The organism is Lentibacillus songyuanensis (genome assembly GCF_039548255.1).
Classification (GTDB): Bacteria; Bacillota; Bacilli; order Bacillales; family Amphibacillaceae; genus Lentibacillus_C; species Lentibacillus_C songyuanensis.
Genome location: NZ_JBCLVH010000001.1, coordinates 230,687 through 288,357, shown reverse-complemented (window position 1 = coordinate 288,357; position 57,671 = coordinate 230,687). Strand labels below are relative to the sequence as shown.

General features: G+C 41.2%; 51 protein-coding genes (2 of these 51 running past the window's edge). 15 read left to right on the top strand and 36 right to left on the bottom strand.

Annotation, left to right across the window (positions count from 1 at the left end; all coding sequences use genetic code 11):
* On the top strand, window positions 1-78 hold the 3' end of the coding sequence (locus WMZ97_RS01350) for an ABC transporter ATP-binding protein (protein ID WP_343270250.1). 606 nt of this gene lie to the left of the window's left edge; only the last 78 of its 684 coding nucleotides appear in the window; the start codon falls outside the window, past its left edge; it ends in the stop codon at window positions 76-78.
* A 33-nt stretch (window positions 79-111) separates the two neighbouring features.
* Here WMZ97_RS01350 and WMZ97_RS01345 read toward each other — a convergent pair whose 3' ends face one another.
* Complete coding sequence (locus tag WMZ97_RS01345; protein WP_343270249.1) at window positions 112-1,023, bottom strand: LysR family transcriptional regulator; 912 nt, start codon at window positions 1,021-1,023, stop codon at window positions 112-114.
* Between the two features lie 143 nt (window positions 1,024-1,166).
* On the opposite strand from WMZ97_RS01345, the gene WMZ97_RS01340 reads away from it, so the two are divergent.
* On the top strand, window positions 1,167-2,291 hold the full coding sequence (locus tag WMZ97_RS01340) for an MBL fold metallo-hydrolase (protein WP_343270248.1): 1,125 nt from the start codon (window positions 1,167-1,169) through the stop codon (window positions 2,289-2,291).
* Entirely contained in the window at window positions 2,288-3,514 is a 1,227-nt protein-coding gene (locus WMZ97_RS01335; RefSeq protein ID WP_343270247.1) for a zinc-dependent alcohol dehydrogenase, read from the top strand. The genes WMZ97_RS01340 and WMZ97_RS01335 overlap by 4 nt, the downstream gene beginning before the upstream one ends.
* A 559-nt stretch (window positions 3,515-4,073) precedes the next feature.
* Here WMZ97_RS01335 and WMZ97_RS01330 read toward each other — a convergent pair.
* The gene (locus WMZ97_RS01330; protein WP_343270246.1) at window positions 4,074-5,582 is read right to left on the bottom strand and encodes a malate:quinone oxidoreductase; all 1,509 of its coding nucleotides are present in this window, start codon (window positions 5,580-5,582) and stop codon (window positions 4,074-4,076) included.
* A 674-nt stretch (window positions 5,583-6,256) separates the two neighbouring features.
* Here WMZ97_RS01330 and ahpC point away from each other — a divergent pair.
* Window positions 6,257-6,826 carry an alkyl hydroperoxide reductase subunit C gene (gene ahpC, locus WMZ97_RS01325; RefSeq protein WP_343270245.1) on the top strand — a complete coding sequence of 190 codons (570 nt, stop codon included), beginning with the start codon at window positions 6,257-6,259 and terminating at the stop codon, window positions 6,824-6,826.
* A 14-nt stretch (window positions 6,827-6,840) separates the two neighbouring features.
* Complete coding sequence (gene ahpF / locus WMZ97_RS01320; protein WP_343270244.1) at window positions 6,841-8,364, top strand: alkyl hydroperoxide reductase subunit F; 1,524 nt, start codon at window positions 6,841-6,843, stop codon at window positions 8,362-8,364.
* Window positions 8,365-8,505: 141 nt separating this feature from the next.
* Here ahpF and blaI read toward each other — a convergent pair whose 3' ends face one another.
* The gene (gene blaI / locus WMZ97_RS01315) at window positions 8,506-8,892 is read right to left on the bottom strand and encodes a penicillinase repressor BlaI (protein WP_343270243.1); all 387 of its coding nucleotides are present in this window, start codon (window positions 8,890-8,892) and stop codon (window positions 8,506-8,508) included.
* 13 nt (window positions 8,893-8,905) lie between these two features.
* On the bottom strand, window positions 8,906-10,684 hold the full coding sequence (locus WMZ97_RS01310; protein WP_343270242.1) for a BlaR1 family beta-lactam sensor/signal transducer: 1,779 nt from the start codon (window positions 10,682-10,684) through the stop codon (window positions 8,906-8,908).
* A 289-nt stretch (window positions 10,685-10,973) separates the two neighbouring features.
* Here WMZ97_RS01310 and bla point away from each other — a divergent pair, with 289 nt between their 5' ends.
* Window positions 10,974-11,891 (top strand): class A beta-lactamase, encoded by a 918-nt coding sequence (bla, locus tag WMZ97_RS01305; RefSeq protein WP_343270241.1) that lies wholly within the window; start codon window positions 10,974-10,976, stop codon window positions 11,889-11,891.
* A 202-nt stretch (window positions 11,892-12,093) separates the two neighbouring features.
* Here the strand turns inward: bla and WMZ97_RS01300 are convergent, their stop codons facing one another.
* Window positions 12,094-12,489 carry a hypothetical protein gene (locus WMZ97_RS01300; protein WP_343270240.1) on the bottom strand — a complete coding sequence of 132 codons (396 nt, stop codon included), beginning with the start codon at window positions 12,487-12,489 and terminating at the stop codon, window positions 12,094-12,096.
* Between the two features lie 272 nt (window positions 12,490-12,761).
* Between WMZ97_RS01300 and WMZ97_RS01295 the strand changes: the two genes are divergently transcribed.
* On the top strand, window positions 12,762-14,177 hold the full coding sequence (locus tag WMZ97_RS01295) for a LysM peptidoglycan-binding domain-containing protein (protein WP_343270239.1): 1,416 nt from the start codon (window positions 12,762-12,764) through the stop codon (window positions 14,175-14,177).
* A gap of 112 nt (window positions 14,178-14,289) precedes the next feature.
* Here WMZ97_RS01295 and WMZ97_RS01290 read toward each other — a convergent pair whose 3' ends face one another.
* Both WMZ97_RS01290 and WMZ97_RS01285 read right to left on the bottom strand, forming a co-directional pair.
* A complete protein-coding gene (locus tag WMZ97_RS01290; protein WP_405027640.1) occupies window positions 14,290-14,451 on the bottom strand; it encodes a DUF6688 family protein in 162 nt (53 codons plus the stop codon).
* 69 nt (window positions 14,452-14,520) lie between these two features.
* Window positions 14,521-15,408 carry a TetR/AcrR family transcriptional regulator gene (locus WMZ97_RS01285; protein WP_343270238.1) on the bottom strand — a complete coding sequence of 296 codons (888 nt, stop codon included), beginning with the start codon at window positions 15,406-15,408 and terminating at the stop codon, window positions 14,521-14,523.
* Window positions 15,409-15,800: 392 nt separating this feature from the next.
* Between WMZ97_RS01285 and WMZ97_RS01280 the strand changes: the two genes are divergently transcribed.
* Window positions 15,801-19,010, top strand: coding sequence for an efflux RND transporter permease subunit (locus WMZ97_RS01280; protein WP_343270237.1), 3,210 nt, complete (start codon window positions 15,801-15,803; stop codon window positions 19,008-19,010).
* 72 nt (window positions 19,011-19,082) lie between these two features.
* On the opposite strand, the gene WMZ97_RS01275 is transcribed toward WMZ97_RS01280, so the two are convergent.
* From WMZ97_RS01275 to WMZ97_RS01225, 11 genes are all read right to left on the bottom strand, one after another.
* Complete coding sequence (locus WMZ97_RS01275; RefSeq protein WP_343270236.1) at window positions 19,083-20,546, bottom strand: aldehyde dehydrogenase family protein; 1,464 nt, start codon at window positions 20,544-20,546, stop codon at window positions 19,083-19,085.
* Window positions 20,547-20,742: 196 nt separating this feature from the next.
* Window positions 20,743-21,231, bottom strand: a complete 489-nt coding sequence (gene queF, locus WMZ97_RS01270; protein ID WP_343270235.1) for a preQ(1) synthase — start codon at window positions 21,229-21,231, stop codon at window positions 20,743-20,745.
* Window positions 21,232-21,261: 30 nt separating this feature from the next.
* Window positions 21,262-21,855, bottom strand: a complete 594-nt coding sequence (locus WMZ97_RS01265) for a VUT family protein (protein WP_343270234.1) — start codon at window positions 21,853-21,855, stop codon at window positions 21,262-21,264.
* Window positions 21,842-22,492: a 7-cyano-7-deazaguanine synthase QueC gene (queC, locus tag WMZ97_RS01260; RefSeq protein ID WP_343270233.1), complete on the bottom strand. Its 651-nt coding sequence runs from the start codon at window positions 22,490-22,492 to the stop codon at window positions 21,842-21,844. The genes WMZ97_RS01265 and queC overlap by 14 nt, the downstream gene beginning before the upstream one ends.
* Before the next feature lie 111 nt (window positions 22,493-22,603).
* Complete coding sequence (locus tag WMZ97_RS01255) at window positions 22,604-24,034, bottom strand: PTS mannitol transporter subunit IICB (protein ID WP_343270232.1); 1,431 nt, start codon at window positions 24,032-24,034, stop codon at window positions 22,604-22,606.
* The gene (locus WMZ97_RS01250) at window positions 24,031-26,190 is read right to left on the bottom strand and encodes a BglG family transcription antiterminator (RefSeq protein ID WP_343270231.1); all 2,160 of its coding nucleotides are present in this window, start codon (window positions 26,188-26,190) and stop codon (window positions 24,031-24,033) included. The genes WMZ97_RS01255 and WMZ97_RS01250 overlap by 4 nt, the downstream gene beginning before the upstream one ends.
* Window positions 26,191-26,264: 74 nt before the next feature.
* Entirely contained in the window at window positions 26,265-27,755 is a 1,491-nt protein-coding gene (gene xylB, locus WMZ97_RS01245; RefSeq protein WP_343270230.1) for a xylulokinase, read from the bottom strand.
* Window positions 27,756-27,841: 86 nt separating this feature from the next.
* Window positions 27,842-28,849 carry a zinc-dependent alcohol dehydrogenase family protein gene (locus tag WMZ97_RS01240; RefSeq protein ID WP_343270229.1) on the bottom strand — a complete coding sequence of 336 codons (1,008 nt, stop codon included), beginning with the start codon at window positions 28,847-28,849 and terminating at the stop codon, window positions 27,842-27,844.
* A 112-nt stretch (window positions 28,850-28,961) separates the two neighbouring features.
* Window positions 28,962-29,777, bottom strand: coding sequence for a carbohydrate ABC transporter permease (locus tag WMZ97_RS01235; RefSeq protein WP_343270228.1), 816 nt, complete (start codon window positions 29,775-29,777; stop codon window positions 28,962-28,964).
* Complete coding sequence (locus WMZ97_RS01230) at window positions 29,774-30,673, bottom strand: carbohydrate ABC transporter permease (RefSeq protein WP_343270227.1); 900 nt, start codon at window positions 30,671-30,673, stop codon at window positions 29,774-29,776. Before WMZ97_RS01230 ends, WMZ97_RS01235 begins: the two co-directional genes overlap by 4 nt.
* A gap of 109 nt (window positions 30,674-30,782) precedes the next feature.
* Entirely contained in the window at window positions 30,783-32,165 is a 1,383-nt protein-coding gene (locus tag WMZ97_RS01225; protein WP_343270226.1) for an ABC transporter substrate-binding protein, read from the bottom strand.
* A gap of 184 nt (window positions 32,166-32,349) precedes the next feature.
* Between WMZ97_RS01225 and WMZ97_RS01220 the strand changes: the two genes are divergently transcribed.
* Window positions 32,350-32,889, top strand: coding sequence for a hypothetical protein (locus WMZ97_RS01220; RefSeq protein ID WP_343270225.1), 540 nt, complete (start codon window positions 32,350-32,352; stop codon window positions 32,887-32,889).
* Here WMZ97_RS01220 and WMZ97_RS01215 read toward each other — a convergent pair.
* From WMZ97_RS01215 to WMZ97_RS01185, 7 genes are all read right to left on the bottom strand, one after another.
* Window positions 32,886-34,061, bottom strand: coding sequence for a sugar ABC transporter permease (locus WMZ97_RS01215; protein WP_343270224.1), 1,176 nt, complete (start codon window positions 34,059-34,061; stop codon window positions 32,886-32,888). The genes WMZ97_RS01220 and WMZ97_RS01215 overlap by 4 nt on opposite strands.
* A 13-nt stretch (window positions 34,062-34,074) precedes the next feature.
* On the bottom strand, window positions 34,075-35,595 hold the full coding sequence (locus WMZ97_RS01210; RefSeq protein ID WP_343270223.1) for an ATP-binding cassette domain-containing protein: 1,521 nt from the start codon (window positions 35,593-35,595) through the stop codon (window positions 34,075-34,077).
* 85 nt (window positions 35,596-35,680) lie between these two features.
* Window positions 35,681-36,739 (bottom strand): sugar ABC transporter substrate-binding protein, encoded by a 1,059-nt coding sequence (locus tag WMZ97_RS01205; protein WP_405027646.1) that lies wholly within the window; start codon window positions 36,737-36,739, stop codon window positions 35,681-35,683.
* A 241-nt stretch (window positions 36,740-36,980) separates the two neighbouring features.
* Entirely contained in the window at window positions 36,981-38,081 is a 1,101-nt protein-coding gene (gene xylF, locus WMZ97_RS01200) for a D-xylose ABC transporter substrate-binding protein (RefSeq protein ID WP_343270221.1), read from the bottom strand.
* 36 nt (window positions 38,082-38,117) lie between these two features.
* Window positions 38,118-39,659: a response regulator gene (locus WMZ97_RS01195; protein WP_343270220.1), complete on the bottom strand. Its 1,542-nt coding sequence runs from the start codon at window positions 39,657-39,659 to the stop codon at window positions 38,118-38,120.
* Window positions 39,637-41,100, bottom strand: coding sequence for a sensor histidine kinase (locus tag WMZ97_RS01190; RefSeq protein ID WP_343270219.1), 1,464 nt, complete (start codon window positions 41,098-41,100; stop codon window positions 39,637-39,639). The genes WMZ97_RS01195 and WMZ97_RS01190 overlap by 23 nt, the downstream gene beginning before the upstream one ends.
* Entirely contained in the window at window positions 41,097-42,071 is a 975-nt protein-coding gene (locus WMZ97_RS01185) for a sugar ABC transporter substrate-binding protein (protein WP_343270218.1), read from the bottom strand. The genes WMZ97_RS01190 and WMZ97_RS01185 overlap by 4 nt, the downstream gene beginning before the upstream one ends.
* A gap of 283 nt (window positions 42,072-42,354) precedes the next feature.
* On the opposite strand from WMZ97_RS01185, the gene WMZ97_RS01180 reads away from it, so the two are divergent.
* Window positions 42,355-43,107: an acyl-[acyl-carrier-protein] thioesterase gene (locus WMZ97_RS01180; protein ID WP_343270217.1), complete on the top strand. Its 753-nt coding sequence runs from the start codon at window positions 42,355-42,357 to the stop codon at window positions 43,105-43,107.
* A gap of 288 nt (window positions 43,108-43,395) precedes the next feature.
* Window positions 43,396-44,826, top strand: coding sequence for a L,D-transpeptidase family protein (locus WMZ97_RS01175; RefSeq protein ID WP_343270216.1), 1,431 nt, complete (start codon window positions 43,396-43,398; stop codon window positions 44,824-44,826).
* A 75-nt stretch (window positions 44,827-44,901) separates the two neighbouring features.
* Here WMZ97_RS01175 and WMZ97_RS01170 read toward each other — a convergent pair whose 3' ends face one another.
* The 4 genes from WMZ97_RS01170 to WMZ97_RS01155 all read right to left on the bottom strand — a co-directional run bounded on the left by WMZ97_RS01170 (window position 44,902) and on the right by WMZ97_RS01155 (window position 47,706).
* A complete protein-coding gene (locus WMZ97_RS01170) occupies window positions 44,902-45,288 on the bottom strand; it encodes an aspartyl protease family protein (protein ID WP_343270215.1) in 387 nt (128 codons plus the stop codon).
* Window positions 45,285-45,548 carry a hypothetical protein gene (locus WMZ97_RS01165; RefSeq protein ID WP_343270214.1) on the bottom strand — a complete coding sequence of 88 codons (264 nt, stop codon included), beginning with the start codon at window positions 45,546-45,548 and terminating at the stop codon, window positions 45,285-45,287. The genes WMZ97_RS01170 and WMZ97_RS01165 overlap by 4 nt, the downstream gene beginning before the upstream one ends.
* Window positions 45,549-45,751: 203 nt before the next feature.
* A complete protein-coding gene (locus tag WMZ97_RS01160; RefSeq protein ID WP_343270213.1) occupies window positions 45,752-46,642 on the bottom strand; it encodes a glycine betaine ABC transporter substrate-binding protein in 891 nt (296 codons plus the stop codon).
* A gap of 113 nt (window positions 46,643-46,755) precedes the next feature.
* Window positions 46,756-47,706 (bottom strand): hypothetical protein, encoded by a 951-nt coding sequence (locus WMZ97_RS01155; protein ID WP_343270212.1) that lies wholly within the window; start codon window positions 47,704-47,706, stop codon window positions 46,756-46,758.
* Between the two features lie 274 nt (window positions 47,707-47,980).
* Between WMZ97_RS01155 and WMZ97_RS01150 the strand changes: the two genes are divergently transcribed.
* Entirely contained in the window at window positions 47,981-48,355 is a 375-nt protein-coding gene (locus WMZ97_RS01150; protein ID WP_343270211.1) for a DoxX family protein, read from the top strand.
* 232 nt (window positions 48,356-48,587) lie between these two features.
* On the opposite strand, the gene WMZ97_RS01145 is transcribed toward WMZ97_RS01150, so the two are convergent.
* From WMZ97_RS01145 to WMZ97_RS01115, 7 genes are all read right to left on the bottom strand, one after another.
* Entirely contained in the window at window positions 48,588-50,597 is a 2,010-nt protein-coding gene (locus WMZ97_RS01145) for an FUSC family protein (protein ID WP_343270210.1), read from the bottom strand.
* A gap of 207 nt (window positions 50,598-50,804) precedes the next feature.
* Window positions 50,805-52,418, bottom strand: a complete 1,614-nt coding sequence (locus WMZ97_RS01140; RefSeq protein WP_343270209.1) for an ABC transporter permease — start codon at window positions 52,416-52,418, stop codon at window positions 50,805-50,807.
* Window positions 52,419-52,442: 24 nt separating this feature from the next.
* On the bottom strand, window positions 52,443-53,324 hold the full coding sequence (locus WMZ97_RS01135) for an ABC transporter ATP-binding protein (RefSeq protein ID WP_343270208.1): 882 nt from the start codon (window positions 53,322-53,324) through the stop codon (window positions 52,443-52,445).
* Between the two features lie 72 nt (window positions 53,325-53,396).
* Window positions 53,397-54,017, bottom strand: a complete 621-nt coding sequence (locus WMZ97_RS01130; protein WP_343270207.1) for a TetR/AcrR family transcriptional regulator — start codon at window positions 54,015-54,017, stop codon at window positions 53,397-53,399.
* A gap of 340 nt (window positions 54,018-54,357) precedes the next feature.
* Window positions 54,358-55,275, bottom strand: coding sequence for an MBL fold metallo-hydrolase (locus WMZ97_RS01125; RefSeq protein WP_343270206.1), 918 nt, complete (start codon window positions 55,273-55,275; stop codon window positions 54,358-54,360).
* A gap of 93 nt (window positions 55,276-55,368) precedes the next feature.
* Window positions 55,369-55,866 (bottom strand): LURP-one-related/scramblase family protein, encoded by a 498-nt coding sequence (locus tag WMZ97_RS01120; RefSeq protein ID WP_343270205.1) that lies wholly within the window; start codon window positions 55,864-55,866, stop codon window positions 55,369-55,371.
* Window positions 55,863-56,042, bottom strand: a complete 180-nt coding sequence (locus WMZ97_RS01115; protein ID WP_343270204.1) for a hypothetical protein — start codon at window positions 56,040-56,042, stop codon at window positions 55,863-55,865. The genes WMZ97_RS01120 and WMZ97_RS01115 overlap by 4 nt, the downstream gene beginning before the upstream one ends.
* 468 nt (window positions 56,043-56,510) lie before the next feature.
* Between WMZ97_RS01115 and WMZ97_RS01110 the strand changes: the two genes are divergently transcribed.
* The 3 genes from WMZ97_RS01110 to WMZ97_RS01100 all read left to right on the top strand — a co-directional run.
* Entirely contained in the window at window positions 56,511-56,669 is a 159-nt protein-coding gene (locus WMZ97_RS01110) for a Fur-regulated basic protein FbpA (RefSeq protein ID WP_343270203.1), read from the top strand.
* 152 nt (window positions 56,670-56,821) lie between these two features.
* Complete coding sequence (locus tag WMZ97_RS01105) at window positions 56,822-57,340, top strand: universal stress protein (RefSeq protein WP_343270202.1); 519 nt, start codon at window positions 56,822-56,824, stop codon at window positions 57,338-57,340.
* Between the two features lie 246 nt (window positions 57,341-57,586).
* Window positions 57,587-57,671: the 5' portion of an L-lactate dehydrogenase gene (locus WMZ97_RS01100; RefSeq protein ID WP_343270201.1), read on the top strand. Its footprint extends 890 nt past the window's final position; 85 of the gene's 975 nt are visible here — the first part of the coding sequence; its start codon is at window positions 57,587-57,589; the stop codon falls past the right edge of the window.

Sequence of the window (57,671 nt, the reverse complement as noted above, 5' to 3'; positions counted from 1 at the left end):
ACACATGATGAGGAAATGCTTTCGTATGCGGATACTATTTTAACCATGAAAGATGGATTGATATTAGAAGGGGCTTAACTTGTCCCTTGTTTTCCCCCACTTCCCTTATTATCACGACTTCAACTCCATCATATCAGCTGTTAACCTTGATACAAAGTTATGAATCATAGCTGTATTCGATGGCTTTTTTGACCAAACCAAGGCCATTCCAGGGTAATCCTGTTCAAGGTTAACAATATCAATTGGAACGCCTTCCCCGCTTACAACATATGGGTCATTTTTGATAGTGTAATCTGGGGCTATCGTGATTGCCAAATCCTCCATGATAGCGTTGCGAATGGCATCCATATTATTGGTTGAAAATAATATATCTACCGGACCAAACCGCGATGCAAGATCATCAATGAACTCCCACATCCGATCGTCATTGTATATAACAAGCGAGTGCTTCCGGATTTCCTCAGGTCTCATCGATTTGAATAAGGCTATAGACGAATGTTTGCTTGCCGCGACAATCATCTTTCCACGAAGGATGACTTCGAGTGTAATATTTTCATCCCTTCTTTCCTTCCCTTCCCTGCTTAAGCCTATAAGCCCAATGTCGAGCTTATCTTCTTTGATATCATCGATAATTTCCTGTGATGCCTTTTCGAAAATCTCAATTTGCATATTTGGATAATCATTTTTATACGACGATAAGGTTTTGGGTAAATACATCAACGGACTTGGAATGGTGCCTAATCTTAACTTTCCACCCACTAAATCAGGATTCGGATCTGCCTCCATTTTTAACTCTTCCAGTTTGCCTAAGGTTTCTAACGCTTTGATAATAATCTTGTTTCCCCTATCTGTAGGGGTAGCTCCCATACGCGAGCGATTAAATATTTTCACGTTTAATTCACCCTCCAAATGGCTAATCGACTGGCTGATGGCTGATTGTGTAATATGCAGCTTCTCAGAGGCGATGGAAAGGGAACCAACCTTTGCGACTTCAACGATATACTTCAGTTGTTCAATATTCATCCAGATACCCTCCATTAATAAAACTTAACGAAGTATTATTATAATTAATTATACTTTATATGAAAGCGTTTGTATAATGGAGTTAGAAATTTTGGAATAAATATGCTTATAACGTATGGATCAAAAATGGAGGGGTTGTTACCATGAAAACAATGGAAGTTGTGAAAACACCGGAATTTCAACGGATTCCACACTTTGAAGAAGCCCATGCGGATCCGAATCCAGGCAGACAATTAAAAAAAATCAAAGAGGCTGTACCAGCTTTTAAAAAATGGTTTAAAACAACCGGTAAGGCATCGGCATTCCATTCGTATGACCTAGTTACGGTTCCATGGGAAGTTCAATATGGCTTATGGCGGGCAAAAAAGAGTCTGTCGCCATTTCTTTGGTTTAAAAACCGGATGTTCATTGTCCAATGGGAGGCAGAGGGTCGTACCTGGACACTATTAAATGAACCAACGGAAGCAGATCTCAGTGCGGAGACGCCATATTTTGCTGCATCGGTAAAAAAGTTTGGTGAGTTTGTAAGTAAAAAGGTAGTTTCCAAGTTTCACGGAACGGTAGAAGAATATTTAAAACAGGCGGGGCTGAAACCAGAGGATGTTGACTTTATCACCTATGATCATCTGCACACGCAGGATGTACGCCGATGGATAGGCACAACAAAACCACAAGCCGATATCAGTCCAAATGAACCAATCAAACCTTATTTCCCTAATGCAAAACTGATTGTTCAACAAAAAGAATGGGATATACTGCCACACCTTCACCCATTGCAAACGATTTGGTATCAACCGGAGCAATTCGAGGACATACCTGAGGATCGACTCCTGTTTACAGAAGGCGATGTCCTTTTGGGATCAGGTGTCATGCTGATGTTCACCCCGGGCCATACGCTGGGCAATCATTCGTTGGTCGTCAATACGGACACAGGGATCTGGGTCTCCAGCGAGAACGGGATTGCAGCAGAATGCTATGCACCAGCAGAAAGCGGTGTCCGCGCGTTAAGGTCCTATGCGAAGAAAACCGGATTTGACGTTGTAATCAATGGGAATACCCTTGAAGAGACTGCCCGGCAATACAATTCCATGGTCCAGGAAAAATTAGTGGCTGATCCAAGCAAGGAAAATCCAAGGCTTCCACAAATTTTTCCAAGTTCCGAATGGTCACCGAGATTCCCTTTAATAGGACCAAAACCATCATTTAGACAAAAGAAAGTTGCATTTGGCACCATTAAAAGGCCGAAAAGTGTTGGCGATCAGGAATGAAAGGAATCGTTTACGACTTAGTCATACCAAAATATATAGCTGCAAAAGCGCTTGGCAAACATTTTCCTTCGCTGTATTATGGGAAACCATCGGGATTATCACTAAGTCAAGTAGAAGAGCCAGTCCTTCCAAACGATAATTGGCTGAAAGTAAAACCGATTTATTCTGGTGTATGCGGATCAGATATGGGTGCAATATTATATAAAACATCGCCAGCGCTAACCCCATTTAATTCTTTCCCATCTGTACTCGGGCATGAAATTGTTGGCATTGTGACTGAGGTTGGCGATAATGTAAAAAAGGTTGATGTAGGCCAAAGAATTACAATCGATCCTTATATCAATTGCGAAGTCCGTGGAAGAAAAGTGCTTTGTCCTGCATGCCAAAAGGGGATGCATAGCTTATGCCGGTACAAAAGCGGATCAGATGCATTTGGACCTGGGATGATTCTTGGATTCTGTAACGATTTACCTGGCGGGTGGGGGGAATCCCTCGTTATCCATGAATCCATGGCCATACCATTGCCAGATGCCATACCCGACAAGGTTGCAGCTATGTCCGAACCGTTAAGTGTTGGTCTACATGCGCTACTACGGCACCCGCCTAAAAATGGAGAGCACGTACTTGTGATCGGTGGTGGCATGATTGCATATACGGTCATCGCAGCAATCCACCTGCTTGAGATCGACTGCCATATCACCCAATTGAGTCTGTTGGAATACCAGAAAGAGATGGGATTAAAACTCGGTGTCAAAGAAGGGTTAACAAGCCGAGAACAACTAGAAGATTCCGTTTTAACCATGCCTGAAACATCACGACTGAAACCTGCTCTTGGACGAGATGTCTTCGTCGGAGGTTTTGACAGCGTTTTTGATTGCATTGGCAGTAAAATAAGCCTTGATGATTCCCTACGCATGACACGTGAGCGTGGGAAGGTGACACTGGTAGGATGTGCAGGACAAATTAAAGATCTCGATTGGAGCTTTGTTTGGGCAAATGAACTATCTGTGTTAGGCACCCATGCGTATGCCAAAAAGGAAACCTGGCAAGGGAAGGAAGCAACCACACAGGAACTGCTCTTAGACCTGATCAGCCAGCATCCGGACTATCCAATTGAACAATTAATCACACATGAATATCCCCTGGAAGATTATCGGGAAGCAATTATAGCCAATTTAGATCGAGAGAATTATCAATCAGTTAAGACACTGTTTCGTATTTAAAGTGAAACTTCATTCAGTGGGGTTTCCCTTTCTCCACCACTGAATGTTAGTTGAACAGAATCGGACCTTTACAGGCAGTTGACCCCACTTATCTTTTTTAGTTTTACCTCAAAACCTTGAAGTGGGAGTCTTACTGCCCGTTAAGGCGAGATAAAGTGAAACTTCATTCAGTGGGGGTTTCCCTTTCTCCACCACTGAATGTTAGTTGAACAGAATCGGACCTTTGTCATGTAGTTGACCCCCACTTATCTTTTTAGTTTCACCTCAAAACCTTGAAGTGGGGGTCTTACTGCCCGTTAAGGCGGGATAAATAATGAGATCCCTGTATTTAGAGCCATACGAAGGCTAGTAAACGAAATAAAGTTGGCCAGCAGATCGTTTGCATCAGATTAGTCTGTTGCCTTAATTTCATGGCTAACCATGATGAAATGCAGTAAGCCAGCACAGCACAGATAAACCTTAGCAGCTTATTGTTCCTGTTCAAAAAAAAGAGGCTTCCCACAACGTGTGAGAGGCCCTTAAAATATATTCAATCACCCTATACAATCTATAAAACATTTTAATCCACTGTCTGTAACGGTGAATCCTCGCTCAGCCCAAGTGCTTGCGCTGTTGCAGTCTGTATTTCTTGAATAAGCTCCGGATGTTCAGACAGCGACTTACCATAAGAAGGAATAATTTCTCTTATTTTTGGTTCCCATTCTTGAAGTCGCTCCGGGAAGCATCTACTGAACAGATCAAGCACGACATGAACGGCGGTGGATGCACCAGGAGACGCACCAAGCAATGCAGCGACGGAACCATCAGCCGCACTAACAAGCTCAGTACCAAATTGAAGCGTTCCTTTCCCGCCCTTTGTATCCTTAATTACCTGTACACGCTGGCCTGCTGTCACGGTATCCCAATCTTCACTTTTTGCATCTGGAATAAATTCTCGCAATTCGTTGATTCGTTGTTCCTTCGATAACATCAGCTGTTGGACCAGATACTTTGTCAGTGGAATGTTTTTAGCACCTGCCGCTAACATCGTGAAAACATTATCCCGTTTTACCGAACCTAATAAATCCATATTGGATCCTGTTTTCAAGAACTTTGGTGAAAAACCAGCAAACGGTCCAAATAATAACGTTTTTTGGTTGTCGATGTAGCGTGTGTCCAAATGCGGCACAGACATTGGCGGGGCGCCAACCGCGGCTTTACCGTATACTTTTGCATGGTGCTGCTCGATTACCTCTGGGTTGTTACATACCAGGAATAATCCGCTTACAGGGAAACCTCCAAAATGTTTACTTTCCGGAATATCCGTTTTTTGCAATAAAGGCAACGCTCCTCCGCCAGCACCGATAAAGACGAATTTAGCTGTATGGTATTCTAAGGTATCGTCGGCAAAATTCCGCACTTTCACTTCCCACGAACCATCATCGGTACGTTGGATATCTTCTACCGTATTATTGTAATTAATATCGACACCTTGGTTCTTCAAATGACCTAACAGCTTGCGCGTCAACGAGCCAAAATTGACATCGGTTCCGCTGTCAATTTTAGTAGCTGCCATCGGATGATCTAGCGCCCGATCCCTCATGATAAGTGGAATCCATTCCTTTAGTTTTTCCGGATCATCGGAAAACTCCATTCCCTGAAAGAGCGGATTGCTAGACAGGGCTTCAAAACGTTTTTTCAGGAATTGAACATTATCTTCTCCGTGTACCAAACTCATATGTGGCAGAACATTGATAAAATCATGCGGATTGCTTATCAATTGCTTTCCCACAAGATAAGACCAAAATTGCTTCGAAAGCTGAAACTGCTCATTAATAGTGATAGCCTTGCTAATATCAATCGACCCATCTGACTTTTCGGTGGTATAATTAAGCTCGCACAATGCAGAGTGTCCTGTTCCCGCATTATTCCATTCATTCGAGCTTTCTACCGCTGGTTTATCCAATTTTTCAAATACAGTGACCTTCCAATCCGGTGCCAACTCGTTTAATAGTGACCCCAATGTTGCGCTCATGATTCCGGCACCGATTAAGATAACGTCTGATGATGTAGAATGTCTATTATTCATGTTTACCTTCCTTACATCTTATATTTACAGAAAAAATGCATGCATTCCTGCTCAATCATTAACAAGTCAAGACACAACCTGACCACATCTTTTCTTATTTAAAAATCACAACGCATCTTTATCTTATCAGATTCCTTCATAGATAGAAATATTTATGTTCATATTTAGATTAAAACGAATATTAGGATAATATACCTGCATAGGAGTTCTGAGAATGGTTTTTGACTCTGGCATGACACGTCCGATTCATTATTTTTATGGGTTGTCCATATATTCTCCCTTATTGGTTTTTATTTATTCCACGTCAACCTATTTTGGCGTTTCTAACCTGTTCAATTAATCATAGGCAGTAAGTTCCTAAGTAGCCGTTAATCAATAAATAACAATTACAGTTGAGAATCAAATTTATCATCTAAACAATTATCCCTTATGTTCGTATCATCGGCGTGTTTCTGCCTCTCATTGTCGAGTTGACTATCATTTCAAAACATTATAAACACTAATTAGCGCAAATCCTAGTAACATCATGCATTACGGTTGACAAAATACATGACTACTATATAATTGAATTCAGATTGTAATTATTATAGTTAAACAATAATGTTAAAAAATAAATTGTCATTATTGCTTTCACACACTATAAAATTCTAATACACACCAGGAGGAAGATTATTATGTCTCTAATCGGAAAAGAAATACAGCCATTCAAAGCGCAAGCGTACAATAGCGCTAACGGTGAATTTATCGACGTTACCGATGAAAATCTAAAAGAACAGTGGAGCATTGTTTGCTTCTACCCAGCAGACTTCTCATTCGTATGCCCTACTGAACTTGAAGACCTTCAGAACCAATATGCAGAACTGAAAAAACTTGGTGTTGAAGTATATTCCGTTTCTACGGATACCCATTTTGTTCACAAAGCATGGCACGATCATTCAGATGCGATCAATAAAATTGAATACACAATGATTGGTGATCCATCACAAACTATTTCCCGCAATTTTGATGTACTCGATGAGAAAATTGGACTTGCACAACGTGGTACATTCATCATTGATCCAGATGGTGTGGTACAAGCTGCTGAAATCAATGCGGATGGCATCGGCCGTGATGCTAGTACACTTATTGATAAGATTAAAGCAGCACAATATGTTCGTAACAATCCAGGTGAAGTTTGCCCGGCAAAATGGCAAGAAGGCACTGAAACCCTTAAGCCTAGCCTTGACCTTGTAGGAAAAATATAAGGAGTGCATGACACATGTTACTTGATGCAAATATAAAAGCACAATTAGCCCAATATCTGGAAATGATGGAGGGCGATGTACTTCTCAAAGTTAGCGCGGGGTCCGATGAGACCTCTCGCAATATGTTGGAGCTGGTGGACGAATTAGCTACCATGTCCTCCAACATTAAAGTGGAACACGCTGAGCTTAAACGGACACCAAGCTTCAGTGTCAATCGCATCGGGGAAGACACCGGGATCACGTTTGCCGGCATCCCGCTTGGACATGAATTTACGTCACTCGTGCTGGCTCTCTTGCAGGTGAGTGGACGAGCTCCAAAAGCGGATGAGAAAACGATTGAACAGATTAAAAGCCTCGACGGCAATTATCACTTTGAAACCTACATTAGCCTGAGCTGTACAAAGTGCCCGGATGTGGTACAGGCACTCAATCTAATGAGTGTTCTTAACCCAGGAATCACGCATACCATGATTGATGGTGCTACATTTAAAGAAGAAGCAAAAGACGTCATGGCTGTACCTAGTATTTTCCTTAATGGAGAGCCGTTTGCTGATGGCCGTATGTCACTGGAAGAAATCCTAGCTAAGCTGGGAAGTGCGCCAGACGCATCGGATTTTGCTGATAAAGATCCATTCGATGTGCTTGTTGTCGGTGGGGGTCCAGCTGGAGCAAGTGCAGCCATTTATGCTGCACGTAAAGGTATTCGTACAGGCATTGTTGCCGATCGTATTGGTGGACAGGTTCTCGATACGGCAGGCATTGAGAACTTTATCAGTGTCAAGCGTACGGAAGGTCCTCAGTTCGCAGCAAGTCTGGAAGAACACGTCAACGAATACGATATTGATGTGATGAATGTACAAATGGCCAAACGATTAGAAAAGAAAGATGCCGTTGAAATCGAACTGGAAAATGGTGCAGTCCTAACAAGTAAAACTGTTATTCTTTCAACCGGAGCCCGCTGGCGTAATATTGGTGTGCCTGGTGAAGCTGAGTTTAAGAATAAGGGTGTTGCATACTGCCCGCACTGTGATGGCCCAATATTTGAAGGAAAAGACGTTGCTGTTATTGGCGGTGGCAATTCCGGTGTGGAAGCAGCCATTGATCTGGCAGGAATTGTAAACCATGTTACCGTGTTGGAATTTGCACCAGCACTAAAGGCTGATTCCGTGCTACAAGATCGCCTTCACAGCTTATCGAACGTAACAGTCGTCACTAGTGCACAAACAACAGAAATTACCGGAACAGACAATGTAAACGGAATTACCTACGTTGACCGCGAAACAGAAACAGAACACCATATCGAACTCTCTGGTGTATTTGTTCAAATCGGTCTCGTTCCAAACACAGAATGGTTAGGTGACGCGGTGGAACGGAATAAGTTCGGCGAAATCGTTGTTGATAGCCAAGGTGCAACGAATGTTCCTGGCGTGTTTGCCGCTGGAGACTGCACCAATCAGGCGTATAAGCAAATTATTATTTCCATGGGTTCAGGTGCCACAGCTTCCTTAGGGGCATTTGATTACCTGGTTCGAAATTAAAATATATTTTTTGAGAAGACACTGTGCTATCTGGTAGTACAGTGTCTTTTTTAGAAGAAAGCATAAAAAATTAGGCGCCATTTTACTCATTCCAAAATAGGCCATGTCCGGCTCCAGAAAATAAAGTGATTACAACATTTATTATTTCTTCTTTTTTGGCTGTTCCTTTAACATCGATCTTAATTCCTCAATATCTTCAGCAGATAAAGCATCATCTTCAATAAATTGAACGAGCATGGATTTTACCGTTCCGCCATAAATCCGCTTTATAAATGATTCTGTTTCTGCGCGTTGACAATCATCTTGGGAATAGAGAGGGTAAAAAGTATATATCCGTTTATTTTTATTTACGCCGACAACATTTTTGTGAACCAATCGATCTAGCAGTGTCCGTACCGTTTTTGCTTTCCATTCTGTCTGTTCTTGTAAGAAAGCAATGACTTCGCTTGCCGTTTGTGGAGCCTTCTGCCACAATACATTCATGACTTCCCATTCTGCTTCAGAGATATTTGGCACCTTTTTAGACATGACTCATCCTCCATTACTCGTAAATTTGCTTATTCTTTAAAATAGATAAGGTTATTTCTGCTGCTGTACTTCCAGATGCATGATCCCTATCCTGTATATTTGTTGCGAAGAAATACGTATTTGTACCTGTCTCGACAAAACCGATGAACCAGCCATTTATATCTTTTCCGTTAACATTCCCTGTTCCGGTTTTACCATAGAGAATAGCGCCATCTTTCTCCTCCATTTGAAGTGCATTTTTGACAGCTTGAATATGGTGTTCTTGGAAGTTAAAGGTATTATGATAAAAAGACTGTAATAACTGCACTTGTTCAATTGGAGAGATTTTTAACGTTGATTCCAGCCAATATTGCTCTACACCACCAGAAACATCTTGATTCCCATAATGGATTCGGTTGACGTAAGATTGAATCGTCTTTAATCCTACCTCGCTATCTATCTGTTGAAAATACCAATTGACAGAATGGCTTATCGCTGTTGCCAAGTTCTGATCTTGATTCCACTCGTCATATGGATGCACGGTCCCATCCCATTCAATTGTATTTTGCTCACTTGTTATAACGCCCTCTTCCAATCCGAATAAAGCATTATAAATTTTGTAGGTAGAGTCGGGAGAAACTCGCTTTGTACTGTTATCTTTATCGTAAATTTGATAAGCATCTGCCTGCAAATCATATAAAACAAAACTGCCATCATAATCATTAAAATACGCACTTAGGTCTTCGTATGTTGTTTGTTCATGGTTGAAATGACGATAACGATCGTTGTCACTTGCCATTACAGACACGAACGGAACCTGACACACAACTATTAATCCTGCCATCAGAAAGATTCCGATGCTTTTTACTTTCAACAGATTGGATTCTGTTTGAAATGATGCAATTTCTTTTATTCGCTTTGTTATTTGCTTCTTTGATCCGTTTAATTGATTCGTCAGCCTGTTGGAATGGAGCGTTGACGTTTTATCGATAGTATGAATAATAGTATTGCCGTAATTGGTATGGCTTTGCTTATCCAAAGACATTAGTACTGCATAATCACATGCAATTTCTCGATCCAGCCGCATTTCTTTAAAAGCGATCCAGACGAGAGGATTGAACCAATAGATAATTTGATAGAACACCATTAAATAATTGGTTAGTATATCTTTATATTTATAATGATTTAATTCATGTAGAAAAATATGCTTTATATCTTCTTTTGAAAGCCATTCTTCAAAATTCGCAGGCAGAACCACATACGTTTTACGCAACCCGAAAGTCAGAGGGGAACGAACTTCTTGTGAAACGCCCAGTATAATATTTTTTTCGATATTCAATTGCTGTTTACACGCCTCGAAAAGTTCGGCCATTTCTTTATTTTCTACTTTATAAACAGATTTTCTAATGCGTTTTAGTTTTATCCAAGCGTGGATGGAAAGTCCTGTGAATAGTAAAACACCAGCAAACCATATGCTTGCAAAAACTATGCTTAACAGCTCAGTACTTGTTTGGTTTACAGTTATAGAAAAATCTTGCATCCAATTTGTGTGTGTCTGCCCGCCTGCTTCAGTGGCTGCGGAAGCAGAACTCGATTCCAACGATTGACTGCCGGGAAAGTCTTTAAATATATGATCTGCAATAGAAAACTTTGGTATAAATGGAATCATCAGCGCAATCAGCAATAAGAACCACAGATTGTACTGCCATTTTGCGGATAATTGTCTTTTAAATAACTTCTTTATCAACATAATAAATCCAATGGTGATGGAAGAAACGAGAAAACCTATTGCTAGATTGGTGCCAAACATCATTTTCGCCTCCATTCTTTTGTTCTGTTATGAAAACCGTACCGTATGCATGTTTTTCATTTTAATGTTTTTCATATGAGATATTACCGCCAGTTGATTGAACTTGAAACCGTTGACTATAGCAAAAATAGTACAAGTCTTTCAAATTACATTTGTAATACATTTGATTTTATCATTCCACATTCATGTGATCAATCTACTTTGCTTAAAAAAACAATTGACACGTTCGGACTACAAATGTAATATTTAATTACACGTGTAATCTGTATAAAATTGGAGGAGGAATTTTAGAATGAAAAATGATCGAGTTCGTCTTAATAAAAAGCTGTTACCCTTATTACTTATTGTATTAATAGGATTAATGGGATGTTCTAATAGCGCAGACAAAAGCAAGGAAGTTGAAAAGGAAACATCATCAGGCAAGCAGAAAGCCTTCAAGGAATTAGAGCATGAATTTGATGCAAGACTTGGTGTATATGCAATTGACACAGGATCCGATCAGACGGTTGAATACCATTCAGATGAAAGATTTGCTTATGCTTCCACGTTTAAGGCGCTGGCAGCAGGTGCAATTTTACAAACAAAATCAGTTGAAGAATTAGAAAAAGTAATAACGTATTCTAAAAAAGACTTAGTAACATATTCTCCTATCACGGAAAAACATGTGGATAGCGGAATGACACTGGAAGAAATCTGTCTAGCCGCCCTGCATTACAGTGACAATACGGCGGCAAATCTTTTATTTGCAGAACTTGGGGGACCTGATGGACTGGAAGAAATCTTAAGAGAAATTGGCGATGACACTACCAATGTAAATCGTACCGAGCCTGATTTAAACGAGGCCGCACCAGGCGATACCCGTGATACAAGTACCCCCAAAGCACTGGCTAAAAATCTTCAAACGTTTACTTTAAGTGACATGCTACCTGAGGACAAGCGGTCCTTATTAATAGAGTGGCTGAAGGGAAATACAACCGGAGATACACTGATACGCGCAGGAGTCCCCGATGGTTGGCAGGTAGGTGACAAGACCGGGGCAGGTAACTACGGTACAAGAAATGATATTGCTGTTGTATGGCCATCAGACAAAAGAAAACCGATTGTTATCGCTATTCTTTCCAGTCGAGATAAACAGGATGCGGATTATGATGATGAGCTTATCAAAAAGGCGACTGAAATTGCGATAGAACAGCTGGATATTGATAAATAACATAATAGAAAATGAAGTAATCTAAAGTAGATGATAACGAAAATGTCATTTCAATAGAAAAAATACAGCTTTTTAAGTCAATCTCCTTCTAGTGGAATATTTACCGTGTCCACTCAAATACATTCTCTTATGTCAATAATAAATAATAAAGCCGATTTCCTAAGTTAAAGGAAATTCGGCTTTATTAGCTAGGTGGAGCGGATCAGTATTCTGATGTATAGGTACCATCTAGATAAACCTTATAAATATTTACTGTACCCGTTCCGCCTGCTTCCTGCATAGATTTAGAGGTTAATTTTACCTCATAGTATGACCCTTTTTTGTCATTTTGAATGCCACCCATGTCACTAAATACTAAATCCTTATTGTCGTCCATTCCCAGTCGGTGTCTAAGATAGTTTTCAGCAGCAGTTCCATTGACGATCACATGTTTATTGGCAGTGGAATTTATCTGGTTCATCGTTTGGTGATCCGCGTGAGGAACCGTTTCCGTATCCGCTTGCGCATGTGCATCTGTCGCTAATGTTCCCATTCCCAATACCGAACCAGTCAATAGAGAAGCCGCAACACCCTTTGTTAGCGTTTTCTTTGTAAGCATACTGATCTCCTTTCTTAGTATAGTCCCTCCTATAGGATGGTCATTATCTATGTACCCTTCGTTTCTAAACAATTAACTGGATATTTCGTATGAAATTAAATATTCATATTAGCTGGGAACTATCATGATGAATGTCTGTCGTGGGATAACTTAATTTCAGCACCGCTGGTTCTTTTCACCTAGCTTCAGCAAGTAATTTTTTATATAGGCAGATACACACTTTACACGTCATGACATAAGATGCAGTAATGAAAAAATAGGGAGGTGTCCCAATGATTATCCATGTCGTTCACCCAGGCGAGACACTATGGCAAATCGCCAACCGGTATGCTGTCGATATGAATGGCATTGTGCACATAAACGGATTGCCTAATCCGAATCAATTATTGGTTGGCCAATCACTGGTTATTCCTGTGCCCGGTACTTCACATACAGTAAAAGCCGGCGAAACATTATGGTCAATTGCCCAACAATATGGTGTCTCCATACAAACCATTATCCAGGCAAATCAACTCGCCAATCCGAATGTCCTTTCACAAGGAACCAATTTATTTATCCCGTCAATGCCACATATTGTTCAACCCGGGGAGACTTTAGCGCAAATTGCTAGCCGATATGGTACAACAGTTCAGGCGATCATGCGTGAAAACAGCCTGACAAACCAAAACATGATTTATCCGGGCGTACACTTAGTAATCCCAAGCAGAAAACCTGTAATTGAAGTAAATGCCTATACGTATCAATCGGAGGAAAATGCAGTCAACAGCTTGCACGAGGTCGGTGACTTACTGACTTATTTCAGTCCATTTGCATATATGATCAAAGAAGATGGAACTCTACAAGCTATGAACGACCAGCGCATGATCCAAGCTGCCGTAGCTGAAAATATTGTACCCATGCTTTCTATCACCAATTTTACTTCTAGCCAAACGGGATCCAATGTTGCTCATCTCATTTTGAGTAATTCGCAGCTGCGAAATAAGGTACTTACCAACGTCCTGCAAGTAATGGATCAAAAGGGATATAAGGTTTTAAATGTCGACTTTGAGAATGTCCTGCCAGAAGACCGTGAGAATTATAATCGCTTTCTGCAATTAGCAGTTGACCGTCTCCATCCAAAAGGCTATCTGGTATCAACAGCACTTGCGCCTAAAACAAGCGCAACTCAAGGCGGTCTGTTATACGAGGCACACGACTACGAAGCACATGGCAGAATTGCTGATTTTGTCATTTTAATGACGTACGAATGGGGTTACCGGCTTGGCCCACCTCAAGCTATCTCTCCCATCAACCAAATGAGACAGGTGGTAGAGTATGCCCTCTCTGTTATGCCCGCAGAAAAAATATTCCTGGGCTTTCAAATCTATGCACGGGATTGGTTGACGCCCCATGTCCAAGGGCAAGAGGCGGAAACATTCAGTCCACAAGAAGCGATTCGTCGTGCCATTCAATATGGGGCATCGATTCAATATGACACAACTGCACAATCCCCATTCTTTCGCTATGTAGATGAACAAGGTCAATCACATGAGGTATGGTTTGAAGATGCCCGCAGTGCCCAAGCCAAATTTGATTTGGTAAAACAATATAACCTTCGTGGCATTAGCTATTGGGCGTTAGGTTATCCTTATCCACAAAACTGGGCGTTACTGAACGATAATTTTACGATCAGAAAACTAACCTCGTAACCAATAAGTGACGGGTTTCCGTTACTTATTTGGTTTTATTGCAGGAAGGAATGGTACGCGAGAAGTTGCGAAATTAATTGCCATTTACTCCTGCATCTATCTCCCCCACTCGCTATACTGCAATTCGCTCTCCATGGTGAATGCCGGCACGCAGCGGTTTTACCAGCCGTTTGTGACCTCTCACAGCCACTGTGCACAAATAATGACCATCCCCTTCGATAACCTCCGGTGCAGGTGCGGGAATTTGCGAATAGAGCAGCAATCCGTAAAGCATCCAAGCAATAATGTAAACCTTAAAGGAGCAGCATCCTATTTACGCAGACGATGTGTTTCATGACGTCATTTACAAAACCCTTATCCCCAGCAACTCAGCTATCCTCTCTCGATACCTGTCAAACTCTCCAATCTCTTTCAAATTGGCTAACATCCCCTGCAGGACATAATGATCCAGTTCTGGCTTTTCAAGTTCATGTTGAAGAAAATCCACCACATGACGAAGACCGTCCTTTTGCTCGTTGGAAAGATTCATTTCCTCTAGTTTTTCCGCCATTTCTGCCAGCATAGTAACAGCTTGGCTCTTCCCATCCATGGTTGAACACATCTCCTCCGGGAGCAAATGTCCAAAGATACTTTTATTTATAATAGGTTTTTCTCCATGGTCAAAGGCCTGTACGATATCATCAATTCGATTCAGTAAAAATCCCGCAACACGATCGACCTCGAAGTCCAGATTATGAAATAACATTGTAGCTAAATAACTATTTCGCATACCTTCCGTCAGCAAAATAATATCAGCAATGTAAGGTGTGATTTTTTCACCATAAATTTCCCTAAGATTTCGGCAGTACCAGCTAAGCATTTCTCTTCGGCTTTGATCCATAATATCTTGCAATTCCTTATTTATAGAAAAGTTTTGTTCACGTAAGTAGACAATGAAAAACGCACGATGTTTACCCAGTAATTCAAATGGTACACGCAACTGTTGGCGCAATTTATTGCGTGGATCGACATCTGCTTGCTCAATTGCAATGAACATATCTTTTATCTGATCAAAATAATATTGGAAAATCGCAACATGCAATGCTTCTTTTGAAGAAAAATAATGATAGAACGCCCCTTTGGATATGCCACAATCCTCAACAATGTCTTGGACGGACGTATTGAAAAAACCATTTTCGGCAGACAATCGAATGGCAGATGCAATAATATCTTGTTGTTTATCTTCTCTCATTTAGCCTCACCCGTTTTTTTAGCTTGTTAGTCCTTTTTTTCCTTGTTGTTATTCATTATGACCAGCTAGTCACATTTTGTCAATAAAGTGACGCTTCATTCGGTCGGGCCTTTTCACCCCGCTAAATATAAAAGTTGGATTAATTGAAGAATAATATTTGTATTTATCCCTTGATTTAGACCACCGAGTCAATTAATATAGGATATGTGACTTTTATAACATAAATCTGTCCGAATTATCGTTGTTTCCAAATAAAACCAGTAAATAGACGTAGGTATTATGCAACGTTTATGACTGACCAGTCAGCACAGGAAACATTTTGGAATAATGAATGGGGTTCGAAACATGGCATTAGACAGATAGAAACATACCATACAGGGGAGTGTGAGAAATTGAAAAGCATCATCAACTTTGCCCTGAACAACAAGTTCGCCATATGGATTCTTACCATACTAGTTGTTGTTACAGGACTTTATTCTGGCATGAACATGAAACAGGAAACCATGCCGGATATTACCTTACCAAATATCTCGGTCGTAACGACGTATCCCGGTGCAGCCCCGGATGAAGTCACGGAAAAAGTGTCCGAGCCAATCGAGCAAACTGTGCAAAATCTGGAAGGAATAGAAACGGTCTATTCCTCATCCATGGCCAACGCATCGTCCATTCAGTTGGAATTTGACTTTGATACCGACATGGATGAGGCACTCAATGAAGTGAAAGAGGCCGTGTCGAACACAGACTTGCCTGACGGTGCAGAGGACCCGAATGTTTCACGTCTCAGTATCAATGCCTTTCCGGTCATTGCTTTGAGTATCAGCAACCCGGATCAATCGATGGAAGCATTGACAAATACAGTAGAAAAAGATGTCGTGCCTGCATTAAAAGGCATCGATGGGGTGTCCGATGTCCAGGTGACCGGACAGCAATTACAAAAAGTGACCATTGACTTTGATCAAAAGAAACTGGATAAGTACGGATTAACAGAAGAGACCGTACAGCAATTGATTCAAGGGTCTGACATCACCTATCCGTTAGGGTTGACCAACTTTGATAAAGAAGTGAAAAACCTTGTCATTGATGGAAACGTTGCTAGTATCAAAGACTTAAAGAAATTGAAGATACCATATACGCCTGCACCGGCAGATCAAGGCCAGGCTAGTCAAGATCAAATGGCTGGGATGCAAGACCAGATGCCTGACGGTGATGCAGCACAACAAGACGGTATGCCGGGAACTGATCAAGCCCAACAAGGCCAAATGCCTGACGCTGGGCAAGGACAAGCGGATAAACAGCCGGAAATCCCAACCGTCTCCTTAGATAAATTGGCTGATATTAAACTTGTAAAAGAATCAGAATCTATCTCCAGAACCAACGGCGAAGATTCCATTGGTATCCAAGTTGTCAAAGCGGCAGACGCGAATACCGTGAATGTCGTCAATGACGTAAAGGACCAGATGGACGAATTTGAAAAAGACTTGGGGATCACCTCAGTGTCCACATTCGACCAAGGGGAGCCAATTGAAGAATCTGTCAGCACCATGATGAACAAGGCATTGTTTGGTATTATTTTTGCTGTCATCATCATTTTATTGTTCTTGAGAAGCTTTAAAACGACACTTATCTCGATCGTGTCGATTCCATTATCATTATTGATTGCCATTTTTGTGCTCCATTATATGGACATCACCTTAAACATCATGACCCTTGGTGCATTAACTGTCGCCATTGGACGTGTTATCGATGACTCCATCGTTGTTATGGAAAACATCTATCGGCGTATGGCATTATCAGATGAGAAATTACGTGGCAAAGAATTGGTCAGGGAAGCAACACGGCAAATGTTCATCCCGATCTTGTCATCGACGATCGTAACGATTGCTGTATTCTTGCCAATGGGCTTAGTGCACGGGCAAATAGGCGAATTATTCATGCCGTTTGCGCTCGCCGTCGTATTTGCACTGGCAGCATCCTTACTCGTAGCCATCACGGTCGTACCAATGCTGGCTCATTCTTTGTTCAAAAAACGATTAAACAGTTCAACAGCCGGTAACAACGAAAAAGCGGAAAAGAAACCAAGCGCACTAGCCCGTTTTTATAAGCGTATTTTAGAATGGGCATTAAACCATAAAATTATTACCTTTGGCGGTGCAGTGGTTGTGCTTGTATTAAGCTTGTTCCTGCTGCCGCTCATCGGTGTCAACTTCCTGGCCGACGAAGAACAAAAAATGGTCATGGCAACCTATACACCGGAACCAGGGGAAACCCATGATGAAGCGGAAGCAACTGCTGCTGATGCGGAAGATTTAATCAGCAAACGCGATGGCATCACCACGTACCAATATTCGCTCGGTGGCGGAAGTCCGATGGCGATGATGGGAATGGGTGGCGGAGAAAATTCCGCGCTATTCTTCATTGAATATGACGAGGACTATAAGAATTTTGATGAAGAAAGTTCTAAAATCATCGAAGACTTGAACAAACAAACAGATATTGGTGAATGGAAAAGCATGGACTTCGCTAGTATGGGAAGTGGCATGGAGTTATATGTCTACGGGGATAACCTAAAAGACATTCAAAAAACTGCTGGTGACGTGGAAGATATCCTGAAAGATAACAAGGATCTAGAGAAAGTCGATTCCAGTATTTCCGAGGCGTATGATCAATATACGCTTGTTGCCAATCAGAAAAAATTGAGTAAATACGGATTAACAACAGCACAAATCGGTATGAGCCTAAGTGACATGGGCGAAAACTCCCCCATCACCACTGTGAAGCAAGATGGGGAAGATGTAGACGTCTATATGGAAGTAGAGAAAAAAGATTACAAGAGTATCAAGGATTTAACCAATATGGATATTGATACGCCACTTGGAACAACCATTAAAGTCGGCGATGTAATGGATGTCAAGGAAGGAAAATCACCAGATACCATTGAGCGCCAGAACAACAAAATGGTCGCTTCCGTTTCAGCTGACATTAAGACCGATGATGCGGGAACCGTATCCGCTCAAGTACAGAAGAAAATTGACAAACTCGACACGCCAAGCGGTGTCAGCGTAGACTTCGGCGGTGTGACGGAGGAAATCAATGATTCCTTCACACAACTTGGTTTGGCCATGCTCGCGGCAATTGCGATTGTATACTTTGTACTTGTCGTAACCTTCCATGGCGCATTGGCACCATTTGCTATCCTATTCTCGTTGCCATTTACGATTATTGGCAGTCTCGTTGCCTTATGGATCGCGAACGAGCCATTGAGTGTATCAGCCATGATCGGTGCACTAATGTTAATTGGTATTGTCGTGACAAATGCGATTGTCTTAATTGACCGTGTTATCCATCAAGAAAGAGAAGGACTCGCGACAAGAGAAGCACTGCTGGAGGCAGGATCAACAAGACTTCGTCCAATCCTGATGACAGCACTTGCGACGATTGGCGCATTAATTCCGCTTGCGATTGGCGCAGAGGGCGGCGGTCTAATTTCTAAAGGACTCGGCATCACCGTTATCGGCGGCTTGATCAGTTCAACGCTCTTAACACTTGTGATTGTACCAATTGTGTACGAGGTGCTTGCTAAGTTCCGGAAAAAAGAATTGTAGAAGATAAAAAGACAGCTGGTTAGATGACCAGCTGTCTTTTGTGTTATCTGACGGTTTATAAAGCAATTACCGTTAAAATGGAAATTCCCGATATTCCTTTTGGACGGAAATCCACTTCATTTTGGTAAACTCATCAATGACCCACGGATTACCAAACCGGCCCATACCACTTTGTTTGTTACCGCCAAATGGAATATTTGCGGCATCATTAACGGTTTGATCATTAACATGGGTCATGCCTGCGTCAATCTTTAACCCATATGCTTCGCCTTTTTGCAAATCAGATGTAAAAATAGCAGACGTCAATCCATACTGTGTATCATTCGCTAATTCAATCGCTTGCTCATCAGAATCTGCTCTAATCATTGATACCACGGGGGAAAATAATTCGGATTGTGCGATATCATCTTGATTAGCGACATCCACAAAAACATACGGGGTCAATACATTCCCGATCCGTTTTCCTTCAAGTCCCAGTTTTGATCCGTTCTGTTTCGCCTCCTCTATCATTCCCTGAACCTTTTCCAATTGACTCTGATTAATTAATGGCCCGATCACTGTATTTTTATCGGTTTGATCACCATAAGGTAATGCAGCTGCACGTTTGATAAACTTGTTGGTGAACTCCTCATATAAATCTTGATGGACAATGATCCGGTTCACACACATGCAAATTTGTCCCTGATGCATGAACTTACCAAAGATGGCAGCATCTACCGCCTTATCAACATCAGCGTCTTGTAATACAATAAATGGATTATTTCCTCCGAGCTCCAATGCCACTCGTTTTAAGTGCTCACCAGCAATTTTTCCAATCTGTTTCCCAACATTTGTTGAACCGGTAAAAGCGATCAGCTGGACAACTGGATTTTCCATCATTTCGTTACCGATTTCCTCAATATCGGTTAAGACAGATTGAAACACCCCTTTCGGCAATCCTGCATAATCAAATGCTCTAGCCAAAATAGAGCCGCCAGTCAGGCCAACCTGTAGATCTGCTTTATGCACAACCGTATTCCCTAGCGCAATGGCGGGTGCAATCGAGCGCATCGATAAATTCATCGGAAAGTTAAATGGCGAAATCGATGATATAACCCCAAGCGGCTGTCGGTATATCCGATTGACCTTGCCTTCAATAGATGACTCCACTTCCTTTATTTCTTCCCCGGCATCCATATACGCAAATGTTTCTTGGAGCACATCAATTGTCAAATTTAATTCCAATTCGGCCTTTAACAGTGTTCCACCCGTCTCTCTGCTGACAATTTGAATAATTTCATCCTTATTATTTTGCAAAAACTCCGCTGCTTTACGAAAAATCTCTTTACGCTGCTCCACCGATGAATGTGCCCAATCCTTCTGACACATTTCCGCTACTTTATAGGCTTCCTTCATCTGATCCAGTGACGCAATGCTAACGGTAGTAATTACCGTATCATCATACGGATTCAATATATCATACGTTCTGCCAGTGTTACCCTCTGCCCATTCTCCATTTAAATAACTTTTATTATAATCCACTGCAACGTTTTCCATGTTTATCAACTCCTCTATGCCTATCGTTCGCTTGTTATGATGGATTATACAAAAAGTAATTCCCGATTTTTCTAAATAGAAATCATAAGGGGCGCTTCCTTTGCTTCACTAGCATGGAACCGCCCCTTGATTTTCTTTCAGCATGGTCATCTTACGCAGATATGAAATGGACCACTTTAATGAATGAAGTTTTACGTTACCTATTATCCACTTTTTCCGGATAAAGATCATGCTGCATTAATCGTTTGCTCGCCATCTCTTCAAAAATGGTGCCCAGCTTTCCATAATTGCAATACGGATCAATCGATATTCCACCACGTGGTGTGAATTTCGCCCATACTTCAATATACCTTGGGTCCATGAGTTCAATTAAGTCCTTCATGATCAGATTCACACAGTCTTCATGGTATGCCCCATGATTTCTAAAACTGAACATGTACAACTTTAATGACTTGCTTTCTACCATCCGTACATCTGGAATATATGAAATATAGATGGTTGCGAAATCCGGCTGACCTGTCATCGGACATAAACTCGTAAATTCCGGAATATTGAACTTTACAAAATAATTATTTTCCTGATGCTGATTTTCAAATGTCTCCAGCACTTCCGGGCAGTATTCATAATTGTATTTTGTATTCTGATTACCTAACAGTGTCAGGTCCTTTGTATCGCTCTCTTTCATACTTGTTCTCCTCCTTCATTCTATCCCTGTCTATCGTGCGGTCCGTAATTTGTTTGCCATTACTTGTTCCTGTGTTGTGATATTAGGCTCATAGATTCCCAATTTCATAACGAAATGCCTTATTCCACCTGCTACGATCAACTGCATCAGGGCTTTAGCCACCCATTGACCGGCTACGGCATACAAAACCAAATCCCATGGAACGTATCCAAGCCCAAGAGGTCCGATACCAATAATGACAAACACAGCTGAATCAAGCAATCCGGCGACAACCCCTGAATACATGACCCGCTTAACAAAAGGGAGTTTAAAACGTGTATATATTTCGGTATCTGTTGTTTCCGATATAATAAAACTTAACGTTGAAGCGAATACCACCCATAATGCATCACCCAATAAATGACTGGTAAGCGCCGACAATGCAAGTGCAGCAACAATCCACAGATACGTTTTTGCCCGGCCATACCTGTTCTGAACCATGTCACGCATGACAAGCGTTAATCCGATAAATAACGTTCCATACGGTATGATAAATAAACCCAAGTTAAGCGGCGCAAATTTGGCAGTAATCACGTTTGCAAGTACAATCGATAATAAGTATATAAACACTCTATACACGCTCATACGCTCCTTCCAGGTAAGCTGTTAGACCTTGCTTTCTTAACCTGCAAGAAGGGCATTCGCCGCAACCGTCACCAATAATTCCGTTATAGCATGTAGTTGTATACGCTCTGATATATTCCAGCCTGCCCATTTGGTCCGCCATTTTCCATGTTTCTGCTTTATTTTTCCACATTAACGGCGTGTGAATGTCAAAGTGAGTGTCCATGGCAAGGTTCAGTGTCTGATTCAATGACTCGATGAAATCGTTGCGGCAATCTGGATAGCCACTAAAATCAGTCTCACTGACACCGGTAATCACATGTCTTGCACCAATACGTTTTGCGTAAATCGCCGCAAAGGATAGAAAAATATGGTTCCTGCCCTCGACGAATGTATTTGGTACCTTCCCCGTCTCGTCAATATCCATATCCTTTCGAGTCATGGCATTTTCGGTTAGCTGATGAAGTAAGGACATATCTAATACGGTATGCTTTACCCCCAGATCTTTCGCAATCTTCTCTGCAGAATCAAGCTCCGAAATGTTTCGTTGCCCATACAAAAAAGTGACGGCTTCAACGATGTCAAACTTCTCCAATGCCCAGAGAAGACAGGTTGTTGAATCTTGCCCGCCACTAAATACGACTACTGCTTTTTCCATATGTAATTCCTCCTAGTTTTTATTAAAGAGGGGATGGTTGCGAACCCTCTGTATATAGTATAAATGATGCAGCCATCTTTTTTAAGGGGAAAAGATATCAATTGGCCTTGCTTATTTGAAAGTTAGTTCCTGAACCAATCGATCATAAGCCTTCATGTCCGTAAATGACCGAAGTGAATAATATTTCTTATTTGGTGCAACATTTTTCACCGTTGACAGCAGGCGCTCGTGACAAATAATTAAATCACAGCTGGAAGAAATTTCATTAATAGATGCATTCTCTACGGAAATTGGTAAATCTGTCTGTTGAAGTTTTTTCCTCAGCATGGCCGCTCCCATTGCACTAGAACCAATCCCCGCTTCACAAACAAAACAAATCGAATGGATCACAGCGCCCCTCAATAACGATTCATCCGGTTCATCCATTGTATTTGCTTTCAGTTTCGTATTATCCACTTTTTCTTCTTGCGGCTGTGACAGTTTACCACTTTCGGTTAATTGATAAAATTTGTGTATGGTTTCTTTTGTATCCCACACTGTAGGTGATTGTGAAACATTTCTCAGCAATAACAGACTGACAAGAAACGATGTAAGCGCTGATAAAAGAATGCCGAATAAAACGAATAACATGTCTTCCTTAGGTGCAAGCCCAACAACAAGAAAAACACTGCCAGGCGAAGAAATAGCTACCAGTCCAACTTGAAACAATTGAAAACAAAAGACGCCAACCATCCCGCCCAAAATAAGAGAAATGATCAATCTAGGTTTCATCAGCACATATGGAAAATAAACTTCATGAATTCCACCGAAAAAGTGCACAGATGTAGCAAGTTTTGCTCCCTTTCTTTGCTCTCCTTTTGTTTTAAACCAGTAAGCCAGAAGAATTCCCAATCCAGGTCCAGGATTTTGTTCGATTAAGAAAAATATCGATTTGCCTAATTCATTCACTTGGTGAATTCCAAAGGGAGCCAAGATTCCAAAGTTAACAATGTTATTAAAGAATAATACTTTGGCCGGCTCCACAAAAACGGACACAATCGGAAGCCAGAATGAATTAGCGATTGATTGCAATAACCCAAGCGCCAGCCCCATCCCTGTTGAAAATACCTTTCCTATGTATAAATAACAAAGCAACGTTAATACAAACGCGGCACAGGCAGTCACTATATTTCCGATTAAAAGTTCATACCCTGCGCCAGGCAACCGCTTAATAATATATTGATCAATTTTCTTTATCCCCCAGCCTGCTACTGGCCCGATTATCATTGCACCAAGGATCGCCGGAACTGTACTGGAAAGTGTCAGGCCAAATGTGGCTGCCGCTGCAACAGTGGCGCCCCTTTGGCCTCCAATTAACCTGCCACCGGTAAAACCTATCAGCACAGGCAGTATGGTATGGTATACCGGATTCACAAGTTGCATAATCGTTTCATTGTACCACCAGCCGTAATTACCAAAAATCACACGAATAAAACCAACAGCAATGATAATGATTATATTTTGATATACCATCGCACTCAAAAGCTGGGCGAATTTCCTCATTTTTCTTGTAACTCCTTCACCATGGAAGTTATCCGTTCTTTATATGATCTCGTCAATACCATTTCAAATAGACGCTTCACCTCATGATCTGTTCCACTGATGACCCCGGCTAAAAAGGCATCATCAATAAATGACGCAGGAATTTCACTAATCATTTTCATATGTTCTTCAGGGGCTTCCATCGGTATAACCAGCAATATCATTGCCTGTACACGCTGTTTTGTTCCATCATCTCCATACCACAATACAGGTGCATCCGTGCGAAACACAGCAACTACAGGAGCTTCCACCCCTTTAGATTTCGTATGTAACATTGCCAAACCTTCTAACATAAAACCACCCTGCTGTTCACGTGATTTTAAATCATTCCGTAATATATCCATATCCGTAATAGCCGCTGCGTCCTTCATCCTATCAAGCAGGCTTGAAACTCTATCAGAACCAAATTCCACATGCTTATATACATGAAAAGTCCTTAATAGTTGCATCATGCCTTCTCCATAGACTGCAAGAGATAAAAGTGAGGAAGCCTCGTCGTCTTTTTTCTCATCACTATTTTGTAATGGCAAAGGATTTTCTGCCGCATGCATATGAATGGTACTGACTAAGGTGTTCCTGATTTTCCCTAAATCTTCTTTGTTCAAAAAAGGACTCACAACCACGATATTGATATCACTTACAACAGACAGATTCACCGTGGAAATAATGACATCAATAGTACGATTATCTTTTAACCACTCCGTCAGTTCATTCACGGAGATGACAGCTTCTACTTCCAGATTAGACACTTCAGAACGGATTTTTGTAGCTAGATACATAGATGTACCAAGGCCACTTGCGCAAACAACCACCGCTTTATAATGTTCCTTCATGTAATTCTTAATTCTAAGCACAGAAGCCCCTACATGCATAGACAGATAGCCAATTTCATCTTCCGGGATCAAATACCCTGTCTTTTCCGTCAGTACAGCACAGGCCTGTTCACAGGCGACAAAGACATCACGATAATTTTCCTTTATTTTATCCAGCATCGGATTGTGTATTTGCAAGCCATATTTCAAGCGATTGAATACCGGAACAAAGTGGGAGACCAATCCTTCAAACAACAGCTTATCCCCATCAAAGGGTTCATCAAGATAATGTTCAATCGATCGAATGAAGCTTTGTGTCAGTTCAATCCACATGAACGCTTCATTGCTCTCATCCTCTGAAGCAATCTTTTTGGACACCTTAGCACCCGCCAAATGGAGAGAAATATACTTTATTTCAATTTCAGGGAACGTTAAGGTAAATACCTCCTCCAAGCGACAGACAATTTTTTGAGCTATTAAAACTGTATCCGCATCTAAAGGTTCCCAATGACTTAAATTGGTATAATCTATGACCTTGCCACTCTGGATTCTTTCCATTGCTAACACGATATGAATGATAAGGTTGACGTAATTTCTATCCGTCAGTATATAATCCGGCTGTTCCTCCAGTACATCATGCAATGCGCGATCAACATCTATTATTTTATCCGGCTGTACGAATTTAAGCAGCCTGTTGCGTACGACAGAACCTAATTTCCCATACAAAATTTCATCGTCTGCATTCGACTCCCGAAAAAGCTCAAGCCAATCTTCAAATGTAATATCCTTATGCAGCAAACGGGATAACAGTGTTCGCCGTTGTTGCTCTGTCCCATCAATATAGATACCGATCCCCGGTGAACGTTCAACTTTGACACCACTCTCCTCGAAGGCTGAACTGATCTTATCCAAGTCATAGGATATAGTTGCCACAGAGACACCAAACTTCGAACTGAAATAGCCTTGTTTCAATGGCTCGTTTGATAATAATAGATCATAGGCGATGCCTTCTTGACGTTCCTCAGGAGAATAGGTAGTCATAATTTGTGCTTGCTGCAATTGTGCGTTCAACTTCTCTATATCTTCATCAGTTCCTTGCAGTTGAAGACCCGAACCAATTTTTCTTGATATCTTAATATTATACCTTTCTAGAACTGGTGCAAGGGATCTGATCTCTCTCTGAATCGTCCGTACACTCAGTTTAAAGTAATCTGAAAGAAGTTTATAGGAGATTGGCTTGTTTTCATTCATGAATGTTCGCAGTAATTCCTGTTGCCGTGAACTCAAAAAAATGGATGGTTCCACGCCTTTTCACTCCTTTCTGTTTCAAAGGGAGTTTCCCCCCGGTAATCGTTCCCAAGCATGAATCATGTCTGATTTTAAGCACGGAACAAAGGTTTTACCTGTTCATATATTTTTTGATACATTTGATAATCCACATCATACTTTTTTGCATTTTCACGAATAGTTGCCGTCTCATTGCGAGCGCTAAAAACTGCCGGAAAATCTTTGGGACTGTTCCAAATTCCAGCTCCCAAACCAGCCAACAATGATGCCCCATATGCCGGGCCTTCCCTGCCATCAAAAAACGTCAATTGCCGGCCTAACACATCTGCCAAGATTTGTCTCCAGGCGGCACTTTTGCTTGCCCCACCCGTAACGTACAAATCTTTAATAGACACATGGCACCGCTTGATCAATTCATAACAATCCTTTAAGCTGTATGATACACCTTCCAAAACAGCTCTAGTAAAGTGATTACGGGTATGATGATAATGCATACCGAAGAAAACACCTCTTGCATTCGGATCATTATGGGGTGTACGCTCACCGTTCAAATATGGTAAATAATATAACCCCTCTGAACCCGCCGGTATCGCATCAACCCCGGTAAGAAATGCATCAAATGTCTCTTTAGAAAACGTCTGTTTAAACCAGTTCAATGACATTCCTGCAGATAATGTTACACCCATCGCATGCCATGTATCTGGCACACAATGACAAAACAAATGCAGTGTGGTCAACTGTGCATCATCATTTACAGGAGGAAGCTCCTTTATTGGTGCAAAAACAGTTCCCGATGTACCAACACTAACAATACCTGAACCTTCTTCATAGATTCCATTACCAAGAGCCGCCGCTGCGTTATCTCCGGCTCCCGCTACAATCCTAGTTCCGTTTTGCAATCCTGTCAGACCCGCGGCATTTGCAGACACTTCACCGACAATTGCCTGACTTTCATGTACCTTCGGGAGCCATTCAAATGGAATATGGAGCGCTTCCATTATTTCTGTCGACCAATCTCGTCCTTGCGTATCAAATAGTGCTGTACCACTGGCATCGGACACATCGCAGGAAAAGACCCCGCTCAATTGAAAGACAATATAATCCTTCGGCAGCATGATGTGTCTGATTCTTGCGTATCTCTCGGGTTCATTCTTTTTGATCCATATTAGTTTCGGTGCTGTAAAACCTGGCAGTACAGCATTGCGTGTGATCGCTAACGTCCTATTCCTGCCCACTGCCTGTTCAATTTCTTCGCATTCTTTTTTCGTTCGAACATCATTCCATAAAATAGCATTACCCAGCACTTCCTTATTCCTATCCAATAATACCAGACTGTGCATCTGTCCGGAAACACCAATCCCTTTGATTTGATCCGCCTTAATTCCCTTTGCCCAAATTTGCTTTAATGATTCGATTACAGCATGCCACCATTGGCGGGGATCTTGTTCAGCCCATCCGGCCTTTGGCACATCAAAATCATAAGCATGACTGCCTTCTCCAACAATCTGTCCCTTTGTATCTACTACAAGCACTTTTGTTCCCTGTGTACCGATGTCAATTCCCATTAACAATTCCATATCCATCTGATAACCCCTTATCGACAAACGGGAAAAGCCACACTTTTTGTGACTTTCCCCATTTCGTTTTGATTGTTATATAGTTTTATTGGTCACAATTTGATTTGTACTTTTAAATCGTTTGGATCCCTCGGTCCTGTCAAAAAGTCAATGGTATCCTCAAGCGATATTTCTTTGGTGATGATATGCTGTAAATCAATCCGTCCATTCTTCACCCACTCATACGCAGGAAGGAACGTGTGATTGATTGCCATGGTGCCTAGTATCGTCCAATCATTATTATAAAGTTTAAAGGTATCCACTGCCACCTTGGATTCCTGCGGCGTGACACCGAACTGCAGGTACGTCGCCGTTTTCCCCAAATAATCAAATGCCTGTTCAATCACCTTTGGGATCCCGGTAGCATCGATCACGACATCAAACCCATGTGGATACATATCTGCATTTAATTCCTTTGCACTGTTTTCACTTAAGACACCCTTCGTCGCCCCCCATTCTAATGCCATATCAAGCTTTTGCTGCGAGATATCCACTACGACGACTTCAGATGCCCCAGCCATTTTCACGGATTGGACAAGCTGCTGTCCCATGGCGCCGGCTCCAAATAAAAGTACTTTGTCACCCACTCGCAAATTCAAACGATTCATCCCGTGTACGACACATGCCATCGGCTCAATGAATGCCGCTTCGGCAAATGACATAGAATCAGGTATCTTTACAACATTGCTGCTGGGGACTTTGACATACTCAGCCATGCTTCCATCCACTGTGTTACCCAATGCCCCCCAGTTTTCACACTGGTTGCCGCGATTGGTAAGGCAAAATTCACAATGCCCGCAAAAAAGCGACGGATCGGCCGTTACTCTTTCTCCCACTTGAAATCCGTTTACATTTTCTCCAATTTCATACACCGTACCAGAGAATTCATGTCCCGGTATAATCGGATATGGCGAAAGAAACTCTCCTTGGAAAATATGAATATCGGTCCCGCAAATGCCGATATTCTCCACCTTGATGGTGATTTCATCGGCTCCCGGTGTTGGGTATGGAACCTCTTTAATAGCAGCGAAGTACGGTTTTTCGATGACTAAAGCCTTCATTTGTGATCCTTTCCTTTCCATTCAAAGTTGTCTATTGTTTATCAATAATGGCCACCCTCTTCACAGACGGCACATGTACGTTGGTTATGCTGCTTCTATTTTGTTTGTCCTTTTATCCTTTCACTGCTCCCATTGTCAATCCTCGTACCAGCTGTCTCTGGGTAAACCATCCCAAAATGATAACCGGTAAGATGGATATAGATGCAGCGGCACACATTTTAGCCCAGAACAGTCCCTCCTGTGTCATATAGGAAGCCATGTATACTGGCAACGTTGCTGCATTGGTATAACTCAAACTAACTGCAAAAAAGAATTCATTCCAGGCAAACACCATCGATAATAGTGCGGTTGATAGCAGCCCCGGCCTCACAAGCGGTAACACAACTTTAAAAAATGCTTGTAACCCGGACGCGCCGTCAACCTGTGTCGCTTCAATGATTTCGTAGGATACATCATGAAAAAAGGACCGCATCATCCAAACAATCAATGGTACATTCATCCCAGCATAAAGCAATGTCAGCGAAAGCAAGGAATCTAACAGATGTACATGATTAAATAGCAAGTACAATGGGATAATAATTCCCGCAACAGGCAGAAACCTGGTGGAAATCATCCAAAATAAAATATCGTCCCTGCGTTTTACCTTCAATAATGCCAAAGCATAGGCAGCAGGAACCCCAAGCAGAAGTGCCAGTACGGTTGACGCCACTGTAACAACAACAGAGTTGGCAAAGAACCCACCGATTCCGGCCTGCCAAACAATCTCGAAGTTTTCCAATGATGGCTTGAAAAAGAGGGTAGGTGGAATGTTAATGGCTTCGCTTTCTGATTTAAATCCAGTGATAAAAATCCACAGAATCGGGAAAAAGAACAAAATAGCAATGACATAGGTAAGCAGTGTCAGTGAGCCGGATGCAATTTTCTTCATGATTGTTCCTCCCTAAACATACGACGTAATACTTTAAACATGAACATCATCATAACAATGGTTAATATGACCGTTACGACACCAACTGCCGACGCTTCACCGATGTCCCAATTCTGGAAACCGGCGCGGTAAACCAGAAATGACAGGTTGGTAGAGGCATAACCCGGACCACCCGCTGTCGTGACATAAATTTCACCAAATACCTGCAAGATGAACATCAGACCCAACAAAAGCACAACCTCGATGTACCTGACTAGATGCGGAATCGTCACATGGATGAACTGACTAATTTTGTTTGCACCATCCAGTTGTGCCGCTTCAATCAATTCAACAGGAAGCGACTGCAGACCAGCTAATAGGATCAGCATAAAAAATGGTGTCCACATCCAGGACACGATCAATATAATGGATGTAAGCGGGTGTGCTGATAACCAGTCAATCGGTGCTTGCCCGAATACATTTGCAAAATAGGAAGACAAACCGAAATTCGGATTATACATCAATGTTTTCCATACGATTGCCGACACTGTTGGCATCACAAAGAAAGGCGTGATAAACATTGTTCGGACAATACCTTTGGCAAAAAAATTGCGATTCATCAGCAACGCAAATACAAAGCCCAACAGGAAACAAATGATTAAAACAGCAACAGTAAGGGTTACCGTATTCCCAAATACTTGGTAAAAACTCGATGATGTCAGGATCTTCTTAAAATTTGCCAGCCCTTTAAATACAATACCTTTATCCGGCCGCAATAAATTCCAATCTTGAAAACTATAATAAATGGTTATCAAAAAAGGAATTTGCGTGATGATGATCAGATATATGGCGCTTGGCAATATCAGTCTTTTAACAGGAGGCTGGTTCAATTTTCTCTTTTTTTTAGCTGCTTGCATACTCATCCCCCTTAATGAAATCTGCTGTTAATGTGCTTTAACCATGAAAGGAATAGAAGAAGACACAATCTCCTATCTCCTTCTATCCTCTCCTTTATAAACGGTACGATTAATCTTTATACCCGCCATCTTTGGCAGCATCTTCTGCAAGTTTCTGGGATTCCTTCAGCGCGTCATCGACCGATTTATCCCCCGAAATTGCTGCTGCAATCTGCTGGCTGACCTCTGTACCGAGTGACTGGAACTCAGGGATGGCAGCATATTGCGCGCCAACATATGGTACAGGATTTACAGCAGGATTATCATAATCTACACTTTGAATGCTTTCCAGGACCATGTCTGCAAAAGGAGCAGCTTCCTTGTATTTTGGATTTTCATAGGTTGATATTCTCGTTCCCGAGGGTGCAACAACCCATCCTTTTTCCTCGCCAACAAGTTCCACATATTCTTTACTTGTCGACCATTTAATAAATTCGAAGGCAGCATCTTTATTTTTACTTGCCGATTCAATTGCAAGGGACCAGGCATACAATCCACCAGTATTTTCTTCTTTTACTTGCGTTGGAGCAAAAGCGTAGCCTATCTTCCCGACAACAGAGGAATCATCCGGATTATTCAATGTCCCTGCAGCAACTGTAGCATCGTACCACATAGCCGCTTTACCGGTTGACATCATCGTCAGCGCCTCTGTAAATCCGGTACTTGTTGCACCAGGCTGACCCGCATCTTTTAATAAATCAACATAGAAATTGATTGCATCTTTGGTTTCTTTGCTGTCAAGCTGTGCATTCCAGTCTTTGTCATAATAGGACCCGCCAAAAGCGTTGATCATCGTCGTCACTGGCGCCATCATTTCTCCCCATCCTGGTAAACCGCGCAATATGATTCCTGGCTCATCCGTTTTGTCTTTAATCGTGCGAGCCATGTCTCCAACTTCTTCCCACGTTGGATGTAAAGGCATTTCCAATCCTGCTTCTTTAAAAATATCCTTATTGTAATAGAGCATCGTGCTTTCACCATAGAATGGCAACGCATATAATTTATCATCATAAGTAAGTGCATCTCGCATAGTTGGGAAGATATCTTCCAGATCATACGCTTCTTTTTCATCATCGCTAAGGTCATCCAGCATTGGGCTGATTGGCTCAATCCATTCATTCTTCGCCCAAATCGGTGTGTCATACGTACTAATCGTAGCAATGTCAAAGGCTCCAGCGCCCAAGCCGACATCCTCTGTTACCTTTTTGCGAAGATCATTCTCCGGCAAGACAACGAATTCGACTTTAATTCCCGTGTCTTTTTCAAAATGCTCTTTCGTCAGCTCCTGCATAATCTTCATATCCGGATTATTAACGGTAGCAATTTTTAAGACTTTGTCATCCTTTTTATCCTTACCCGAAACGCTTTCTTCAGGAGAGGCGGAACTACATCCAGCTACGACAATTGTAAGCGCTATAAAAACCGCAAATAACAAACGTCCTCTTTTTTTCATGGAAAATCCCCCTTAATATTTTATACTTTCATACTATTAATTATAGCAAAGGAATCCGATAATAGATGAGAGAGTTGTCACAAAATTGTCATGCAAGTCCTGCGACAAAGTTGAGAGAGTTAAAATTCATATTATTACTCATGCAAGGGTGTGAGGGGCAGGTGTGTCGACCGGGGGACGAGCTTTGAATCAGGGGGGCATCAAACAGGGACGGGCGCATCGACCGAAATGGCCTTATCATCAACCCAAGGACGGGAACATCGACCAAATCGGTCATATCATCAACCCAGTGACAGGAACATCGACCGAAATGGCCTTATCATCAACCCAAGGGCGGGAACATCGACCAAATCGGTCATATCATCAACCCAGTGACCGGAACATCAACCAAAATCGCCTCTTCATCAACCCAAGGACGGGAACATCGACCAAATCGGTCATATCATCAACACAGCGACCGGAACATCAACCAAAACGCCCTCTTCATCAACCCAAGGATGGGAACATCGACCGAAACGGTCATATCTTCAACCCGGCGACCGGAACATCGACCAAAACGGTCATATCATCAACCCAGCGACCGGAACATCAACCAAAATCGCCTCTTCTTCAACCCAGCGACCGGAACACCGACCGAAATGGCCTTATCATCAACCCAGCGACCGGAACATCAACCAAAATCGCCTCTTCATCGACCCGCGCGGGGGATGCTTTCTTCCTTTAAGCCCTCTGTTTCCGGGTCATAACATCAAAGATCACCGCCAGGGCCAATACGCCACCGCGAATAATGTATTGCGGCGCTATTCCGACTCCCATCAAGTTCATACCATTCGTCAGCGTTGCCATAACAAGTGCACCTATAACCGCTCCAGTCACTTTGCCGACGCCTCCAGCAGCGGATACACCGCCGACAAATGCTGCCGCAATGGCATCAAGCTCAAACAATGTACCTGCCGTTGTTGTCGCCGATTGCAGCCGGGATGTAAATAGAATTCCCGATAATGCCGAGAGCATCCCCATGGAACCGAATACGAGAAACGTGATCTTACTAACATTAATCCCGCTAAGATGCGCGGCTTCCGGATTGCTGCCCACTGCATAGATATGTCGTCCAACAACGGTCTTTGTTGTAATAAAATGATAGATGAGCACAACGAGAAGAATCGTCACAACTGTCCAGGAAAAACCATGATATCCTGCCAGGATCCAGGTAATATAAGCAATAATGGCTGAGACAAAAATCAATTGTAAAATAAATATTTCTTTCGATACAACCACAAATTGATATTTCATCTTATTTTTGCGATTGGATATTGCGCTATAAATGTAACATATGATCCCCACTACACCAACAAGTAAAGAAAGCAGATGCAACCCATTAATCTCCATAATGGAGGGAATATATCCGTTACCAATGGCATTAAATACATCATTCTGAATCACAATCGTCCCTGTTTTTTCTGTTACCAGCAGGATAGCCCCCCTGTAAATGAGCCATCCTGCCAGCGTAGCAACAAAGGCAGGAATCCCCACTTTGGCTACCAGAAATCCCGTAATCGACCCAGCTACAATCCCCAGTACAAGAATTATGGGAATGACGATATACACTGGCAACCCTGCTTGCATAAGTAAAATTGCTGCAATCGCGCCCAAAAACCCGGCTAAAAAACCAATCGATAAATCAATATGCCGGATAACAATAACCAGCATAACCCCGACAGCCAAGACTGCAATATAGCCAGCTGAATCTAGTAAATTACTTATATTCCGGGAAGAAAGAAATTGACCATTTGTTAGAATGGTAAAGATAATCATAATAATAATTAGTGCGATATACATCCCATAATCACGAATATTATCTTTAATTAAAGCCTTTGCCTCTTTCAACAATCGCATAAAATTAACCCTCCTATTGCGTGGCGAGTTGCATTATTTTTTCTTGATCAGCTTTATCGGATGATAACTCACCTTTGATTTCACCTTTTGCCATGACATAAATACGGTCGCTCATTCCCAGAACCTCTCCAAGTTCTGAAGAAATCATAATAATACTCATACCTTCTCGGATCAGTTCATTCATGACCGTATAAATTTCAAATTTAGCCCCAACATCAATCCCTCGTGTGGGCTCATCCAAAATAAGCAGTTTTGGACTTGCAAACAGCCACTTGCCTACAGAAACCTTCTGTTGGTTGCCGCCACTCAGGTTGCCAGCAAGCTGCTGCAATGATGCTGCTTTAATCCCCAGTGAGGTTTTATATTCCTCTGCTACCTTTATTTCTTCGTTTTCATTGACAATGCCCTGTGATGAGATGCCTTTCAGATTTGCAATGGAAATATTACTTTTTATGTCCTGTATTAAAAATAGCCCATCACCTTTACGATCTTCCGTCACATAAGCAATCCCGGCTTTAATTGCATCACTGGTGTGCTTAAAATTAACCGGGTTTCCATCCATCATCAAATCACCCTGTAATTTGTAAGACTTTGGGTTGCCGAAGATACTTAGCGCGAGTTCTGTTCGTCCAGTCCCCATCAACCCCGCTATACCGATAATTTCACCTTGTTTCACATGAATATTGATGTTTCTTGCAACATAACGTCCTAGTTGAGAATCGTAAGCAGACCAGTTGAATAATTCAAGAACGTTATCACCAAAATTATGGTCAGGCCGCTTTGGAAATATATCCTTCATTTCCCGCCCTACCATATTTTTGATAATCATATTTTCCTTTATTTCTCCCTTGGAGGCGTCTAAGGTACATATTGTCTCCCCATCCCGAATGACCGTTGCTTTATCCGCAATGGAGATTACTTCTTTCAGCTTGTGCGAGATCATAATGCACGTGATACCCTGTTTTTTTAATTCCACTAATAAGTTCAGCAGGTTTTCACTATCATCCTCGTTAAGTGCAGCTGTTGGTTCATCCAGGATGAGCAGCGATACTTCCTTGCTTAATGCCTTAGCAATCTCAATCAACTGCTGTTTACCCACGCTTAATTCCTTAATCAGCGTTTCAGGGTTGACCTTCAGATTCACCTTATTAAGTAACTTTTTAGATTCCACAATGGTTCGGTTAAAATCTAGCACACCCCCATTTTTCAATTCGTTCCCAATAAATATATTTTCATATACTGCTAGATCTGGAAACAAAGCCAGTTCTTGATAAATAATGACAATCCCCGCATCCACGCTATCGCTAATTTTGTTAAAACGCTGAACGTCGCCATTATAAACAATATCGCCTTCATATGTACCATAGGGGTAAACACCGCTCAACACCTTCATCAATGTTGATTTACCGGCCCCGTTTTCGCCAATCAGGCAGTGTATTTCACCTTTTTTAACTTTGAAATTAACGTTACTGAGCGCTTTGACTCCTGTGAATTCTTTCGTTATCTGATCCATCTCCAGAATATATTCGCTCATGCGTTACCCTCCTAAAAACAACGGTTACAGTCAGGAAATAGCGACAGACGTATCTATCACTACTTCCCTGTGTATACATTTTCAATTATTTTAGTCCCGTGAACTCACTTTCTTCATAGTAACCAGAATCGATCAGTTCATTCTTTACATTTTCCTGATCCACAACGATAACATCCGTTTGTTTTGCTTTTACATCGATGCTGCCATTGTCATACGTCCCCGTTGTCTCAGGCGTTTTGCCATCTAAAACGTCAACAGCCATTCCCATTGCATCTTCTACAAGTTTACGAACATCTTTAAATACCGTCATGGACTGTTTACCATCAATGACATATTGAATCGATGCTTTCTCGGCATCCTGACCTGTTATCACATAATCCGTAACTTCAGGATCCTTTGCAAATACATCAGCAATCGAACGTGACGTTCCATCATTTGGAGCAAGGACGGCGACATCCCCTTTCATGTCTTGATCTACGGCTGTCAGGTGTGTTTGCGCTTTGTTTTTCGCTTCATTGGGATCCCAGTTTGTCGTTACCTGCCCAAGAATTTTACCCAGTTCATCATGTGAAAGTTCTGCTTTATCCTGCAAATCTGCAGCTTCACTTGAGTTCGCAATGACAAATGTACCATCGGCAATTTTAGGTTGAAGCGCCTTCCATGCCCCCTCAAAAAACAAGAATGCATTATTATCAGAAGATGCCCCAGCATAGAGATACAAGGGAATGTTTTTGCCTTCTGCACGATCAATTAAGAAATTCCCTTGTGCTTCACCTACAGCCACACTATCGAATGTAACGTAATAATCAACTGCATCTGTATCCGTGATAAGGCGGTCATAAGAAATAACCGTAATGTCTTCTTTTTTGGCTTCTTCTACAGCCGCGCCCGCAGCAGCTGCATCGTGCGGAGCAATAATCAACACATCAATTCCTTTATTAATAAACGTTTCAACATTTTCCTTTTCCTTAGCTGATGATCCTTGGCTAAACAGAATTTCCGTGGAATACTCTGAATCTGACAACGCATCTTTAAAGCGTTGTTCATCCTGTACCCATCTTGGCTCATCTTTCGTAGGTAATACGATACCAACGCTTACACCTCCGCTTCCGCTTGCCCCTTCACTGCTGCAGCCGGAAGCCATAAGCGTAACTATCAAAGCAATAAAAATAATAGCTATAAATTTCAATTTCCTCATGATAAAACCCCTCCCAGATTATTTAGAACTTAAATAAAATATAGCATCACTACACACCTATGAAAACGCTTTATTATAGTATTAATTTATTATTGTCTGTACTTTTTTAACATTTCATTTTTTAAACCAGGCCCCATGTAAAAAACCGCCAAAGTTTCCCTTGGCGGTTGTTGCGTTGCATTATTTTTTATTTGTTTTTATATACTTCCTCTTTTGAATGAAACCCGTCAGCTATAATTGTCTCATCAATATTATACTTATTTACAGCAATTGGCGATAGCAGAACGGATGGTACCTCCAATTTTCCATTATTAACAATTCCTTTTACACCTATGTTTTCCCCTTTAGCAAGCTGTACTGCAAACTTGGCAGCCTGTTCCGATAATGGCTTGATTGGTTTGTAGACGGTCATCGTCTGCGTTCCTTTAACAATGCGCTGTACACCTGCAAGCTCGGCGTCTTGACCAGCAACAGGTATTTTCCCTTTAAGTCCCTGTTCCTCAAGCGCCCGAATAACCCCGCCAGCTGTCGCATCATTAGCTGCAATGACTGCATCAATGTTATTACCGTTCGCCTTTAATGCAGCCTTCATATTCGTATAAGCATTCTCTGGAAACCAATCCTTTGTCCATTGGTCATATACAATGGTAATATCCCCTTTCTCAATACGCGGCCTAAGTACATTAAACACACCCTTTTTAAACAAATGTGCATTATTATCTGTTTCGGAGCCTCCAATATAAACGTATTTACCTTTAGGGACGATTTCCGTCACTGCTTTTGCCTGTAATTCCCCTACCTCTTCATTATCATAGGAAACGTATAAGTCGATTTCAGCGTTCTTAACAAGGCGATCATAGGAAAGCACCTTAATACCAGCATCGTGAGCCTTCTTAGCAATCATCGCAGTGGACTCTGCATTATGCGGAACGACAACAAGCAGATCTATATCATGATTGATTAATGTTTCTGCTTGCAATACCTGCAATGCATCGTCACCATTCGATACGAGAATTTCCATTTCTGCGCCTAAATCCTCTACAGCCTCTTTAAATAGCTTGCGATCCCGGGGCCAACGCTCTTCCAGCAATGTATCCATGGAGAAACCAATTTTAATTTTTTGCTTACCTTTATGAGAGTGCGCAGGCTTGTCATCTGATAACGTATTACGTTCAGTCGATTTGGCGTGTTTACTGTTACTTGTTTCGCTTTTTTCACAAGCTGTGATAACACACCCCAAAATCAGCACAAGCAGCAATATACTTCCCCGGAAAAACAATCGTTTCATTGATTGAAGCCCCCCATTTTAATACTAAATATCAGTTCAGTTCTTTATTTTCTTAAGCGTTTTTCGATACTCCGTTGGTGCGGCACCACATATCTTCTTAAAAACTTTACTGAAATAGTTTGGGTCATGATAGCCCACTTCAAATGTAATTTCTTTTAGACTTTTCGCTGCATCCAACATGAGTTTCTTTGCTTTTTCTACGCGACACTCTGTCAGGAACGTTATATAATTGATGCCAAGCCGCTCCTTAAATAATTTGCTTATGTAAACAGGACTTAGTCCAACCATTTGGGCAATGCTATCCAAGGTTATATCCCCACTGGAATGTTTAATAATATACTCCTTTATCAGTTGAATCGTATTATCCTCTAAATGATGATAATGGTTCTCGTAAAATCGTCGCATTTGGTTTATCAAATGAATCGTTTCATTTCTCAATTGCTTAAAATCAAGAATTTCACTAGAATAAAATGGTGTATTTGCCACCACTCCAAATTCATTTAACACGCGTGATGCGATCCAAAGAAGCTCCAGCACACGTTGCTGGGTTTGTAAAAGATCCGCACCTTCCTTCTCCGCATGTTGTATGAAATCTATTACACTTGCAGTCACTTCCTTCCATTTTCCATTTCGTATTTGATCAAAAAACTGTGTTTCTAATTGCTTCGCGTTTTGGCTTTGTGATTTCATGCCGACTTCGGGTAAGTCTGAGTAAAAAATAAATTTAACAGGAAGTGTCGAATCTTTCGTAGCAATTAATGACTCCTGATAGGATTGCCAAATTTGATTTAATGAATCACAGACATTACCTATTCCTATGAACCAATCTGTTCTATCTCCAAATTGGGAGTTAGATAGAATCCCACGGGCAAGAAGGGTAGCTTGGGAACGAAAGGATTTATCTGGTTGCCGGAATACGATGATTGGCAGCTGACGGCCAAATATTGCGCCAACTAATGCATTTTCCATTTGCCTTATTTTCTCTTTGATTACGGGATACAGGGTTTCTGATCCCTCTGGCAATAACATACTAATCACAAATGCTTCATTTGTAATACGAATGTTTAACAGATCAACCAATATGTCTAAATGTATCTCATGCACATGATCAAACAAAAGCTGGGTTACGACATCTGTTTCGACAATTGGTAATGCCTTTTGTATCGCGCTTTGTTGAAGCTTACTCGCTGCAAGCTTTTTTTGCTCTGCTTCAATCTGTTTTTTCGCCTTTCCAACGACTTTTATAATCTCGCTTGCTTTACTTGGCTTCACCAAATAATCCATCACACCAAGCTTCATTGCTAATTGTGCATAATCAAATGTGGCATAAGCAGTGATCATGATAAATTTCATGTCAGGATAAACTTGATTGATTTGCTCAATCACCTCAAGACCGCTCTTTCCCGGCATCTTAATATCCATTAACACCAATTCAGGTAGAAATGACCCAGCCATCTGCAAGGCAGCACTTCCATTTTTCGCCTGGTTAATTTCAAGTTCAGGGAATCCTTTTTGTAAGATTGCCATCAGACCTTCCCGCTCTATTTGTTCATCATCAACAATCAGCAATTTCTTCATGGCTATTAACCCTCCCTGTTTTCGGTATATTGATCATAACCTTTGTCCCACTACCTAAATTGCTTTTAATACAAAACACATCGTCACAATTGTAAAAAAGCCGCAGACGCTTCACAACGTTATGAATACCAATCCCAGTTGAATGCCCCTTTGTTGAATTTATATTTTCGTCCAGAATTTGTTTTATTTTATCTTCATTCATGCCAGGTCCATGGTCTTCTACTTCAATTGTTACCTTTTGATCACCATCTATGACACGGATCCTGATTTCGCCTCCATCTTCCACTGGCTCAATAGCATGGATTACAGCATTTTCAACAATCGGCTGTAGCGTTAAACGGGGTATCTGAATATCCAAACATGATTCATCAATTTCCATACAAAAATGAATCCGCTCCGTAAATCTGGCATTTTGAATTTCGATATATTGCTGAAGAACCTTGATCTCTTCAAAAAGCGTCGTAGATTTTTCTAAACGGTTTAAATTATATCGTAATAAGTTTGCGATGTTTACTAACAGATCACTTGTTTCTTCGGATCCTTCGATAAAAGCCTTCTTTGAAATCATATTAAGTGTGTTATACAAGAAATGAGGATTAATTTGACTTTGCAGGCTATGAAGCTGACTTTCCCGCAGCAACAGTTTATTCTGCTGCAGTTCATGTTCCAGTTGCGCCTTTTGTTTTATTTCGGATAGATAATTATTGATATTTATACGCATTCGATCAAACATCTTGGCAAGAAATGAGATTTCGTCATTCGAATCCACCTCGACTTTTAAATCGAACCGGCCGTTAGCGATTTCATTAGCCGCTTGTGTCAGCTGTTGTACCGGTCTGGTAATTCGCAGGGATATCCAATATGTTAATAGCAACAATGATAGAATGATTAGCGGCAGCAGCCAAATACCCAACATTTTCAGTTCTTCCGAGCGATTAATAATCCCGCGGTAAAATCGGTCATAGGTTTTCAGTTCTGTATCGATGAGAGTAAGTGTCATTTCGGAAATATCTTGAGAAATATGGGTAGCTTCTGAAAATGCCCTTAAGTAATCATCTGTTTCTTGCTCATTACGAAACATGACAGAGCGTTCAGTAGTTTCCACAAGACTATCGATTAAGTTCACATAGTTTGTCAATGCAAAATCATTATCAGCGTTTCTAAACTTAGATACTTTCGATGCCATTTTCTTCATGTTATCGTTGCTTTGGTTTGTTTTCTCCAGGTTGGCCGTCGTGGGGTTCAGTAAATACTCGTTTAACGAGGTTACGATTTGTTGACTTGCTCCAGTCACCTCATTCATGATTAAATAGCGCTCGAGGATACTGTTATATTGGTTTTGCATTTTTTGATTATAATAGGTTAACGAAATCCATATCCCCATCATAATGAACAGAACAATGATGGCCAGCACCCATGTCTTTTTTTGAATACTATTCATTGTACATCCTCCGGTTTTAGAATACGTATATCCGTGAGGTATCCATCCAAATCAAGCGGTCTCTTCTCACTGTTTAATAAATGGATCATTTGATGCACACTTATCTCCCCCATTTCTTTAGGAGATTGCTCAACCATTCCATTAAGTTTTCCCTGCTTAAGCAGTGACAACGATTCAGGATCATCGTCAAATGAATAGATATAATAATTGTCAACCAAGGTGCGACTTTCAATTTCCTGAATCAATGATCCTGAAATATCCGCATTGACTGCGATAAAAGCATTAACATCGGGAAACTTATTCAGCATATTCCTTGCTACCGTGATTACCTGCTCACTTGTATCATTGGTTTTTGCATCTATCTTCTTTATCTCGGGATAATTCTTTAAGACGCTTTCCAAACCATCCAATCGTTGCTTCTGATAATACTGCTGTTGACTGCCATACATGAGTACAACTTCTCCGGAGTGTCCCATATCAGACACCAGCTGTTTCGCAATCATCTGACCGGCCAAATATTGATCTGAACCGACATACGTCCTTCGAAGGCTTTCCTCCATTGGAACATCATTGGCTACTGTAATAATCGGAATACCATAGGATGCAGCCTTAAATTTGGTTAATGCTTTAAATTCATTCGTATCAAGTCCCTGCACAATAATACCATCAACTCGGGAATAGATAGCGGTTTCAATTTTATTTAAGAACTCCTGATTATTTCCATAGCTCCCCCATACTCCAAGACTAGCTCCATCCTTTGCAGCTTGCTCCAGTGCCCCCTCTTCGACTTTATCCCAGAATGGAGTCTCCAACCCCTGTGTTATCAGCACAATTCGATACTCTGTGTCCACCTGATCCGCATTTTGAGGTAGCTCCCAATCCGTTTTAAATACCTTTTCTGCCGATAAAAATGTAAAATAAGATAGAACAACACATATGAAACTAATAGTAGTAATGGCTATTTTTTTCAAAAATGTATCTCCTTTTTCGGTAATAACTTACCTGGATGGATTGTTTATTAATGGAGTATTCCGCAAATAGTCCGGGTAATGTTTGGTCAAATTCTTTATAATGCTATCGTTAGCACACCTAAGAAGGGAAATCTGTTCCACCCATATTCTAACATAGTTATCTAATAAATGATTGGCAATATTCATTTATCAGAGTAGTACTCCTTGATAACAAAGCTCCTTCCTAAAGTATCAGCGGCAAATATGATACAATAAAGCCATACAATACAAAGGAGTCATTCAAATGGAATCTGTATCCTCCGTTTTTAAACACCAATACCATATTGACCTTAGAGATGTTGATTTCACGAAAAGGCTGAAGTTAAGCACTTTGTTCAGCTACTTCCAAGACGTTGCCAGCCTGGCCTCGATAGATCTTGGCTTTGGCATTGAAACACTTGAGAAGAAATTCGGTGTTTCGTGGATATTAACCCGAATCCGTGTAAATATCATTCGCTACCCCATTTGGGATGAAGAAATTACAATTGAAACGTGGCCTCTTGAACCAGGCAAAGTGGAAATGGATCGGGACTTCCTTGTAAAAGATGCAAGCGGAAATATCATCATACGAGCTGTTTCCAAATGGATCATCATGGATATCCATGAAAGGAAAATTAAACGGGCTGAAACAATTGGAATTCGCTACCCCGAGAATATAACGGAACGGGCAATGGAAGGAAAACTGCGGAAACTGAAAAGCTTTGGAGAATTAGAAGCCGTATACAATAAGGTGATCGGATATAGCGATATCGACTTTAATGGACATTTGACCAATTCCAGATATGTTGATTACATAATGGATTGTTTTCCAGTAGAAGATCACAAAAACTATACTATTCAGACCATAGACCTCAATTTTAACAATGAAGCCATGCCTGGAGATTCCCTTACACTCTATAAGGATATTTCCCAGATAGATAAAGATTTAATATACATCGAGGGTGTTAATCAGACGGATAAAAGTGTAGCATTTAAATCACTCATTAACCTTACGTAAAAAGTGGGACAAAGAGAAACAGCTTCTCTCCCTGTCCCTAATTTTTTCCCACCCGGTTCTAGCAAGCTAACCGTGATTCGGTCCCCCACCTGTATCTCATTAACCCGATCTGAAACAAAATAGAAAATTAATTTTTGCCCCCGCAAATTGTGACAAATTCCCCAGGTAAAATCTGTTATTATAATGATAATTGCTCCATTTCAAAGGAGACGAGTGGCTTTCTATAAAACACACGCAAGTTGAAGGGGGAAGATTACTTGGTCGTTATGCAGCGGAGGGAGAACATCTATGGGTTTGATAAATGAACAAGATGAGGTACGGGTTAATTGGTTCAAAAAGTTTGCAAACTGGAAATTTATCGTAATTGGGATCATCCTTATCATTGCACTCATATTTGCGGGAATGGGCTATTATCAGGCTACCCGATTCAATTCAAAGGTTTCGATTAATAGCATAAGTATTGGTGGACTGACCACAGATCAAGCCATAAATAAATTAAAAACAGCCAAATTTAAAAACAGAGTTTATATAGGTGATCAGCTAATTTTAGATGGAAAAGATACACAACCAGTATTTACAAATCAAGATTTGCCTGAGGTTAAAAAATTATTGAAAAAACAATGGACATTTTTTCCGTCCTTAAAAGTGAAAAATTTTTCATTGATGCCCAAAAAGGACGATTCATTTCGAAGCCAAACAATGAAAAAGAAAATAAAAGAAAAGCTCGAATCCATGAATAAAAACCTGAAAAAACCTAAAGATGCAAAAGTGACATGGGAAAAGGGCAAAGTTGTTATTTCGAAAGGTAAAAATGGAGAACAGTATGATATCGCCGCTTTATTAAAGGATTATAAAAAACAGGCATATACCAGCGACATCCATCTGGAACCCCTCTTTATTGAACCCGATACGAAAGACAGTCCAATCATAAAGGAAAATGAAAAGAAACTGCAGGATTTCATGGCAAGCACTGTTGATTATAACGTACAGGATAAAACCTATACATTAGAAGCAAGTGAATTAATTCAAGCTGCTTCCATTTCAAACGATGGGAAGGTGTCCATCACCAAGAATAACATGCAGGATAAATTAGATGAGATTAATAATAAGCAATCAACTTTAAATAAAGAACTCCAATTCAAGACCCATTCAGGTAAGACTGTTACCGTGCAGGCACAAGGCTATGGCTGGGCAATAGATACGGAGAAAGAGGCAACAGCGCTTAAAAAGGCATTTGAAAAGGAAAAGAAATCAGTCGATGCTTCCAATATTTATGGCAATGGCTGGGATTATGAACCCATTGGCTATGAAACGACTTCAAATAACGGAATTGGCGACACGTACGCCGAAGTTTCCATTTCAGAGCAGCGAATATGGATTTATAAGAAAGGAAAAATGAAACTCACAACACGTGTAGTGACCGGTAAAATGAGTACCAACGAAGGAACATCACCCGGAATTTGGTATATTCTTTTTAAAGACTCACCACACACCCTTAAGGGCAGTGCTGTAGGCAATCCCAATTATTCTGTTGATGTTGATTACTGGGCTCCATTTACCAATGACGGGCAAGGTTTCCATGATGCCAGCTGGCGGACAAATTGGTCAGATAATGCCTATCAGTCACAGGGCTCAGCCGGCTGTGTCAACACCCCGCCCAAAGTAATGAAAGCCGTGTATGACAACCTCAATACGTATGATCCGGTTGTTGTGTATTAAATGGGACGGTCTTGTGCTTCTGATCATAGAAGTCAGGGCCTGTCTCTATTTTAAGTGTTTGTCATTTCCTTAAATTTACTTTTGTGTTGTATTCATTTCGTAAAAATCAATTAGTAGTCCCGATTTTAACATAAAATCTACACCTAGAATTCCATTAAAACCATATGTTTCTCTTGTTATTCCGAGCTGCATTTGAAAGGAACCCATCAGATAGTTATCAATTTCCAAACCAGTTACAGTCTGCTTATAACACAATTCACTTTCTCCACCAACTCCATACATTCTCCTTGGTTTTCCACTTTTACGATCAATAATTAATCCGATTTGTTCCACTTCATCCGTATCAAAGATTGTCGTTGCGCAGCCTGTGTCTAAAAGTACATTATCTAAACATTTTTTGTTTCCCTTGTAAGAAAGATCCACGGATACTATTGGTAAACCATCCGGCATTCGAATTTTCATTGGAGTCTTCTCCTTACTCCCATAAAATTCTGTTCCTTGACTTCAATTTCTTCATGATCAGTATGGAAAATATAGTATTCACGAGAAGGATCTGCTAAATGTAATTTTTTATATTTTTTCCAGGCAAAAGTAGAATCGGGGAAATTTGAAATGACTGATAATTCATCAATATAGCGAATTGCGTTTTCTGAATGGGCAGAGATGGCCTCAACAAGCACCCACTGTTCCGGATATTGCTCACGGACTTGCTCCCATTTCATCTTTAACACCTCCTACTATTATTATAAAAAGTATACCATTTCTTGATTAGTAAAATAAACCTTTCACTAATATCGTTGGAATAAGAATATCAAGCGAAAAGGAGTAAACTGATTATCGAAATAAACTTTAGATTCCCGAGCATTATACAATCAGAACAAACCAGCCACCCCATTATGCTTGAGATAGCTGGTTTCTTTTATCCCTATTCCTCACCAACGCCGTCTAGCCATTTATCCATTAACTCCGGATGATCATCTAAATAATTTTGCGCCGCCTCATCGGGGTCAACATTCTTTTCAAGGTCATCCATCACGGCTTCGTTGTCCTCCAGTTCTATATGAAACTGGCTTAAAATCTTATAGGCTGCTGGAAAGTCTTCTTTAAGTCCTTTTCGTCCTATCGAATAAATGGCATCCGGGTCACCATACTCGTTTTTAGGGTCATCTAACAGTCTTAAATCCCATCTTTGAAACGCCCAGTGCGGATACCAAAGTGTGACGACAATTGGTTCTTTCTTTTCTATAGCCGCTGCTAAGGCACTTGACATGCCTGCATCGGAGCTTTCTATCAGTTCCCATTTGTCATCCAAGCCATAACTAGGCATGACATCTTGTTCGGTCATCTTCATTTGTCCGGCACCTGGACTAACTCCGGTAATTTTCCATTCCAATTTATCCCCGATATTATTTTTATTATCGGCTAAATCTTCAATGGAAGTGATGTCTTCCATGTAGTCCGGAACCACAAGTCCTAGGGGAGCCTCATCTATAACAGTGCCAACTTTTTCGATTTGATCACTGTACTTGTCCCAGTATTCCTTGTGTGTATTTGGCAGCCATGCAGTCAACGAAGCGTCACCCGAACCATCAGCAATACTGGCAAACATTGGTCCCAGGTCCACATCAGTAACTTTCACGTTGTATCCAACCTTTTCAAGTGCTTGTTTTGCAAGATATGTACTGGCCTCTGCTTCAACATATGTATCACTTACCAACGTAATATCTTTGTCGCCAAGGTCTGCACCATTTTTCCCAGTTTCTGTGCTGCCCTCATCGTTCCCACCGCACGCCGTTAGCAGCGGATAAAATCTCACAATTCATATGTTTTCTCTTGTATTTCTAATATTTATAATAAAAGGACAGGCCTTATACTTCTCATTATAGAAGTATAAAGCCTGTCCTTTTCAGTTTATTTAACCTTCCCGTGTTACTCAGGCGAGAAGTCGCCAGGCAGTTCCTTTTGATAGCCGCCATATACGTCGGCTTTTTCCATGATCTGATCATCAACATAATGGAATCCCAGAATACCAGCCATTACATCTTCTGTATCTGTATCATAGTCATTTGCTAATAAATAATATTCAATATAATCCACTTTCCCATGCGGAGGAATTGGCATGAGTGGATTAAATGCACTATCATTAACAGGTGCCAAATCGTATTCCTGGTAGATATCATACATTTTTAAAAGGCTCGCATCAAATCGCAGTTCTTCATCCGTTAGATTTTCTACACGTATATTTACCTGTACCCGAGAGCGACCACGTTCTTCCATCGCATAACCGGCTATCTTAAAACGCTTCTGGACTTCAAATCCATTCACGATCTCTGTATCATTATCATCCCCATCGTCTTCCCAGTCTGATTCATCTTCATCCGCTTCTGGCTCTTCATTCCACTCTACAGCCATCTCTTTATATTTCGCTGGTACCTCATCACTTAACGTAAGGGGGTAGGTAACATTTTCCAAGTCACCAGCATATTCTATATTAAAATCTTTCGCATAGGCTGTTTCTAACGTTTCATCAGACGTTACAGGATAACTAAAGATTATTGCAGCCTCTTCATGAGCCTTAACCGTTAAAATACGGGCTCTTTCCCCCATGCCGACACCATAATACTGATCTTCTTTCTTATTTTCTAGTGAAAAGTCATCCTCCGTCACTTTGATTGCTTTATTACTATCATTCTTGGCAACAAACAGGATGGGAATATTCCCATTTACATCTACTTCATTTGTCGTAAAATAACCAGCAAGTTCAACATTCTTCTTCTCATCGGAATCATTTGATTTTTTTGCTCCCTTTGCCTCACCCTCACATGCAACTAACATAAAACATAATAGAATAATGGATGATAATACAAGTATCTTTTTCATGATGTAGTCCTTTCTCCTTATAATTATCTATGTCTTATATACTATAATCCTATTTTTTCCTTTTTTGAATATAAATTTTTCCTTTTTGGAGGTTTTACTAAACAAGTTCATAATATGCTTCTGGTCCTTTTTAATTACATCAACTTATAGTTATACCTGCTAAACATGATATTTGAACGGATAACTGCTATACTTGATACCAACAAAAGGATGCCTAACGAAAATAACAGAAGTAGAGAAACTTAAGAAAAGTAAATAAAGAGGTGGTATACAGATGAAATCTTTTTTTCGAGCACTATATTCAATTCTTTTATTTGGAGCTGGGGTCTTGCACTTCTCCAAGGAACCTGGCTTTCGTCGAGTTGTTCCAAAAGTACTCCCTTTTCGACGAGCGATCGTGCTGATCACAGGTGTTTTTGAAATGCTTTTTTCCGTCTTACTTTGGGTGAAAAAAGGACAACAAATTACCGGAAAACTTTTGGCCCTATTTATGATTGCTGTTTTTCCGGCAAATGTGTACATGGCTGTTAAAAAAATATCCTTCCAACCGGGAAAACAAGCAAATCCCTGGATTCTATGGCTGCGATTGCCCCTGCAGTTTCCATTGATTGCTGGAGCATTAATACTAGGAAGAAAAGATAACAACTAATTTGTTCTTCATTAGACAGGAATAACCTAAGGTGAGGTATAACCATTAGAGATCAAAATCCTGGCTCTTCTTTTGTTTTTATTGTTGGTATACAGTGGCAACTGGCGATAGCATTGGCATGCAAACCATCTACACCGCACTGGGAAGTTTCGTTTAGCGATCATCTATGAGCAAGAATGGCTTACATCACCATAAAGTGAAACTTCATTCAGTGGGGCCCTTTCTCCCCCAACTACATTTGTAAACCATCATATAGCATGTGTAATTCTTTTTCGATAGTTGGATAAGCCTTAATAACCGGGATTTGAAGATCTTTGTCAGGATTTTGCTGGTAACGTGCGGCATAACGCAGTTGCTTAAATAACGTTTTCAGCTGTTGCAGCTGTTCGTTACCCAAGTAATTCCCTTGTGTATATTTAGATCCGGCAATAACCAGATAGCCAATGCGTTGTGCCGCAACTACTGTTGGCCAGCGGGTTTCATAACCTTGACGCTTTCTTTTTGGTTCACCAGCCGCCATGTCATAAACAGACCGCACATTAATAAGTGCTGTTTCAACCTTTCTGCGCATATCTTCCAGTGATTCCGTATACTTCCAGCCCTGGTTATAATCAGGGTTTGTCAACATTCGCTGCAATACCTCTCCTTCGCGTTGAATAAGTTTACTAAGTAATACTGGTAATCTGACCGAGGAGGCGCGGCGCCATAACAACAATCCTCCAAGTAAACCAATCACACATCCTGTCAACGTATCAAATAAACGGTCGCTGATCAAACTAGCAACATCAATTCCGGGGCGACCACTTTCCGCCATCAGCAAGGCAAGCGGTGTAATAAACGTGACTCCAAATCCATAATTACGGATGATCGCAAATTGGATACAAAACTGCAACATCATAATCAAAACCGCTATCATATATGGATTGGATTGCAGCGTAAGCAACACAGCGCCAAGTATAATTCCCACGCCGGTACCTACTGCTCGCTGAATGGACCGATGAAATATTGTTGCTGTACTCGCCCCATTTAAAACCGCGGCACAGGTCAATGGAACCCAATATGGACGATCGCTCCCCAAAGCCACAGCAATAAACGTTGCGGCTACAAGTGTAATGCCCATGCGCAAGGAGATTGGCCCAATAAGTGACTGCCGGCTCAATGCACTTTTTAGCATATCGATTAATGATTGCCGTTGCAGATGGATTTTCTGGTTCGTTTCATAGGTCTCCTTTTCCGCAACTGACACAGCAAATTCCAATTCCTGCTGTATACGCAACCGGGCTGGGCTGTACTTCGCCGGTTCTGATATTTGCATCGATGCAGCTTTTTCTGGATGCTCGATTGTATCCGCCAATGCTCGTACATTATCTGACAGGTTGGATGTTAATCTTCCATTTGCCTCCGCTGACAGTTCAATCCCCGCTAAATACAGCGCGTTTGCTTGGTTTACCAGTTGTCTGAGCCGGGCTGTTTTTCCAGTACGCGCTATGCGACGCATCTCGGCAGCCTGTACCGATTTTTGAGCTTGCCGCAAAGCAACCATGGCATTGTGCTGTGCAAATATTGCATCTGCAGTACCCGCTTTAGCAAGAAACCCCGCCACTTCCAGATAAGCATCCCGTACAGCCTCCATTTCCGGGCCTCTTGGTTTAAGCAACCCTCCAGCCATCGCCAGCGCCCATGCCCATAAACCGCCCACAACTGCGATTAAAGCACTTGGGGTCGCTTGAGATGCGCCCACAGGCAAACCAGTACCGATTGCACACACCAGGATAAAGAAGTACCCCGATGGTTTCGGAAACTCCCACGTCTCACAAACAAAAAAGGCCACCATAGCAACCGTGCCGATAACAAATGCAGTCAGCCAGACATTGCTCCCGGCCAATATACCAAGACCCAGGGACAAAGCAAATCCAATAACTATTAGTAATAACCGTTGCGCCCGCTGCAAATAAGGCTCTTGATTAACATATACGGCAGCCATTCCGCCCATGGCTGCTAATAGCCCCATGGATAAGTCACCTAGGAAAGCTCCGATTAATAACGGAACCCCCATGCTCAGCGCGACCCTTGTTGCCGTTTTCCACGGATACCCTGCTGAACGCAGCTGAAAAATAGCCCGCCATGAGCGAAATTCTGTCTTTGGCGATGCAGGAAGAGGAGGAGTTTCAGAAGAATTCTTATTCATTTGCTCAGATGTCTCATTTTTTTGACTTGGTTGCTTTCTAGACTTTTCTTGCATGATGGTTCCCCCCATTTTCTGCAAAACACACATCTCTAGTATAGTTATTTTTACAAATACCCATGACTTTATTCCTTTAAACGGATCACTATTCATTCGGATTATACATCGTTAAAAAGTCGCATGCTTACTTCTGCCATGCGACTTCTTTGAAAGGTATGTGTTCTCTTACAGACCTTGTATCCTATTTTCAACAAACCGTTTCCCTTAAGCTCCTTCCCGCATATCCCTTCTTCTATAACCAAGATAACCGATCACCATCAACACAACGCTAATTACAGTAATGGTAACGAAAATAGAGACGTCAAAATCCTCCATTGGCATCTGTGGGATCCAGCTTTGAATGGCTGTTTTGAAAAACCAGTCTGGTAAATCCACGATACCGCCAAAATAATTTAATACAAAAGAATAGCCAAGGTAAGCATAAACGACCTTACCTAGTTTTGGTGCCCAGCCGAGGGCTAAACCTGCTAAACTAATAAAGAAGAGAACAGATGGTAAGAAATTATAGCCAGCAGCTACAAAATCAGCCAAATCCATCGTTGCATGATCGCCCATGGCCGCGATAGCCGTACCACCAAGACTGCCTGCAGCTAACAAGATGCCGATTATACCTGCAAAAACTGCCAAACCGACACTGGTCCAATAAAGTTGGCTGCGAGTAACCTTCGTCGCGTAAAGCTGGCTTAAGTGTGAACGACTCTCCTCAGCAAATAATTTATTTACCAGGACAATCGGTAAAATAGAAACCAATCCAATCATCACCATCATGATTGTACCTGTGAATGATTCTTCAATGGAAACATTGGAGCGAGTAAGCATTTGTTGCACGATGTCATTACTCTCAAGAAAATCCCGCATGTCTCCATAGATTGAACCATAAGCCGCACCCATCACCACAAAGGCAATCAACCAGCTAATCATCACACCTTTGCTTATTTTGATAAATAGCCCACGGACGGACAGCAAAGACTTTCTCGCGTTTTTGCGGCCTGCTCGTTCCGGGAGATAGCCCGCCCCCATATCTCGAGATCCTTCCAGCACAAAAGCGATGATCCCCATGATGATACTGAAAATAAACGCGTAAATGAGCAGACTCCAATTGTTTTCTGTAAAAGGATACGTTAAATAGGTCCACCCCAAGGGATTGATGCGTGAGAAATCAACATTGGATACATCTGTTCCTGCACGAACAATATAAAACAATCCTGTTATTCCAAGTGCTGATCCTGTCGCAGCTGATGATGTTGGCATAATTTGTGCCATTACCAACGCAATGCCCGCTCCCAGTATACCGGCAAATCCTATCGATAATCCGAATAAAAAGGAACCCTCAACAGATATCGAATCGGCACCGAAACTGACCATGACGCCACCGATAAAAAGTGCTAATAATACATTAATGAGAACCGTCTCTACGATTGTAGCAAGCGAGTTTGCCTGGCGACCAATTTGAAAAGAACGAACCAGCTCCGTTAGACCAAGATCCTCTTCTTTTCGCGTATGGCTTACCACATGTAAAGCAGAAATGATCATCGCAAATAAACCACAGAATAACAACATTTCATGCGCATACATTGCTCCTAGTGTATAATCACTTGCTGTTTTAACTGGCGTCGGCCCTACCATGGAGGTCATCGCAGGATTTTGCAAGGTTTCATACATTCCGATCAAGCCTTGCCCTGTTGCTATCTCTTCAAAAAATGGAACATAAGCGGCCGAGAACATACCTAGCCCTAAGACCCAAACAAGCGTTTTCTTCCAATCACGTTTTAGATACTGTATCAATAGGATGTGCCAACGTGCAACGTTCTCCTTCATCCAAACTCCCCTCCTTTACCATGCTCATCCTTCATAATGCCGCATAAACAAATCTTCAAGCGTTGGTGGTACCGCTTCAAACTTCTTGACACCTAATTGACCCGCTTTTATTAACATGTCGTTGAGGTAGTGATTTTCTACAGCGAATGTCGCTTGCTGGCCATTTTGTTTAAAGTCATAAACGCCATGTAAATCAGCCAATTCTGCAACATCCCCTTCTGTTACTAGTGTTACAGTGGAACGCGTCAAATGGCGCAACTCATCAAGGGTTCCTGTTTCCACAATTTCACCGCGGCGAATAATAACAACTTTATCTGCCAAGCGCTCCACTTCACTCAAAATATGGGAAGAAAGCAAAATGGATTTACCTGCTTGCTTGATTTGTTCAACTTCTTCCTGAAAAACCGCCTCCATCAAGGGATCCAGGCCAGAGGTTGGCTCATCAAAGATATATAAATCCGAATCGACCGATAGTGCCGCAATTAATCCGACTTTTTGACGGTTTCCTTTTGAATACCCTTTGGCTTTTTTCTTAGGATCCAATTCAAAGCGTTTCATTAGATCATCCCGTTTTTGCTTGTCTCCACCGCCGTGCAACTTCATAAACAGGTCAATGATTTCCCCGCCCGTCAGATTTCCCCATAAGGAAACATCACCAGGGACATAGGAAATCCGTTTATGGATGGCAAGGCTGTCTTTCCAAACATCCTTACCAAATATTTCTGCATTGCCGGCATTCCGCTGGATAATCCCCAATAAAATTCGAATGGTCGTTGATTTACCAGCACCATTCGGACCAATAAATCCGACAACCTCTCCCGCACTTACCGTGAACGTCACATCGCTTAACGCTTGAAACTTGCCAAACCTTTTTCGCAGACCCCGTACGTTTACAATTTCATTCATAACCCGGCAGCTCCTTTAATTAGATTTTTGACCCATTTCACTTACCAAACGTACCCGTTATGAAGCTTATTACTAGTTGTAAAAGCTGGACCTCAATATTTCAGCATACCTCTCCCATTCTTTGAGGTATTCCTCCCCAAAATCTCCTATGTTTTCAAAGGAGTTTATTTCCTGAATGGCTTTTTCTCCAAAACCAAACATCGTCCAATTCAAGATTTCAATCGCCTTATCAATATCGATATCCTTTCGAAACTTGGAGTAATCAATGTTTTCATATATTTTCTTTGTGCCCCGATCATAGACTGGATCAAGCTTTAGTTTAATCGTATCCTTTACTTCTACCGAGTCCTCTTGAACGGCAGATGCCAAAAAATCAAATACATAAGGGAACTTTTGATGGATATACATCTTCTGCAGCCCTATATTCTCAATTCTTTTGAATAGATCGGTTTCGTTCAAATCGATTTTTTCGTATAATTTTTCAATAACTTCAATGCCATATTCCATTACATACACATAAAGCTCTTTCTTGTTATGAAAGTAGTTAAATAATGATCCTTTAGAGATATTGGCCTGCTTTACCATTTCGTTTGTAGATGCTTTTTCAAAACCATTTTGAACAAATTCTTTAATTGCGGCATTAATTATCCGTTCACGTTTCTCTGGCTTTAGGCTGTTAAATATGGAATTCATAAGGCTTACCCCCTTTCCGTCCTCATTTATTTGACCACTGTGGTCATAATATAACATGAATGACCACAGTGGTCAATATAAAGGTTAGTGTAATACCTTTTACCCCTTTTTACGACGCATAAAAAGGATGTAAAAAAGTGAAATAGATACGTTTTGGAAACCTGTGCATCCCACACATTTCGTACTTACTCTCGTACGTTTCGGGGCTGGTCTTGCACGTCTCAAGATTGTTCCCGCACGTTTCGGGCATGGTCCTGCACGTTTCGGGCATGGTCCCGCACGTTTCAATCCTGTTCCTGCACGTTTGGTTCTCTAACCCATTATGCTAACTACTCATCTGTCAAATGCTGATCGTCTCTCCAACCTTCATAACCTTTAAGTTGTTATCATCCAATTTTCTTTTTTCCCATTCGGCTAGTAAGCGATCGAGCGCCTCTTTCGGTGTATCATCGGCTAGCATAAACGTTCCATAATGCATTGGAATCATCGTTTTAGCGTTTGTATCTATGAATGCTTTCACCGCATCTTCTGGGGTAACGTGCTGGGAAGACATGAACCATTCCGGCTCATATGCTCCAATTGGCATCAGACAATAATCAATGTCATATGTCTTTCCAATCGCCTCAAAACCATTGAAATAACCGCTATCCCCCGCAAAATAAATGGTTTGCTCGGAGTCCTGAAGCACCCATCCTCCCCAATGGGAACAATTTGTATCTGTGAGCGTCCGTTTGGTCCAATGCTGGGCTGGAACAAAAGCAAGTTTTAATCCAGTTACTGTATGCTCCTCCCACCAGGCACATTCAATTGTTTTATGGATTCCTTTACGATGAAACCATTTTGCAAGTCCAATAGGGACAACAAACATTGGATTTCCTTTTAGTTTTTTTATCGATGCATCATGCAGATGATCATAGTGACTATGAGAAATCAGCACAAGATCGATTGCCGGCAGTTCATCAATAGGAATCCCTGGAGGTGACAAGCGCTTTTGAAAGCCCATTCGCTTCGCCCAGACTGGATCAAATAGTATATTTCGTCCATTCATTTGAATCAAAAAAGTGGAATGACCAATCCATGTGATGGTGGAGAGCGAACGGTTTGTCTGCAAAAACTGTTCTTCTGTTTTGTTTGTAAATGGAACCTGAAACGACATATCTTTCTTTTTTCTTCTTCTTTCTTTTTGCCATCGAAGGATATCTTTAACTGTATTAGGCTTGATATGCGTATCTATATTTTCATAGCGATTTTTTTTCATGAATATGCACCTTCTTGAACCTTGAATTAATGAACATGTACCCCGATTGCCTGCACCAAGCTGTCTTGAACGGATTGGTCCGGCTAATCACCGCTAGTTGGATGTTGCCGCCGTTGTGGCTGCTTGATCCGCCTTTACACAATCAATAGCTACTACAAGCGCAATGAGGATTGTCTCCATTTCTTCCTTCCATACCTGGATCTTATAACTATCTCCCCAGGTGAACCATTGCTTGCTCACCTCGCCAACAGCTTCCCCCTGCTGGTATACCTGAAAATGCATGTCCCACCAGTTGCCACGCACTTCTATATCTGCCGCATCTATTGTATAGCGTGCTTTAAAGAGTGAAAAAGCCTTCTTAATCGTTACGACTTCCTGACCTTGTACCTCCACAAAAAACTTCGGTAAAAGGCTAAACGTTTTTTTGGTAATGAGAGCAACTTCCTCACCCGCTATATCCTTAATGCTAAAGGTTTTCGGAACGCGCATCAAACTGCCTTTCACGAAATAAACATCTTGCTCATCCTGGTCCTTCACCGTGAATTTGCTATGTAAACTGAATACCTTTTGTTTAATATAAAGTTGCTTCATGCCGTACCTCCGTCCTTCCCCGTTATATTTCTTCTTGTTGCGTCATTTCCCTCTAAACATCCTTGCATGGAAGCAGGCAGCATTCGAAATAGTAATCCTTTGTACTTCAGATCCATGAGTCCCGCAACAACGAGAATACTAATGATGATCGAGATAGATAAACTTTTGGTCTGCATTGTTGATTTTCCTCCTATATAGTGACAGTAATAATATGGTAATGGAATTATTTTGACGGCTACATATCAAGTATACCAAGTAAATAGAATAGCTAGTAAAACTTTACATGATTATATAAAAAGGAAGATGAAATAAGCATTCGATGGTACTTAAACCTTAACACACTGCTTATCTTTAGAAAACGGAAATTGTAAATAACATCATTCATCTTAAACGAAAGAAATATATTGTATATTTTAGATACAGAGGTTTAAATTAACATGTCTGAAGGGAAGATAGATTTGGTAGGCTATAGTAAACATTAAATAAGATGTACACAAGGTAAAGGTGTAAGCCTATATTTATCGCAACAAGAATGGTACACATTTTTATTCCGATCGTACACACGCAACTAACCGTAATGATAATAACATGACTATCAGCCAAATCACGTATGCAACTTCATGTTTTGTTAAGGAGCCATAGAAATGGAAAGTATTTCAGAAATAGATCATCATGAAAAACAGCTGCTTATGGAGCAGCTAATCGATATGGAACGATATAAATCCTCAGATGATCGTCATTTATATGAGTTAACACTACAAGAATTAATAGACGAATTTAATCAATATATGAAAAACAAGTAACGTTGATAGCAAGTTATAGAATCAAGAGACGAAACGTTATTTGGGGGGCAGCACAGACAACAAGGTTTATCCTCGGGCAATAACGTGTATTGTATAGTAAGTAATACGGCTTGAAAATATAAACGCTAAACACAGGAAGGGAGTTTGTTTACATGAAACGTTTCAAGAATATCCTTGTTGCTTTTGATGGCTCCTCGGATAGCGTCCAAGCACTAAAAGCAGCTGAAACCCTTGCCAAAGATCAGCAGGCCCAACTGACAATTGCTTATGTAGATGATAACCCAGACCGCCAAGAGACTGTTTATTTAGCTTATGATTCCGCCGCATCAGAAGATTTAAATTTGTCGCAGTCCCAGCCAGTTATCCCTGGTCCGATGCCTGTCGTGCCACCCCATATTGAGGAAAGACGTATTCAAACGGACGGTGATGATACCGAACCGGACGTGATTATTGCTGGTGCGAAAAACCGTATTTCAGAGGTTGCAGAAGTAACGTACGAAATTTTGACTGGCAAAGCAGCTGAGACCTTAACTAACTATGCTAATGATCATGATATTGATCTGATCGTGGCTGGTAATCGTGGTATCAGTGGCATGAAAAAACTGTTCATGGGCAGCGTCAGTCAGAAAATCACAAACGAGGCATCATGCGCGGTACTTGTTGTAAAATAGGGTTTTCATTTGTGATGAAGGAACGAATGAAAAAAAGTGCATGTACTCGGATCGTGTACAAAACAGATCCGGGTGCATTTTTTTGCCAAATCACAAAGTCAGCAAGAAGCCTCATTGTCAGGAATAACCCTCATTACGTATCTGCATTATCCTTGAACTCCAACTATATTCCCAACTGCAAATTTGTGTGAAATTTCCCTTTACATGATAAAATAACACTATTACGTGTACAAGGAGGTATTACTATTGAAAAGGAATAAGCTAGTTATTGTTGGTGTAGGGCATGTTGGTTCATATGTTTTGGCAGATGCGATGAAAGTAGGCCTATTCT

Coding starts and splice junctions, on each gene's coding strand:
- WMZ97_RS01150 (WP_343270211.1), top strand. CDS start 47,981: ATGAAATCTTTTTTTCGAGCACTATATTCAATTCTTTTATTTGGAGCT.
- WMZ97_RS01330 (WP_343270246.1), bottom strand. CDS start 5,582: ATGAATAATAGACATTCTACATCATCAGACGTTATCTTAATCGGTGCC.
- WMZ97_RS01345 (WP_343270249.1), bottom strand. CDS start 1,023: ATGAATATTGAACAACTGAAGTATATCGTTGAAGTCGCAAAGGTTGGT.
- WMZ97_RS01235 (WP_343270228.1), bottom strand. CDS start 29,777: ATGAAGAAAATTGCATCCGGCTCACTGACACTGCTTACCTATGTCATT.
- WMZ97_RS01105 (WP_343270202.1), top strand. CDS start 56,822: ATGAAACGTTTCAAGAATATCCTTGTTGCTTTTGATGGCTCCTCGGAT.
- WMZ97_RS01225 (WP_343270226.1), bottom strand. CDS start 32,165: ATGAAAAAAAGAGGACGTTTGTTATTTGCGGTTTTTATAGCGCTTACA.
- WMZ97_RS01135 (WP_343270208.1), bottom strand. CDS start 53,324: ATGAATGAAATTGTAAACGTACGGGGTCTGCGAAAAAGGTTTGGCAAG.
- WMZ97_RS01195 (WP_343270220.1), bottom strand. CDS start 39,659: ATGAAGAAATTGCTGATTGTTGATGATGAACAAATAGAGCGGGAAGGT.
- WMZ97_RS01335 (WP_343270247.1), top strand. CDS start 2,288: ATGAAAGGAATCGTTTACGACTTAGTCATACCAAAATATATAGCTGCA.
- WMZ97_RS01240 (WP_343270229.1), bottom strand. CDS start 28,849: ATGAAGGCTTTAGTCATCGAAAAACCGTACTTCGCTGCTATTAAAGAG.
- WMZ97_RS01115 (WP_343270204.1), bottom strand. CDS start 56,042: ATGCAGACCAAAAGTTTATCTATCTCGATCATCATTAGTATTCTCGTT.
- WMZ97_RS01255 (WP_343270232.1), bottom strand. CDS start 24,034: ATGAGGAAATTCGCCCAGCTTTTGAGTGCGATGGTATATCAAAATATA.
- WMZ97_RS01175 (WP_343270216.1), top strand. CDS start 43,396: ATGGGTTTGATAAATGAACAAGATGAGGTACGGGTTAATTGGTTCAAA.
- WMZ97_RS01230 (WP_343270227.1), bottom strand. CDS start 30,673: ATGCAAGCAGCTAAAAAAAAGAGAAAATTGAACCAGCCTCCTGTTAAA.
- WMZ97_RS01340 (WP_343270248.1), top strand. CDS start 1,167: ATGAAAACAATGGAAGTTGTGAAAACACCGGAATTTCAACGGATTCCA.
- WMZ97_RS01275 (WP_343270236.1), bottom strand. CDS start 20,546: ATGGAAAACGTTGCAGTGGATTATAATAAAAGTTATTTAAATGGAGAA.
- queC (WP_343270233.1), bottom strand. CDS start 22,492: ATGGAAAAAGCAGTAGTCGTATTTAGTGGCGGGCAAGATTCAACAACC.
- WMZ97_RS01180 (WP_343270217.1), top strand. CDS start 42,355: ATGGAATCTGTATCCTCCGTTTTTAAACACCAATACCATATTGACCTT.
- WMZ97_RS01140 (WP_343270209.1), bottom strand. CDS start 52,418: ATGAAGGAGAACGTTGCACGTTGGCACATCCTATTGATACAGTATCTA.
- ahpF (WP_343270244.1), top strand. CDS start 6,841: ATGTTACTTGATGCAAATATAAAAGCACAATTAGCCCAATATCTGGAA.
- WMZ97_RS01300 (WP_343270240.1), bottom strand. CDS start 12,489: ATGCTTACAAAGAAAACGCTAACAAAGGGTGTTGCGGCTTCTCTATTG.
- WMZ97_RS01290 (WP_405027640.1), bottom strand. CDS start 14,451: ATGCTTTACGGATTGCTGCTCTATTCGCAAATTCCCGCACCTGCACCG.
- WMZ97_RS01145 (WP_343270210.1), bottom strand. CDS start 50,597: ATGCAAGAAAAGTCTAGAAAGCAACCAAGTCAAAAAAATGAGACATCT.
- xylB (WP_343270230.1), bottom strand. CDS start 27,755: ATGGATATGGAATTGTTAATGGGAATTGACATCGGTACACAGGGAACA.
- WMZ97_RS01205 (WP_405027646.1), bottom strand. CDS start 36,739: ATGGCTTCCGGCTGCAGCAGTGAAGGGGCAAGCGGAAGCGGAGGTGTA.
- WMZ97_RS01295 (WP_343270239.1), top strand. CDS start 12,762: ATGATTATCCATGTCGTTCACCCAGGCGAGACACTATGGCAAATCGCC.
- WMZ97_RS01125 (WP_343270206.1), bottom strand. CDS start 55,275: ATGAAAAAAAATCGCTATGAAAATATAGATACGCATATCAAGCCTAAT.
- bla (WP_343270241.1), top strand. CDS start 10,974: ATGAAAAATGATCGAGTTCGTCTTAATAAAAAGCTGTTACCCTTATTA.
- queF (WP_343270235.1), bottom strand. CDS start 21,231: ATGAAAGAGAGCGATACAAAGGACCTGACACTGTTAGGTAATCAGAAT.
- WMZ97_RS01310 (WP_343270242.1), bottom strand. CDS start 10,684: ATGATGTTTGGCACCAATCTAGCAATAGGTTTTCTCGTTTCTTCCATC.
- blaI (WP_343270243.1), bottom strand. CDS start 8,892: ATGTCTAAAAAGGTGCCAAATATCTCTGAAGCAGAATGGGAAGTCATG.
- xylF (WP_343270221.1), bottom strand. CDS start 38,081: ATGAAACGATTGTTTTTCCGGGGAAGTATATTGCTGCTTGTGCTGATT.
- ahpC (WP_343270245.1), top strand. CDS start 6,257: ATGTCTCTAATCGGAAAAGAAATACAGCCATTCAAAGCGCAAGCGTAC.
- WMZ97_RS01265 (WP_343270234.1), bottom strand. CDS start 21,855: ATGAGCGTGTATAGAGTGTTTATATACTTATTATCGATTGTACTTGCA.
- WMZ97_RS01155 (WP_343270212.1), bottom strand. CDS start 47,706: ATGAAAAAGATACTTGTATTATCATCCATTATTCTATTATGTTTTATG.
- WMZ97_RS01130 (WP_343270207.1), bottom strand. CDS start 54,017: ATGAATTCCATATTTAACAGCCTAAAGCCAGAGAAACGTGAACGGATA.
- WMZ97_RS01210 (WP_343270223.1), bottom strand. CDS start 35,595: ATGAGCGAATATATTCTGGAGATGGATCAGATAACGAAAGAATTCACA.
- WMZ97_RS01120 (WP_343270205.1), bottom strand. CDS start 55,866: ATGAAGCAACTTTATATTAAACAAAAGGTATTCAGTTTACATAGCAAA.
- WMZ97_RS01190 (WP_343270219.1), bottom strand. CDS start 41,100: ATGAATAGTATTCAAAAAAAGACATGGGTGCTGGCCATCATTGTTCTG.
- WMZ97_RS01285 (WP_343270238.1), bottom strand. CDS start 15,408: ATGAGAGAAGATAAACAACAAGATATTATTGCATCTGCCATTCGATTG.
- WMZ97_RS01170 (WP_343270215.1), bottom strand. CDS start 45,288: ATGAAAATTCGAATGCCGGATGGTTTACCAATAGTATCCGTGGATCTT.
- WMZ97_RS01165 (WP_343270214.1), bottom strand. CDS start 45,548: ATGAAATGGGAGCAAGTCCGTGAGCAATATCCGGAACAGTGGGTGCTT.
- WMZ97_RS01110 (WP_343270203.1), top strand. CDS start 56,511: ATGGAAAGTATTTCAGAAATAGATCATCATGAAAAACAGCTGCTTATG.
- WMZ97_RS01215 (WP_343270224.1), bottom strand. CDS start 34,061: ATGCGATTGTTGAAAGAGGCAAAGGCTTTAATTAAAGATAATATTCGT.